General features: G+C 72.7%; 51 protein-coding genes and 1 riboswitch (2 of these 52 cut by a window edge). Of the genes, 23 read left to right on the top strand and 28 right to left on the bottom strand.

What is annotated here, in order from left to right; all coding sequences use genetic code 11:
• Positions 1-1166 carry the 3' portion of an aspartate--tRNA ligase gene (gene aspS / locus EIZ62_RS15615; RefSeq protein ID WP_156693280.1) on the top strand. It extends 601 nt beyond the left edge of the window, so the window shows 1166 of its 1767 coding nt (coding positions 602-1767); its start codon lies off the left edge, out of view; its stop codon occupies positions 1164-1166.
• A gap of 59 nt (positions 1167-1225) precedes the next feature.
• Here the strand turns inward: aspS and EIZ62_RS15610 are convergent, their stop codons facing one another.
• The 4 genes from EIZ62_RS15610 to EIZ62_RS15595 all read right to left on the bottom strand — a co-directional run bounded on the left by EIZ62_RS15610 (position 1226) and on the right by EIZ62_RS15595 (position 5330).
• Positions 1226-2086, bottom strand: coding sequence for a helix-turn-helix domain-containing protein (locus tag EIZ62_RS15610; protein ID WP_156693279.1), 861 nt, complete (start codon positions 2084-2086; stop codon positions 1226-1228).
• Positions 2087-2495: 409 nt separating this feature from the next.
• A complete protein-coding gene (locus tag EIZ62_RS15605; protein ID WP_167536384.1) occupies positions 2496-3575 on the bottom strand; it encodes a hypothetical protein in 1080 nt (359 codons plus the stop codon).
• A gap of 130 nt (positions 3576-3705) precedes the next feature.
• Positions 3706-4269 (bottom strand): hypothetical protein, encoded by a 564-nt coding sequence (locus EIZ62_RS15600; RefSeq protein ID WP_156693277.1) that lies wholly within the window; start codon positions 4267-4269, stop codon positions 3706-3708.
• Positions 4270-4823: 554 nt separating this feature from the next.
• A complete protein-coding gene (locus EIZ62_RS15595; RefSeq protein WP_156693276.1) occupies positions 4824-5330 on the bottom strand; it encodes an ATP-binding protein in 507 nt (168 codons plus the stop codon).
• A 156-nt stretch (positions 5331-5486) separates the two neighbouring features.
• On the opposite strand from EIZ62_RS15595, the gene EIZ62_RS15590 reads away from it, so the two are divergent.
• Positions 5487-6329 carry a helix-turn-helix domain-containing protein gene (locus EIZ62_RS15590; protein ID WP_156693275.1) on the top strand — a complete coding sequence of 281 codons (843 nt, stop codon included), beginning with the start codon at positions 5487-5489 and terminating at the stop codon, positions 6327-6329.
• The gene (locus EIZ62_RS15585; protein WP_156693274.1) at positions 6326-6535 is read left to right on the top strand and encodes a DUF397 domain-containing protein; all 210 of its coding nucleotides are present in this window, start codon (positions 6326-6328) and stop codon (positions 6533-6535) included. Before EIZ62_RS15590 ends, EIZ62_RS15585 begins: the two co-directional genes overlap by 4 nt.
• Positions 6536-6605: 70 nt before the next feature.
• On the opposite strand, the gene EIZ62_RS15580 is transcribed toward EIZ62_RS15585, so the two are convergent.
• Positions 6606-6827, bottom strand: coding sequence for a hypothetical protein (locus EIZ62_RS15580; RefSeq protein ID WP_156693273.1), 222 nt, complete (start codon positions 6825-6827; stop codon positions 6606-6608).
• A gap of 743 nt (positions 6828-7570) precedes the next feature.
• On the opposite strand from EIZ62_RS15580, the gene EIZ62_RS15575 reads away from it, so the two are divergent.
• Positions 7571-7777, top strand: coding sequence for a DUF397 domain-containing protein (locus EIZ62_RS15575; RefSeq protein ID WP_208827931.1), 207 nt, complete (start codon positions 7571-7573; stop codon positions 7775-7777).
• Positions 7778-8096: 319 nt separating this feature from the next.
• Here the strand turns inward: EIZ62_RS15575 and EIZ62_RS15570 are convergent, their stop codons facing one another.
• From EIZ62_RS15570 to EIZ62_RS15545, 6 genes are all read right to left on the bottom strand, one after another.
• Positions 8097-8444 (bottom strand): hypothetical protein, encoded by a 348-nt coding sequence (locus tag EIZ62_RS15570; RefSeq protein WP_156693271.1) that lies wholly within the window; start codon positions 8442-8444, stop codon positions 8097-8099.
• Positions 8445-8460: 16 nt separating this feature from the next.
• A complete protein-coding gene (locus tag EIZ62_RS15565; RefSeq protein WP_156693270.1) occupies positions 8461-13056 on the bottom strand; it encodes a putative T7SS-secreted protein in 4596 nt (1531 codons plus the stop codon).
• Complete coding sequence (locus tag EIZ62_RS15560) at positions 13053-13700, bottom strand: hypothetical protein (protein WP_156693269.1); 648 nt, start codon at positions 13698-13700, stop codon at positions 13053-13055. The genes EIZ62_RS15565 and EIZ62_RS15560 overlap by 4 nt, the downstream gene beginning before the upstream one ends.
• The gene (locus tag EIZ62_RS15555; protein WP_425281823.1) at positions 13697-14143 is read right to left on the bottom strand and encodes an SseB family protein; all 447 of its coding nucleotides are present in this window, start codon (positions 14141-14143) and stop codon (positions 13697-13699) included. The genes EIZ62_RS15560 and EIZ62_RS15555 overlap by 4 nt, the downstream gene beginning before the upstream one ends.
• A 129-nt stretch (positions 14144-14272) precedes the next feature.
• A complete protein-coding gene (gene metG, locus EIZ62_RS15550; RefSeq protein ID WP_156693268.1) occupies positions 14273-15880 on the bottom strand; it encodes a methionine--tRNA ligase in 1608 nt (535 codons plus the stop codon).
• Between the two features lie 117 nt (positions 15881-15997).
• Positions 15998-17308, bottom strand: a complete 1311-nt coding sequence (locus tag EIZ62_RS15545; protein ID WP_208827929.1) for a VWA domain-containing protein — start codon at positions 17306-17308, stop codon at positions 15998-16000.
• A 259-nt stretch (positions 17309-17567) separates the two neighbouring features.
• On the opposite strand from EIZ62_RS15545, the gene EIZ62_RS15540 reads away from it, so the two are divergent.
• Positions 17568-19625, top strand: coding sequence for a PhoX family protein (locus EIZ62_RS15540; RefSeq protein WP_156696418.1), 2058 nt, complete (start codon positions 17568-17570; stop codon positions 19623-19625).
• Positions 19626-19635: 10 nt separating this feature from the next.
• On the opposite strand, the gene EIZ62_RS15535 is transcribed toward EIZ62_RS15540, so the two are convergent.
• The 3 genes from EIZ62_RS15535 to EIZ62_RS15525 all read right to left on the bottom strand — a co-directional run bounded on the left by EIZ62_RS15535 (position 19636) and on the right by EIZ62_RS15525 (position 23393).
• Positions 19636-20643 (bottom strand): hypothetical protein, encoded by a 1008-nt coding sequence (locus EIZ62_RS15535; protein WP_156693267.1) that lies wholly within the window; start codon positions 20641-20643, stop codon positions 19636-19638.
• 46 nt (positions 20644-20689) lie between these two features.
• On the bottom strand, positions 20690-22225 hold the full coding sequence (locus EIZ62_RS15530) for an APC family permease (RefSeq protein ID WP_156693266.1): 1536 nt from the start codon (positions 22223-22225) through the stop codon (positions 20690-20692).
• 169 nt (positions 22226-22394) lie between these two features.
• Complete coding sequence (locus EIZ62_RS15525) at positions 22395-23393, bottom strand: endonuclease/exonuclease/phosphatase family protein (RefSeq protein WP_156693265.1); 999 nt, start codon at positions 23391-23393, stop codon at positions 22395-22397.
• 106 nt (positions 23394-23499) lie between these two features.
• Between EIZ62_RS15525 and EIZ62_RS15520 the strand changes: the two genes are divergently transcribed.
• The 5 genes from EIZ62_RS15520 to cobM all read left to right on the top strand — a co-directional run bounded on the left by EIZ62_RS15520 (position 23500) and on the right by cobM (position 28014).
• The gene (locus EIZ62_RS15520; protein ID WP_156693264.1) at positions 23500-23925 is read left to right on the top strand and encodes a hypothetical protein; all 426 of its coding nucleotides are present in this window, start codon (positions 23500-23502) and stop codon (positions 23923-23925) included.
• Between the two features lie 135 nt (positions 23926-24060).
• Positions 24061-25107 carry an ATP-binding cassette domain-containing protein gene (locus tag EIZ62_RS15515; protein WP_244375721.1) on the top strand — a complete coding sequence of 349 codons (1047 nt, stop codon included), beginning with the start codon at positions 24061-24063 and terminating at the stop codon, positions 25105-25107.
• Positions 25104-25946, top strand: coding sequence for an ABC transporter permease (locus EIZ62_RS15510; RefSeq protein WP_156693263.1), 843 nt, complete (start codon positions 25104-25106; stop codon positions 25944-25946). Before EIZ62_RS15515 ends, EIZ62_RS15510 begins: the two co-directional genes overlap by 4 nt.
• A 62-nt stretch (positions 25947-26008) precedes the next feature.
• Positions 26009-27262: a precorrin-6y C5,15-methyltransferase (decarboxylating) subunit CbiE gene (gene cbiE / locus EIZ62_RS15505; protein ID WP_156693262.1), complete on the top strand. Its 1254-nt coding sequence runs from the start codon at positions 26009-26011 to the stop codon at positions 27260-27262.
• 2 nt (positions 27263-27264) lie between these two features.
• Positions 27265-28014, top strand: coding sequence for a precorrin-4 C(11)-methyltransferase (cobM, locus tag EIZ62_RS15500; RefSeq protein ID WP_156693261.1), 750 nt, complete (start codon positions 27265-27267; stop codon positions 28012-28014).
• Here the strand turns inward: cobM and EIZ62_RS15495 are convergent.
• Positions 28002-29150 (bottom strand): cobalt-precorrin-5B (C(1))-methyltransferase, encoded by a 1149-nt coding sequence (locus tag EIZ62_RS15495; protein ID WP_156693260.1) that lies wholly within the window; start codon positions 29148-29150, stop codon positions 28002-28004. The genes cobM and EIZ62_RS15495 overlap by 13 nt on opposite strands.
• 12 nt (positions 29151-29162) lie before the next feature.
• Here EIZ62_RS15495 and EIZ62_RS15490 point away from each other — a divergent pair, with 12 nt between their 5' ends.
• Positions 29163-29915, top strand: a complete 753-nt coding sequence (locus EIZ62_RS15490) for a cobalt-precorrin-6A reductase (protein WP_156693259.1) — start codon at positions 29163-29165, stop codon at positions 29913-29915.
• Here the strand turns inward: EIZ62_RS15490 and EIZ62_RS15485 are convergent.
• Positions 29897-31357, bottom strand: coding sequence for a D-glucuronyl C5-epimerase family protein (locus EIZ62_RS15485; RefSeq protein ID WP_167536383.1), 1461 nt, complete (start codon positions 31355-31357; stop codon positions 29897-29899). The genes EIZ62_RS15490 and EIZ62_RS15485 overlap by 19 nt on opposite strands.
• 62 nt (positions 31358-31419) lie before the next feature.
• Positions 31420-33444, bottom strand: a complete 2025-nt coding sequence (locus tag EIZ62_RS15480) for a TerD family protein (protein ID WP_156693258.1) — start codon at positions 33442-33444, stop codon at positions 31420-31422.
• 334 nt (positions 33445-33778) lie between these two features.
• Here EIZ62_RS15480 and EIZ62_RS15475 point away from each other — a divergent pair, with 334 nt between their 5' ends.
• Positions 33779-34456 (top strand): hypothetical protein, encoded by a 678-nt coding sequence (locus tag EIZ62_RS15475; RefSeq protein ID WP_156693257.1) that lies wholly within the window; start codon positions 33779-33781, stop codon positions 34454-34456.
• 51 nt (positions 34457-34507) lie between these two features.
• On the opposite strand, the gene EIZ62_RS15470 is transcribed toward EIZ62_RS15475, so the two are convergent.
• The 3 genes from EIZ62_RS15470 to EIZ62_RS15460 are packed head-to-tail and all read right to left on the bottom strand — an operon-like array spanning position 34508 to position 37826.
• Complete coding sequence (locus tag EIZ62_RS15470) at positions 34508-36001, bottom strand: precorrin-2 C(20)-methyltransferase (protein WP_156693256.1); 1494 nt, start codon at positions 35999-36001, stop codon at positions 34508-34510.
• Entirely contained in the window at positions 35998-36645 is a 648-nt protein-coding gene (locus EIZ62_RS15465; protein WP_156693255.1) for a precorrin-8X methylmutase, read from the bottom strand. The genes EIZ62_RS15470 and EIZ62_RS15465 overlap by 4 nt, the downstream gene beginning before the upstream one ends.
• Positions 36642-37826 (bottom strand): cobalamin biosynthesis protein CobG, encoded by a 1185-nt coding sequence (locus tag EIZ62_RS15460; RefSeq protein WP_244375719.1) that lies wholly within the window; start codon positions 37824-37826, stop codon positions 36642-36644. Before EIZ62_RS15460 ends, EIZ62_RS15465 begins: the two co-directional genes overlap by 4 nt.
• Before the next feature lie 25 nt (positions 37827-37851).
• Positions 37852-37973: riboswitch (cobalamin riboswitch) on the top strand.
• Positions 37974-38014: 41 nt separating this feature from the next.
• On the opposite strand from EIZ62_RS15460, the gene cobN reads away from it, so the two are divergent.
• Genes cobN through EIZ62_RS15445 form a run of 3 tightly spaced genes read left to right on the top strand, consistent with a single transcriptional unit; the run spans position 38015 to position 43219 of the window.
• Positions 38015-41647 carry a cobaltochelatase subunit CobN gene (cobN, locus tag EIZ62_RS15455; RefSeq protein WP_156693253.1) on the top strand — a complete coding sequence of 1211 codons (3633 nt, stop codon included), beginning with the start codon at positions 38015-38017 and terminating at the stop codon, positions 41645-41647.
• Positions 41644-42339, top strand: a complete 696-nt coding sequence (locus EIZ62_RS15450; RefSeq protein ID WP_156693252.1) for a GNAT family N-acetyltransferase — start codon at positions 41644-41646, stop codon at positions 42337-42339. Before cobN ends, EIZ62_RS15450 begins: the two co-directional genes overlap by 4 nt.
• A 13-nt stretch (positions 42340-42352) precedes the next feature.
• Entirely contained in the window at positions 42353-43219 is an 867-nt protein-coding gene (locus EIZ62_RS15445) for an SDR family oxidoreductase (protein WP_156693251.1), read from the top strand.
• 37 nt (positions 43220-43256) lie between these two features.
• Here the strand turns inward: EIZ62_RS15445 and EIZ62_RS15440 are convergent, their stop codons facing one another.
• Positions 43257-43436, bottom strand: coding sequence for a hypothetical protein (locus tag EIZ62_RS15440; RefSeq protein WP_156693250.1), 180 nt, complete (start codon positions 43434-43436; stop codon positions 43257-43259).
• Positions 43437-43589: 153 nt separating this feature from the next.
• On the opposite strand from EIZ62_RS15440, the gene EIZ62_RS15435 reads away from it, so the two are divergent.
• Positions 43590-44765 carry a DUF418 domain-containing protein gene (locus tag EIZ62_RS15435; RefSeq protein ID WP_156693249.1) on the top strand — a complete coding sequence of 392 codons (1176 nt, stop codon included), beginning with the start codon at positions 43590-43592 and terminating at the stop codon, positions 44763-44765.
• A 115-nt stretch (positions 44766-44880) separates the two neighbouring features.
• Positions 44881-45348, top strand: coding sequence for a hypothetical protein (locus EIZ62_RS15430; RefSeq protein ID WP_156693248.1), 468 nt, complete (start codon positions 44881-44883; stop codon positions 45346-45348).
• 9 nt (positions 45349-45357) lie between these two features.
• Here the strand turns inward: EIZ62_RS15430 and EIZ62_RS15425 are convergent, their stop codons facing one another.
• Entirely contained in the window at positions 45358-46314 is a 957-nt protein-coding gene (locus EIZ62_RS15425) for a nucleoside hydrolase (protein WP_156693247.1), read from the bottom strand.
• A gap of 34 nt (positions 46315-46348) precedes the next feature.
• Positions 46349-47557, bottom strand: coding sequence for a D-alanyl-D-alanine carboxypeptidase family protein (locus EIZ62_RS15420; protein WP_156693246.1), 1209 nt, complete (start codon positions 47555-47557; stop codon positions 46349-46351).
• Between the two features lie 148 nt (positions 47558-47705).
• Between EIZ62_RS15420 and EIZ62_RS15415 the strand changes: the two genes are divergently transcribed.
• Positions 47706-48107: an SsgA family sporulation/cell division regulator gene (locus EIZ62_RS15415; RefSeq protein WP_156693245.1), complete on the top strand. Its 402-nt coding sequence runs from the start codon at positions 47706-47708 to the stop codon at positions 48105-48107.
• Between the two features lie 23 nt (positions 48108-48130).
• Here EIZ62_RS15415 and EIZ62_RS15410 read toward each other — a convergent pair whose 3' ends face one another.
• From EIZ62_RS15410 to EIZ62_RS15395, 4 genes are read right to left on the bottom strand one after another with little or no spacing between them, the layout of a single operon-like run.
• Positions 48131-48763, bottom strand: coding sequence for a hypothetical protein (locus EIZ62_RS15410; RefSeq protein WP_156693244.1), 633 nt, complete (start codon positions 48761-48763; stop codon positions 48131-48133).
• On the bottom strand, positions 48760-49986 hold the full coding sequence (locus tag EIZ62_RS15405) for an MAB_1171c family putative transporter (RefSeq protein ID WP_156693243.1): 1227 nt from the start codon (positions 49984-49986) through the stop codon (positions 48760-48762). The genes EIZ62_RS15410 and EIZ62_RS15405 overlap by 4 nt, the downstream gene beginning before the upstream one ends.
• 14 nt (positions 49987-50000) lie before the next feature.
• Entirely contained in the window at positions 50001-50549 is a 549-nt protein-coding gene (locus EIZ62_RS15400) for a toxin (protein ID WP_156693242.1), read from the bottom strand.
• A gap of 31 nt (positions 50550-50580) precedes the next feature.
• Positions 50581-51072, bottom strand: coding sequence for a hypothetical protein (locus EIZ62_RS15395; protein WP_156693241.1), 492 nt, complete (start codon positions 51070-51072; stop codon positions 50581-50583).
• A gap of 443 nt (positions 51073-51515) precedes the next feature.
• Here EIZ62_RS15395 and EIZ62_RS15390 point away from each other — a divergent pair, with 443 nt between their 5' ends.
• Positions 51516-52310 (top strand): VOC family protein, encoded by a 795-nt coding sequence (locus EIZ62_RS15390; RefSeq protein ID WP_156693240.1) that lies wholly within the window; start codon positions 51516-51518, stop codon positions 52308-52310.
• A 352-nt stretch (positions 52311-52662) separates the two neighbouring features.
• Here the strand turns inward: EIZ62_RS15390 and EIZ62_RS15385 are convergent, their stop codons facing one another.
• Positions 52663-53784: a serine/threonine-protein kinase gene (locus tag EIZ62_RS15385; protein WP_208827927.1), complete on the bottom strand. Its 1122-nt coding sequence runs from the start codon at positions 53782-53784 to the stop codon at positions 52663-52665.
• Between the two features lie 152 nt (positions 53785-53936).
• On the opposite strand from EIZ62_RS15385, the gene EIZ62_RS15380 reads away from it, so the two are divergent.
• The 4 genes from EIZ62_RS15380 to EIZ62_RS15365 all read left to right on the top strand — a co-directional run.
• Complete coding sequence (locus EIZ62_RS15380; protein WP_244375717.1) at positions 53937-54464, top strand: flavoprotein; 528 nt, start codon at positions 53937-53939, stop codon at positions 54462-54464.
• Between the two features lie 26 nt (positions 54465-54490).
• Complete coding sequence (locus tag EIZ62_RS15375) at positions 54491-55546, top strand: effector-associated domain 2-containing protein (protein WP_156693238.1); 1056 nt, start codon at positions 54491-54493, stop codon at positions 55544-55546.
• Positions 55547-55699: 153 nt separating this feature from the next.
• The gene (locus EIZ62_RS15370) at positions 55700-55879 is read left to right on the top strand and encodes a hypothetical protein (protein WP_156693237.1); all 180 of its coding nucleotides are present in this window, start codon (positions 55700-55702) and stop codon (positions 55877-55879) included.
• A gap of 33 nt (positions 55880-55912) precedes the next feature.
• Positions 55913-56290, top strand: partial view of an HEXXH motif domain-containing protein gene (locus EIZ62_RS15365; RefSeq protein WP_156693236.1) — the 5' end (the start) only. The gene runs 1479 nt beyond the window's last position; only the first 378 of its 1857 coding nucleotides appear in the window; it begins with the start codon at positions 55913-55915; the stop codon falls past the right edge of the window.

Below are 56290 nucleotides of genomic sequence, written 5' to 3'. Positions count from 1 at the left end.
TCAAGCAGCTGCTGATGATCTCCGGCTTCGACCGGTACTTCCAGATCGCGCCCTGCTTCCGCGACGAGGACGCCCGCGCCGACCGTTCGCCGGGCGAGTTCTACCAGCTCGACGTCGAGATGAGCTTCGTCGAGCAGGAGGACGTCTTCCAGCCGATCGAGAAGCTCATGACCGAGCTGTTCGAGGAGTTCGGCGGCGGCCGCCACGTCACCTCCCCCTTCCCGCGGATCCCGTTCCGCGAGTCGATGCTCAAGTACGGCAACGACAAGCCGGACCTGCGCACCGACCTCGAGCTCGTCGACATCACGGACGTCTTCGCGAACTCCGAGTTCAAGGCCTTCGCGGGCAAGCACGTCCGCGCGCTCGCCGTGCCGGACACCGGTGACCAGCCCCGCAAGTTCTTCGACGGCCTCGGCGACTACGCCGTCTCCCTCGGCGCCAAGGGCCTGGCCTGGGTCCGCGTCGGCGAGGGCAACGCCCTGACCGGCCCGATCGCCAAGTTCCTCACCGAGGAGAACGTCAAGGTCCTCACCGAGCGCCTGGGCCTCGAGCCCGGCCACGCCGTCTTCTTCGGCGCCGGCGAGTTCGACGAGGTCTCCAAGATCATGGGCCCGGTCCGGGTCGAGGCCGCCAAGCGCGCCGGCCGGTTCGAGGAGAACGTCTTCCGCTTCGCCTGGATCGTCGACTTCCCGATGTACGAGAAGGACGAGGACACCGGGAAGATCGACTTCTCGCACAACCCCTTCTCGATGCCGCAGGGCGGCCTGGAGGCCCTGGAGACCCAGGACCCGCTGGACATCCTCGGCTGGCAGTACGACATCGTCTGCAACGGCATCGAGCTGTCGTCCGGCGCGATCCGGAACCACGAGCCCGACATCATGTTCAAGGCCTTCGAGATCGCCGGATACTCCCGCGAGACCGTCGAGACCGAGTTCGCCGGCATGCTCCGCGCCTTCCAGTACGGCGCCCCGCCGCACGGCGGCATCGCCCCGGGCGTCGACCGCATCGTCATGCTCCTCGCCGACGAGCCCAACATCCGCGAAACCATCGCCTTCCCGCTCAACGGCAACGCCCAGGACCTGATGATGGGCGCCCCGACCGAGCTGGAGGAGGCCCGCCTGCGCGAGCTGAACATCCAGCTGCGCAAGCCGGTCGCGGACAAGTAGGCACCTGCTTCTTCGTAAGGGCCCGGGAACCGTCCGCGGATTCCGGGCCCTTACGCATGTCACCGCCCTGCGGCGCACGACCCGCAGGTGCCTGGCTCCGGGCCGCGGAAGGCGCGGTCGCAGAGGTCGCAGTTCTGGAGCGGATGCGGGGCGGCTGACGTGGTGTTCGGCGCCCGGAAGGCGGGCAGGGGCGGGAGCTGGGCGGTGAGGCGGTGGGCCAGAAGGGCTGCCGGGCGGGACAGCGGCTCCGGTGGCAGGCCGGTGGTCAGCGCCCGGTGGACGGCCTCGGGCGTCAGGTCGCGCTCGAGCCATGCGGCGACGCCCGGTACGAGATGCTCGGCGTCCGTGGCGGAGAGCAGCAGCCGGGGGTCCTCGCGGCGGAGGCCGGAGAGGACGCCCAGGGCGGTCTGGAGGAGGTCGGGGGTCGGGTACGCGGGCTGCGGTACGGCGGGCAGCGCGCGGCGGCGGGCCGGTTCGTCGGCGCCGCGCCGGGGCCGGGGCTTCGGCTCCTCCGTGGCCCCGGTCCGGCCGGGCCGGTTGCAGGACACCGTACGGGTGACGATGAGGCCCCCGTCGGTACGCACGCGGGTGCGGCGCAGGTAGCCGTGGGCCTCCAACTCGCGCAGGGCGCCCGCGATGCGGGTCTTCCCCTCGGGGAAGCGGCCGGTGAGGGTGCCGATGTCGACCTGGGCGCCGCCGGGCAGCGACTGGATGTGCACGGCCAGCCCGATCGCCAGCAGCGACAGTTCGGTGTGCTGGGCGAGATGGTTGCCGATCACCGTGAAGCGGGTGGTGTGGCGGGAGTTGTCGTGGACGACGCCGCCGCGGTGCGTGGACTTGCGGGCTCCCCGGGAGGGGTGGATTTTTCCGCCGGTACGGGACTGGGCGTGCGCGTGCGCGCTAGGGTTCTGGCTATCCATCGGGAAGGGTTTGCTTCCTTTGATGGTCAGGCCCCCGCACTGGGATTAGCGGTCCCGGCGGGGGCCGACGCATGTCAGCGGTGAGGTGGTCTGTCGCGCTGAGCGTAGATCAAGCAACCCATCCCAAAGCCAGTCGAGTTGGGGTTTTTCACCCGCGTGAGTGAGCGGCTCGCTGAGTGCCTCGCCGAGTGGCTCGCTGAGCAGGGGAGGAGGGGTGGGGCTTGGTCCGGTTTCTTTCTCTCTCGTCGTTCCTTTGGAGATGGGCGGCCCCACCGGAGTCCGGGTTTCCGTACGCCGGTCAGACGGCCGTCGGCCCGGGTGTCCCCTGTTGCGCATCCACTCGAGACCGAACCGACGATGAAACGACTCAGCGCTGATCCGGCCCAGGGCTCCGGCGCGGCCCCCACCCTCACTCGTGGCGCGCTCCCCACACCTGGGCACCCTTCGAGACGTCCAGGGCGCCCTTGCGCTGCTCCTGTTTGCCTGTTGCGGCATCGAAAGAGGTGAGGGCACCGGATTCCGTGTCCAAGAGGAGCAGCGTGGACTGGGACCACGTGGCGCTCAGGGCTCCTTCGAGGTCGATCGCATGGCTGGCCGTCGATGGGTAGTTGGCGATGTCCTGGCACTCACCGGCTTCGAGATCGAGGACGGCGACGCGGTAGGTGTCACCAGACCTTACGAGGGTGGCGTACCAGCGGCCGCTGCCGTCGATTTCGCCGCGGCCCACCGCATCGCCGTCGTCGCAGTTCGGTGCGTCCTTCGACTTCTTGTCGTCGCCGACGTACACCTTGACGCACGAGCCGCTTTGGCACGCCTCCTGATGCCACACCACACGGGACCCGGCAGCACCCAGCACGGTCGCATTCTGGGCGACTACCCGGGCCACGGATTGGGCTTTGCTGTCCAGCAGGACGATGTCGGTCCGGGCGACCTTCCCGTTCCCTGTGCCCTCCGCGTCCTCCGTCGTCCGATGGGCGACCAGCCCGTGAGACGTCTCCGCTATCGGTTCCACGCCGCACGGCAGGAGGAATGCCCTACGGGACGGGCTGCCGCTCGTGGTGTGCTCCGTGACCGTGAAGCGACCCTTGACGGATGGGGGCAGCTTCTGCCCGACGCAGGCGGTTGCGGCCGGCTCCTCGGTGACCGCCCAGGCCCTCCCGTTGTCGGCTGAGGGGAACCACGCGGCCGCCGGTCCCAGCAGCCGTGTCCTTTCCGGCGTGTGCGGCGAGATCGTGACGAGACTGCCGTCCTGGACACCCGCGATGCGTCCGTCCGCGAGCTGGTGGTCGTCGGCCAGGCGGTAGACGTCGAGCCTTTCGGTGCCTTCCGGCCGCTCAGCGACGATCTCGGGCTCGGCGTCGATGGACTTCAGGACTGCGATACGGCCCCCCATATTCAGCAGGATGTCCTTGGCCGTCGTGCTCCCGCTGTCTCCCTGGCCGCACCCGGATGTGAGCATCAGCGCGCCGACGGTTGTGACGGTGGCCACGAGGCGGTGCTGGACACTAGCGGCGGCGACGGTGCGGGGTGTCGAGCTCATCTTGGTTCCCCCTGTGGTGAGTGGTGGTGGCGGGAGCACAGCGGGGACGGCGTGGTCGATGCCGTCCCCGCCGAGCGACCTACGGCTTGGGCGTGCAGGGCCCGGTGCTGATGCATTCGGAGAAGAACGGGTACGCCGTTATGGCTTTGAGCGTTCCCATATTGCCGATGAACCTGGCAGTGCAATTCGGCCTGTCCGCCCACTTCTCAATGACGAAAGTGGACCGCTGAATCTTCGGAGTGGTGTACCCGTACTTTCCACCGGGAACGTCCATCCAGTTGGTCACCGTCTTACCCCGCTCGACCGTTCCCGTCACCTCCACGCCGAGCTTGGCCTCCACCTCGGAAACGGCGAACTTCATGGTGCCGCCCAGCTCCGCGCTCCAGGTAGTGGCCTTCGATACCGTCGTGGAAAGGGCGTACGTCAGTCTCGACGTGGACGAAGCCGCATTCCGCTTCCCTGCGGTGCTGCCGATCGGCTCGTAGGCGATCTTGATCCGCTCCACCGTGTAGTACGGGTCCCCCGGGCACGCCTTGGTGTCACGCGTATCGGCCACTGCCACCGGAGCCGTCGGAGCCAACAGCAGCCCGGCCCCCAGCACTAACGAGCCGGCCAGAGCACTTCTCCGCATGGAGAACATCATGGTTTCCCTCCCGTTTCGCCGCTGGCCGGTTTGGCCGAGCAGCGCGGCAAGCGAACCATGGATGTCACTGATGGCATCGCTTCTTGAGCAACTACTGAGGTTTCACATTCCCAAGGTGATCTGAACCAGCCAATACCTGCCCCTAGGTCACGCTCTTGTGGCCGAAATCGTCTCGGATTGTTGAACGTTGGAAATTGACTGGGAATGCGCAGCGGCCTCGCCGGTCCAGCCCCCGGCCGGGCTGCACGCGGCGATATGGACTGCAGGGCGCTGGTCTTGAGCGGAAGACCGGATGACCGGATGACCGGAAGGCTTCCTATCGGCGTAGCCGACGAGCTGACGGCAGTCCTGAATTCCGACGATCCAGTGCATCTCGCACTCCCCAAGGCAAGGGCCCACCTCTGCGTACGACGCCCCGCATGTGACGGCCGGCATCCTGCTGGCGGGCATGCACATCTTGCTGGCCCTGCTCTGGTCGGGCGTACTCATCGCATGCGCCCAGGTGCTCCGCGACACCCTCCGGCGTCCCTCGGCCCGCCGGACACTCGACCGCGTCAGCGGCTCCGTCGTCGCCGGTTTCGGCGTGCGGCTCGCCCTCGGTGACCGAACGCGCCACCCGGCGGCAGGCCGGTTGCGTGGAGGGCGAGTTCCGCCCACACGGTCTTCTGGGGCGCGGGCCCGAGCGTGGCGCCCCAGCGGTCGGCGAGCGCCTCAACGAGGAGCAGCCCACGGCCGGACTCCGCGTCGAGTGATGGCGGGCGGCGGTGGGGCAGGCCGTCGGCCCGGGTGTCCGTCACCTCGACCCGCAGGACGCCCTCGCTGACGAGGAGTACGACCCGGAAGCTCCGGCCGGCCACCCGCCCGTGCGTGGCGGCGTTCGCGGCCAGCTCCGCGACGACCTGCGCGGCGGCCACCGTCACGCGGTACGGCACCTCGTACCGGGCCCTCAGCCACTCGACGGCAAGCAGCCGGGCGAGCCGCGCGCCACGCGGGGTGGCGGACAGCAGGACCCGGAAGTGGGCGCGGACAGCAGCGACTTGAGCGGCATCGATCTGGTTCACGTCACTGAGGCTGGCGGCCGCAGTGGGCGGTGAACAGTGACTGAGCCGATGCGTAGAGTCACTGTCCGGAGCTTGTCCACCGTTGTCCGGGCTGTCCGGACCCGTCGGCGGGGTAACGACGTCGCGGCACGAAGGCGCGGACAGAGGGGTGCGGGTATGTCGGTGGAGGAGCCCAGCTGGGAGGTCGACCCGGACGACGACTGGGGCGTCGCCGTCATCGCCACCGTGGGACGACAGGTGAAGCTGCGGCGGGAAGCGGTGGGAATGCGCGCCGCCGACTTCGGGATGGCCGTCGGCTACGGCGAAGACCTCGTCTACAAGATCGAGGGCGGGAAACGGATCCCCCGTCCCGAGTTCCTGGACAAGGCGGACGAGGTCCTGGGGGCGGGCGGCCTGCTCTCCGCCATGAAGGAGGACGTGGCGAAGGTCCGGTACCCGAAGAAGGTTCGGGATCTGGCGAAGATGGAGGCGCAGGCGGTGGAGATCGGCGTGTACGAGTGCAACATCGTCGCCGGTCTGTTGCAGACGCCTGAACACGCCAGGGCCGCGATCGAGGCGGCCCAGCCTCCGTACTCGCAGGACGACGTGGAACGCATGGTGGCCGCGCGGGTGGCCCGGCAGTCCGTGTTCGAGAGGGACCCCGCGCCCGCGCTCAGTTTCGTACTGGAAGAGGCTCCGCTGAGGCGCCCTCTCGGGGGCACAATGGTATGGCGACGGCAGCTCGAACGGGTGCTGGAGCTTGGCGGGTTGCGCAATGTCACGCTCCAGGTGATGCCGACGCACTGCGAGGTCCACTCCGGCCTGGACGGCAGAATCGAACTGTTGAAGTTCGACGACGGTCGGGCAGTGGCGCGCTCCGACGGGGCGTTCAACGGCCGGGCGGTTTCCGACCTGAAGCAACTCCGCATCCTGGAGCTGCGATATGGCACCATCCGAGCGCAGGCACTCCCACCACAGGAGTCGTTGGCCCTCATCGAGCAAATGTTGGGAGAAACATGATCCGCAAGGACTCTGCCGGGGACTTCTCCGAGCTGACGTGGTTCAAGAGCAGCTACAGCGGTGGCAACAACGGGGAGTCCTGCGTCGAGGTCGCCACTACCCCCGCCACCGTCCACATCCGCGACTCCAAGTGCCCCGACGGCCCCCGGCTCGCCCTCACCCCGACCGCGTGGGCGGGCTTCGTGTCGCACGCGTCGGGCACTTGACAGGCATCTGTGGCAACGCGATCCGCCGGGAGCCGTCCGTCGGTAACGCGTTGCCGGAGAAGCCCGCTCGCTACGCGGCCCCCAGTTCCCTGACCAGCGCCTCGACCAGGTGGTAGCCACCAGCCAGGTCCATCTCGGTCCGCTCGCGCAGCAGTTTGATCGCGGAGGTGCGGTCGTCGCGAGTCAGGAGTTCAGCCAGGGAGCTGACCAGCTCGGGGGCCTGCGCTTTGAGGGTGTCCAGCGCTTGGTTGTACGAGGTGGGCAGCTCGTAACCGTCGAGGAGGAGATCCAAAGCCGCCGCACCGGCGTGGAGCCCCAGACCGGAGCCCCGACGGAGACGGGAGATCGCCTTGGACGTACGCCCCTGGTGGGCGAGCGACCTGGCATCGTCCTGGTCTGTCCGGTTAACCGGTGTGATCAATACCGTTAGCTGTACCTTGCTCATGCTCATGCGGCTCCCCCTGTCAGCGGCAATGCTTCTTGATCAAGTCGATGCCGCAGGGACGTGCTTGTGCTCATTGGCGGCGCCCATCGGCACCAGTGCCGATGGCGAGAGCGGCTGTGGTGGTTACGGCGGTCAGTCTCAGCGACATAATGAGAGGTCGCTTGGTGGAGGTGTTCCCCATCTTCTTACTCCTGGTCAGGGCATCAGGGCGGGAAGGAGTGCGACTCCAATCGCTGCTGCAACGCGCGGAGTTGAGCCGACTGGTAGTGAACAGTCGATCACGACCCAACACCTTGGTGTATGACGGAACTCATAATTCCGCCTCAGATCTCACTCCAATGAACAGAATCAAACATAGGTGGCCGAGTTGACCGCAGGGCGCGGTCCAACGAGGGCGCGAGGGGTCGTAGTCGGCGATCCCGGTCAGAGCGGAGGAGCAGTGAAGTCACCGGGCGGAACTCGTGGTGGAAGCTGACAGGTCGTGCATCCCGACCAGGCCGAACTTCCCTCGCGGGTGGATACTTACCGTGTGCACGCCGTCATCCTTCACGGATCGATGCCCATGAGTTCCTGGTCAAACGGGGAGCCTGATGCATAACCGCACGGTCGGGGACGCCTGCGCACTGGCGTGGTTCAAGAGCAGCTACAGCAGCGGCAGCGAAGGCGACTCCTGCGTCGAGGTCGCCACCACCCCCGCCACCGTCCACGTCCGCGACTCCAAGTGCCCCGACGGCCCCCGGCTCGCCCTCACCCCGACCGCGTGGGCGGGCTTCGTGTCGTACGCGTCGGGCGCCTGACCGAACGTGTCGGCAACGCCCCTCCGCGCGGCAGCCGCACTCGGGCGGGGATCAGACAGTCATGTTCCTTGCCGAGCCCCGCATCCGGCCAGCAGTGCCTTCTCGCTTGCACCGGGCACGCTGACCGAGCTGGGACAGCCCGCCTCTGCGAGCCGAACATCGGCTCCGCGAAGAGGTCGCGGACAAGTGGCTCGTTGCTACTGGCGAAGGGCCGGAATGGTCCGCACGGTCCAAAAAGTCCTCCTCTCGTCGACTGGTCTGCCAAGCCAGTACCTCGCCGGGGTTCCGCAATGCGAGCTGACTTGCGGAGCCGTCGAAATCATTCGTCCAGCCCGTCACCTGCCCCGATGCGTGGGGCGAAGTCCTCCATGTATTCGCGGTGTTCCACCTGGATTGCGGAGTCCGGGATCTCCTTCAGAGGTGAGAGATCGGCGCCCTCCAGCTTCCCGCAGCCATCGAGATCGCTCAACGCGTGCAGAAGGGCCTCCAGGGCCACTCGGGAATCCTCGTGCGGGGTAAGCATGGCGATCAAGTCCCCCAGCACTCTGGCCTGGGTGCTGTTGAGCAGATTTACGAAATCCTGAACGCGGTCGCTGGCCTCTGTGCGCACTTCTTCGTCTGGACTCAGCAGCTCCCGAAGGAACTCGACGTAGTACTTATTTTCCATCTGTCCTAGTTCTGGATCAGTGCGGGTACGGTATCGGCAGGTGGCTGGGCCACGGAATATGGGTATCGTTGATTGCTGTCTCATTATAGTTTGGACTGTTTGGGTTTCCGATTTGGGCGTGGTAGAGGTTGCCTGCCTCGTCTTGGAACTGGCGCCCTATCTGAATCCGGTAGATGGGGCCGCTGCTGGCATTTGGCCCAGCGTGTGGGCCGAGGTCGGGCCCGTGGACACGCATACGCACCGTCTTACCCGTTACATCGTCCGTCCATTTCCACTTGATGCCGTGCTCGACACCGCCAGGGATTGCCTTCCAGGGTTCCTGTACGGCGTCTTTAGGGATAACGTCCAGCGGGTTCACATCACCGCGAAGATCCCAGCCTCCACCCTCGATCCGGGGCGGACAGGGCCCCAGCCCCAGCGGGTCGCTCCACGTATGCGGGTTGTCGACGTACGCCGCCGGGTTCGGAGCCGGGCTCAGGCCCAGGGGATCCTGCGTCAGGTACCGGGCCGACTCCGGGTCGTAGTAGCGGAAGTAGTTGTAGTGGAGGCCCGATTCCGGGTCGAAGTACTGGCCCGGGAAGCGGAGTGGGGTGTACGCCGTGGCGTCGCGGTTCCAGGTTGTGGTGCCCCAGAGGGTGGTGCGGGTGCGCCAGGCGAGGTTTCCTGACTCGTCGACGAGTTCGGTGGGGGTGCCGATCAGGTCGGTGACGATGGCGAAGAAGCGTTCGTCGTCCGTGTCGGTGCGGCGTTCCGTCTGGGTCAGGGGGCGCAGGCCCGCGTGGTCCCAGGTCAGGGTGACGTTCGCGGTGGTCTGCTCGCAGAGGGTGGAACCGTCCCAGGTGAAGTGGACGGTTTCCAGGGGGGATCGCTTGGATATTCGGCGGCCCAGGGGGTCGTAGGCGTAGCGCCAGACCGTTCCGTCCGGCGTCGTCACCGACGTCAGGCGGTCCTCGGCGTCCCATTCGTAGCGCCAGGTGTCCGGCTTCCGGGAGAGGCGGGTCTTCTGGCGCAGGACGACGCGGCCCTGGGCGTCGTGTTCGTAGCGGGCGCCGCCGGCGCGGGTGATGCGGGTGCCCTCGTAGGCACGGGAGCCCGTCGCGGCGTGGGCCGGGTGCGTGGAGGGCCAGTCCGCCTCCGTCTGGTTGCCCGCCTCGTCGTACGCGTACCGTTCCGTCCACTGGTCCGCCCGTACCGCGGTGACCCGGCCCGCGCCGTCGAGGTCGAAGCGGCGCGTGCCGGAGAGGCCGTCCGTGACGGAGACCAGACCGCCGTCGGGGCGGTAGCCGTACGCCCGGTGCTGGAGACGGCCGCCGCCCCGGGACGTGACGTCCTGCGCGGTCAGCCGGCTCGCCGCGTCGTACGACGACGTCAGCGACACGACGTCCGCGACCGTACGCTCGACCTCGCGCCCCAGCGTGTCGAAGGTGAAGGCGACATCGCGTCCCGACGCCGAGAGCCCCGTCCTGCGGCCCGCCGCGTCGTATGACCATGTGCTGACCGAACCGCCCGGCGTCGTCCGGCCCACCCGGCGGCCCAGCTCGTCGTACGTGAACGAGAGTGTCCGGCCGTTGACCGTCTCCGACTTGAGGCGGCCGTGGCGGTCTCGGAGGCGCTCCAGCCGTGCGTCCGGGCTCGTCGCCACCGCCAGTTCGTCGAAGACGTCGTACTCGTAGGTGCTGACCGCGCCCTCGGCGTCCTTGCGGACGATCCGGCCGAGCGCGTCGTGATCGAACCGGACCGTCTGCCCCAGGCCGTTCGTGCGGGAGGTCAGGCGGCCCGAGGCGTCGTGCGCGTACGTCAGGACGCGGCCGTCGAAGTCCGTTTCGCAGGCGAGGCGGCCGGCGGCGTCGTAGGTGTAGTCCCACGTCAGGCCCTGCGGGTTCGTCACCCGCGTCAGGCGGAGGTTCGTGTCGTGGGCGAATTCGTAGCGCACGCCGTCCGGGCCGGTGCGGGCCGTCAGGAGGTCGAAGTCCGTGTACGCGAACCGGGTCACCGCGCCCATCGCGTCGGTGTGGGTCAGGCAGTTGCCCTCGCCGTCGTACGTCCACGACTGCTCCGTGCCGTCCGGCTCGGTGCGCCGGGACAGCCTGCCCTCGACGGTCCATGCCAGGCGCGTCACCGAGCCGAGCGGGTCGGTGAGGGTGACCGGGCGGCCGAAGGCGTCGCGCTCGTAGCGGGACGTCGCACCGAGTGGGTCGGTGACGGCGACGGGGAGGCCGGCGCGGTCGCACCGCAGGGTGGTCGCGTGGCCGAGTGCGTCGGTCACGGAGACGAGGTGGCCTGCCGCGTCGTACGAGAAGCGGGTCGTGGCCCCGGCGGGGTCGGTGACCGACGTGCGGTTGCCCTTGTCGTCGTACGTGTGGCGCACCACCGTGCCGTCCGCGCTCCGCACCCGGACCGGCAGGCCCAGCGGGTTGTACTCGGCCGACACCGCGCGGCCGTCCGGTCTCACCACCTCGGTCGGCCGGCCCTGCTCGTCGTACGTGAAGCGGGTGACGTGGCCGAGCGGGTCCGTGCGGGACAGGAGACGGTTGTAGGGGTCGTACTCGGAGCGGACGACCGCGCCGAGGGGGTCGATCTCGCCGACGACCTGCACGCGGTCGTTGACGAGGAAGCGGGTCGTGTGGCCGAGGCCGTCGGTGACGGACGTCTGCCGCAGACCGGTCTCGGCGTCCGTGTCGTCCCAGGTGAACCGGGACTCCATGTGTCCGTTCGAGCCCGACTGGTACACGCAACGATGCCGCTCGTCGTAGACGTAGTCGAAGCGGCTGCCGTTGGTGTCGGTCCACGAGGTGATGCGCCCGTGTTCGTCGTAGCCGAAGGACAGCGGCAGGCCGGAGGAGTTGGTGACGGAGGTCAGGTGGCCGTCCGTGTAGCCGTAGCGGAGGATCTCCTGGTCGGTGCCGTCCGGGGCGGCGCCCGCCAGGCGGAGCGCGGTGACGCGGCCCTCGGCGGTGGTGAGCTTCAGGTGGTAGCCGCCGTGGTGCACGATCGAGGCCGGAGCGCCGGACTCGTCGTACTCGTAGGCGATCCAGCGGCCGTTGCGGTCGTCGAGCTGCGTCAGCAGGGCCACATCATCGGTGTGCTCGGTGAAGTGCCACACGCGGCCCGTGGCGGGGTCCGTGACGGTGTAGGTGTCCCGGTCGCGGTCCAGCGGCCAGCGGCGGCCGTGCGTGGGCATGACCGGTACGCCCGGGGCGGGGTGCGGGTAGGCCAGCAGGCTGCCGTCCTCGCAGACGAGGACGACGCCCTCCGCGTCGATCTCCAGGCGCTGGTCGACGGTGCTCGCCCACGCCGGGCCGAACCAGCGCCCCGCGCGGTAGGACGACTCGAAGGTGCGGGTGAACACCACGGGCAGTGAGCCCGGCAGGGTGATGTCCGTCTGCGGCAGGACCATCCGGCCCGTCGCCATGTCGACGGGGTCCCCACAGAGCTGCTTGTCGCACTCCTGGCGGTTCGTGTCGTTCGGGTCACCGTCGTGGGCGGCCTGACCCTTACCGCCACCGCCCTTCGCGTCGTCCAGGGCCTTGCGCGCCAGGGACCTGAGCCCGCCCGCTCCCTTGGTGCCGAGCACCTCCGGGAACAGGCGCCCGCCGAACTCGCTCGGGTCCTCCTGGAAGGTGTCCCACGCGCCCTTCAGTGCCCGGTCCGGGTGGGCGCCCGTCGAGACGAGCCCGGCGAGCGTCATGTTGACGTTCTCGTAGTACTCGGCCGGGTGCGTGCGGTTGTAGGGGTCGAGCGGGTTGACGGAGCGGACGAAGTTGGTGATGCCGATCGTGCCCTTCACCGCACCGCCGAGGAAGTGCGTCGCCTCCACGCCGTGGCCCAGTGCGAGGTCCATCACGCCGAGGCGGGCGCGCTCGGCGGCGGACTTCTCCGCGGGCGCGTGGGCGAGGGCTTCGGTGATGACCCGGTTGGCCGTCTCGGCGGCGTCGTCGCGCTGCCGGCGGGCGGCGTCGAGGATGCCCTGGGCCTGCTCGCGCAGGGCCTGGCCGGGGTCACGGAAGGGGCCCGGGTCCGGCAGCGGGGCGTCGGTGGTGCGGGCGTCGTCGTACGCCTTGACCTTCTTGCCGTGCTCGTCGCCGGCCTTCCGCGAGACCTCGTTGCCCTGCTTGAACAGGGCGATCGCCTCCCGGGCCATGCCCTGCGCGGCGGTCACCGTCGCGGCGTACGCCGTCAGGGCCGTGGCGGCGGCCTCGAAGGCGTCCGCCGCGTGCAGCCAGTCCGTGGGCAGGAACGCGAACTTCGTCCGGAAGGTGTCGGCGGCCTCGCCCTTCCAGGGGCCGGAGTCGACGCTCTTCAGGCCCGAGCCGACCATGTTGAAGGCGGTGGCGAAGTCACGCAGGTTGTCCGCGCTCGCGGTGATCTTCGAGGCGCGGCCGTGGACCAGTTCCTCGGCCTCCTCGCTCTGGCCGAGCTGCTTCTCGCCGACGTCCGCGCCCAGCGCGGAGGCCGCGCTGTCGCCCCAGTCGGTGACCGCGTCCGCCACACCTTCGGCGCCCGCGTGGTCGAGGACGTCCCCGACCACGTCGGTGCCCTTGTCGATGCCCGTGCCGACGATCTTCTCGCCGGCCTCCCAGGCGTCCCCCAGTCTGCCCAGCCAGTCCGTCACCGCTCGTTCCCCCACACCGGCTGCTCCGCGCGCTCGATCGCCTCCTGGGAGGGGTCGAACGTCTCGCGCATCCGCTCGTCCAGGGCCTCACGCGCCAACGGGTCGAGGGAGCCGTTGCTCTCCATCGAGTCCAGCAGCGCGTCCTCGACGTCGTAGCCGGTGTCCTTCCACGTCTGCTTGACGTTCTCGTTCGCGGCCGCCATGGACTCCAGGCTGTAGTCCGGGTTGTCGGTCGCCTTCTGCGACCGGATCTCGTCCCAGTCCTTGGCCTTCACCTCGTCCTCGGTGAGGTGGGGGTTGCCGTTGAACCCGTTCACCGCGATCTTGATGCTGTCCTTGATGTACAGCTCCTGCTCGTGGAACGCCCCCGCCGAAAGGCCGAGACCGACGGCGAAGGCGTTGCCGCGCTGCATCAGGTCGCGCACGCCCCATTCCCAGCGCTCACAGAACGTCCGGAAACCGGCTGCCAGGCCCGGGTGTCCCAGTTCCAGACCGGACAGGGCCAGCTCCGAGAAGCCACGGCCCGCGGTCGCCTCGCCGATCATGCCGAGGTCCTTCAGCTCCTCGTGCGCCTTGTCGATGCCCGCCGCGATCAGCGCCAGGGCGGCCCGCGAGGCGGCGAGGTCGGGATCGGTGCCCGTCATCGCGCGGCCTCCAGGTCCACGGCCGCCTGCTCCAGGTCCACGGCCGCCGAGTCCGGCACGACACCCCGTACCGGCGGGAACAGCACGCCGTCGTCGCCGCCCGCGTCCAGCGCCACCCCGGCCGGGACGCCCAGCTTCGGCACCAGCACGTCCAGCAGGCGCGCTCCCAGCACCGTCCGGTACTCCCACTCACGGCCGCCCTCGCCGCGCGCGTACGCGAACCGCGCCAGCGTCTCCTGGTTCGTGAACGCGCAAATCCACCGGACGCCGCCCTGATCGGCCGTCCAGAGGCTGCCGTACGGATCGATCGGCACCAGCACCGCGGTGCGCCGGAACTCGCCCAGCAGGACCGCGAACTCGCGCCGTGCCTGCTCCGCACGAACGTCCGCCGACCCCGTCGGCTCCGCAATGACTTCCCCACCCCATGTCACGGCAGAGATCATCACACGTACAGATTTTCGACTGCAACGAGGTAAGGGAGAACGGCCGAAATGCTGTGGACCCGGTGCGACAGGACCGCCGCACCTCCAGAAGAGGGGCGGCGGTCCTGGCGTACGCGGGGAGGAAGGGCGTCAGTCCTTCTTCGGGTCCTCCAGGCGCGGGAAGAGCACCGCGCCCTTCGTCACCGTGGCGCCCGCGGGCAGCCGGCCCCAGGTGGCGGCGGACTGCACCGGCTGGTAGGCCAGGGCGCCCAGGGACGGCTCGGCGCCCAGGGAGTCCCAGAGGGCCTGGGAGGTCTCCGGCATGACCGGGTTCAGCAGGACCGCCACCGCGCGGAGGGACTCGGCGGCCGTGTAGAGGATCGTCGCCAGGCGGGCGCGGCCCTCGTCGGAGTCGTCCTTCGCGACCTTCCAGGGCTCCTGCTCCGTGATGTAGCCGTTGACCTGCTTCACGAAGTCGAAGATCGCCAGGATGCCGGCCTGGAAGTCCAGCTCCTCGCCGATCTTGCGGTCGGCCTCGGCGACCGCCTTGGCCAGGCTGTCGTGGATGGCCTTCTCGGCGTCGCCGTCGGCGGCCGAGGCCGGCAGGGCGCCGTCGAAGTACTTGCCGACCATCGCCGCCACGCGCGACGCGAGGTTGCCGTAGTCGTTCGCCAGCTCGGAGGTGTAGCGGGCGGTGAAGTCCTCCCACGAGAACGAGCCGTCACTGCCGAAGGCGATCGCCCGCAGGAAGTACCAGCGGTAGGCGTCCACGCCGAAGTGCGAGGTCAGGTCCTGCGGCTTGATGCCGGTCAGGTTCGACTTCGACATCTTCTCGCCACCGACCATCAGCCAGCCGTTGGCCGCGACCTTGCCGGGCACCGGCAGGCCCTGCGCCATCAGCATGGCCGGCCAGATCACCGCGTGGAAGCGCAGGATGTCCTTGCCGACCAGGTGCACGTTCGCCGGGAACGTCTCGTCGAACTTCTCCTGGTTCGATCCGTAGCCGACGGCCGTCGCGTAGTTCAGGAGCGCGTCGACCCACACGTAGATGACGTGCTTGTCGTCCCACGGGACCGGGACGCCCCAGTCGAAGGTCGACCGCGAGATCGACAGGTCCTGAAGGCCCTGCCTGACGAAGTTCAGGACCTCGTTGCGGGCCGACTCGGGCTGGATGAAGTCCGGGTTCGCCTCGTAGAACTCCAGCAGCTTCGGGCCGTACTCGCTCAGCTTGAAGAAGTAGTTCTCCTCCTTGAGGATCTCCACCGGCTTCTTGTGGACCGGGCAGAGCTTCACGCCCTGCTCGTCCTCGATCAGGTCGCCGGGGAGCTTGTACTCCTCGCAGCCCACGCAGTACGGGCCCTCGTACCCGCCCTTGTAGATCTCGCCCTTGTCGTACAGGTCCTGCACGAACTCCTTCACACGGTCCGTGTGCCGCTTCTCCGTCGTACGGATGAAGTCGTCGTTCGCGATGTTCAGGTGCTCCCAGAGGGGCTTCCAGGCCTCCTCGACGAGCTTGTCGCACCACTCCTGCGGAGTGACGCCGTTCGCGTCGGCCGTGCGCATGATCTTCTGACCGTGCTCGTCCGTGCCGGTGAGGTACCACACCTTCTCGCCGCGCTGACGGTGCCAGCGGGTGAGCACGTCGCCTGCGACGGTCGTGTAGGCGTGGCCCAGGTGAGGAGCGTCGTTGACGTAGTAAATGGGGGTCGAGACGTAGTACGCCTTCGTCCCCTGCTTCTCGGATCCAGTGGCCGCCATGGTCGAAATCCTATCCGGCCGCGGAAGCTGCCCTCACCTCCGTTTCACGGGCGGAGACGACGGCGCCCGCCCCGGCCGGGACGGGCGCCACGCGCGCGTGTGGGTTCCTCGCGGTCCCTACGCGACGGTCCAGGACGCCAGGACCTCGCGGAAGAACGTCGTGTGCGGTACGTCACGGGGCGCCGGGCCCGCGTGGAAGAAGCCGGCGTTCGGCGCCTCCAGCTTGCGCAGGTAGTCGAACGCCTTCGCGTCCTCCTCGCCGAACGCCACGAACTGCCAGAACACGTTCCCCGCGCTCTCCGCGGCATCGGCCAGCGCCTGCGTGGCCGCCGTCCTCGACTCGGGCGCCCCGTCCGTCTGGAACAGCACCAGCGCGGGCCGGTCCGCCGCGTCCGACTTCCCGTGGTGGTCCAGCACCTCGCGGACGGCGCAGTCGTAGTTCGTACGCCCCATCCGGCCGAGCGCGCCGTGCAGGGCCTCGATCCTGCCGTCGACGTCGTCGAGGGTCACCTCGCCGGTGCCGTCGACCTCGGTCGAGAAGAAGACGACCGGGACGGTGGCCCTCTCGTCGACGTGCGCGGCCAGGGCCAGCGCCTGCTCGGCGAGGTGCTGCGCGCTGCCGTCCTTGTAGTACGGACGCATCGACCCCGAACGGTCGAGGACCAGGTACACGGTCGCCCGGGTGCCCACCAGCCCCCGCTTGCGGAGCGCCGCCCCCGCCGCCTTGTACGCCTCGGCCAGCTGGGGCGCCCTGCCCTTGACCCGGGCGGCGGTGAGCGCGGGCTTGCCCGGGTTGTCGGAGGTGGTCTGCTCGGTCGGCTCGGCCTGCTCGGTGGCGGGGGCGGTGGCGGTTTCGGTGGCCGGTTCCGCCTCGGCCTGCGGCTCGGCCTGCGCCTCGGCTTCCGCTGCCGGCTCCTCGGCTGGGGCGGCGGGCTCGGGCTCGGGTTGCGGTTCGGCGGCGGGCTCCTCGGGCTCGGCCTGCGCGGCGGGCTCGGGCTGCGGTTCGGCGGCGGGCTCCTCGGCCGGGGCTTCGGCCTGCGGCTCGGGCTCGGTGACCGGTTCGGGCTCCTCGGCCGCCGGCTCGGGCTCCTCGGCCGCCGGCTCGGGCTTCTGCGCCGCCTGCTCCGGTTCGGGCTCGGCTTCCTGCGCCGCCGGCTCGGGCACCTCGGCCGCCGGGGCGGGCTCCGCCTCGCGGGCCGCCGGGACCGAGGGGCGGCGGGCCGGGGGGTTGTCGAACGACGCCGCCACCAGCTCCGCCGCCGTCTGCTCGGCCGACGACGCCGGCGACGACTGGGACGGGACCGTCGCCGTGGGCTCCTCCGGGGGCACCTCGCGTTCCGTCTGGGGCGGGACGGACGCGGCTGCCGTCTCGTCGAGCTCCGCACGGTCGCGTCCAAACACCTTGCGCAGCAAGCTCCGAATGCCCATGGGCGAGGCCTTTCGCATGTGGGGTGCCGTGTATGTCCGTACTGCTAGGAATCATCCCTGGCCAGGGCGGACACGTAAGGTTAGCCGCCCCGTGTGCCGGGAGAAGGCAAGGGGCAATCGCGTCAACCCCACCCCGGACGTGCCGCATTCATCCACCGTTCACTCCACCGCCGCCGACCTGCACATCCGCGCGCCTAACGTCACCGCCGGACCGATTCCCGACACCATGTCGGCGCAGGCTGCGCCGGAGGAGGACGACGTGCGCAAGCTGCTGCCGCTGCTGAGCACCAACCCGCACGGAGGCGGCCGTTCCGCCCTCACCTGCCGTTACCGGTGTGGTGACGCCTGCTTCCACGAGGTGCCCAACACCAGCGACAACGAGTACGCCGGCGACGTCATAGCCGGTGCCCTGTCGCGCCGTTCCCTGATGCGCGCCACCGCGGTCGTCACCGTGGCCACCGCCGCGGGCGGCGCCGTCGTCGCCCAGGCGGCGGGCGGGCCGGAGGCGGTCGCCGCCACGCCCGGCGGGCACGTGAAGCACGGCAGGAGCGACGGCGCCCGGGGCCTGCGCTTCGCGCCCGTCGCGCCCAACAAGGACGACAAGGTCACCGTCCCCGACGGCTACGCGCAGAGCGTCGTCATCCGCTGGGGCGAACCCATCCTGCGCGGCGCGCCCGCCTTCGACCCGGACAAGCAGACCGCCAGGGCGCAGGCCGGGCAGTTCGGGTACAACAACGACTTCCTGTCCCTGCTGCCGCTCAAGGGCGAGCGCGGGCGCCAGGTGCTGGTGGCGAACCACGAGTACACGGACGAGATGCTGATGTTCAAGGGGTACGACCCCGAGAACCCGACGCGTGAGCAGGCCGAGATCGCCTGGGCCGCGCACGGCCTGTCCGTGGTCGTCGTCCAGGAGGAGCACCGCACCGGGAAGCTCACCCCGGTCACCCGCCACCCGCTCAACCGCCGCCTCACCGCGACCAGCGTCTTCGAGCTGACCGGCCCGGCGGCCGGCAGCCCGCTGCTGCGCACCTCCGCCGACCCGGCCGGCCGCAAGGTCCTCGGCACGCTCAACAACTGCGCCGGCGGCACCACCCCGTGGGGCACCACGCTGCACGGCGAGGAGAACTTCAACCAGTACTTCGCCAACGGGTCGTCCGTCACCGACAAGCGGTACGGCCTCGGCAGCGGCGCCACCGAGCGCAAGTGGGAGCGGTTCGACAAGCGCTTCGACGCCAAGCAGGAGCCCAACGAGTCGCACCGCTTCGGCTGGGTCGTCGAGCTCGACCCGTACGACCCGGACTCCACGCCCCGCAAGCGCACCGCGCTCGGCCGCTTCAAGCACGAGGCCGCCCAGCCGCGGCTGACCGCCGACGGCCGGCCGGTCGTCTACATGGGCGACGACGAGCGCTTCGACTACTTCTACAAGTTCGTGTCGTCCAGGCGCATGATGAAGGGGAACTCGCGCCGGGCCCGCGAGCACAACCTCACCCTCCTCGACGAGGGCACCCTGTACGTCGCCAAGCTCACCGGCGACAGCCCGCAGGACGTCGACGGCACCGGCAAGCTGCCCAACGACGGCGAGTTCGACGGCAGCGGCCACTGGATCCCGCTCGCCACCGGCGACGAGTCCCACGTCCCCGGCATGACCGCCGACGAGGTGTACGTCTTCACCCGCCTCGCCGGTGACAAGGTCGGCGCCACCAAGATGGACCGCCCCGAGGACGTCGAGCCCTCCCCGCGCACCGGCCGGGTGTACGTCGCGCTGACGAACAACTCCGACCGCGGCAAGCCGGGCAAGGCGGGCGCCGACGAGGCCAACCCGCGCAACCTGAACAAGCACGGCCAGGTCCTGGAGCTCGCCGAGCACTGGGACGACCCGGCGTCCGACGGCTTCGCCTGGCGGCTGTTCCTCGTCGCGGGTGACCCGGAGGACCCGGCGACCTACTTCGCGGGCTACCCCAAGGAGAGGGTCAGCCCCATCTCCTGCCCCGACAACGTGGCCTTCGACCCGTACGGCAACCTGTGGCTGTCCACGGACGGCAACCAGCTCGGCTCGCACGACGGCCTGTTCGGCGTCGCGACGCACGGCGAACGGCGCGGTGAGCTGAAGCAGTTCCTGACCGTGCCGACCGGCGCCGAGACGTGCGGCCCGATCATCCAGGAGCGCCGCGTCCTCGTCGCCGTACAGCACCCGGGCGAGGTCGACGGGGCGTCGGTGGAGAAGCCGGCGTCGCACTGGCCCGACGGTCCGGGCAGGATCGTCCGCCCGTCGGTCGTCGCCGTGTACCGCAAGGACGGCCGCGACATCGGGGTCTGACGCAGGGAGGTCACGAGGTGGCGCGGCCGTCCCCGCGCCACCTCGTGAACTGTTCCGCCGGCTCCCCCGTGTACGCCCACGGCACCCACGACGCCCGCGCCTCCAGCAACCCGAACAGCTCCCCGTACACATCGCGGAGCCCCGCCCAGCAGGCGGCGTGCGTCAGGTAGTTCAGCGGCTCGACCTCCTCCGGGCGCACCGGCCCCGGTGGCCGCCCGCCGAGCCACCGCTCCAGCGTCCGCCGCACCTCCGTGGCCGCCAGCTCGTGCTTCCAGTGCTGGTCGAAGCCGCGCACCGGCCCCCGGCCCCGGCCCGCGTCCACGACGTACCGGTACTCCTCCACCCGCGCGATCTGCACCAGCACCGGCAGCGGCGACCCGGGCGGCGCCGCCCCCGCCGCGTCCCGCGCGAAGTCGTACATCGAGCCGTGCGTGCCGTGCCACCGCGCCGACCAGTACCGCATCACCTGCACATGGCCCTCCAGGTTGTACGGGTCGCGCCGCCGCAGCTCGTCCCACCAGCGCCGCAGCTCCGCCCGCCCCACCCCGCCCTCGTACAGCCGGGCCACCGTCAGCAGCGACACCCACGGCATGGGGTCGGCCGGCCGGGCGTCGGCGGCGCACAGGCAGGCCATGACGGTGGCGTCGAGTCGCCCCCGGTCCACGGTGGCACCGCGCCCGGCCGCGATGGCCTGGTTGAAGACCCGTACGACCTCGGTGGCCGCGCGCAGCACCGCCGCGTCCGGGTCGTCGGGCTCGGCCGCCCGCCACGCCTCGACGGCGGTGCTGTCGGCCGCCGCGTGCGCCAGCAGCCTGAGCCGGTGCGTGCGCAGGGCCCAGTCGCCCCGGGCGGGGCCGCCGGCGGTGCGGTCGGCACCGGTGCCGCGCAGCAGGTCGCGTACGCCCTGCCAGCGCCCGATAACGATGTCGTGGCGGGCGCGGCTGAGCGCCCGGTCCCCGAAGTCCGGGTCGAAGTCCGGCGCGAAACGTGTGGAGCGGCGGCTGCGGCGTACGGCCATTCCCTGTTCCCCCGTCGAAAGCGCGGTGCTGGATCCCGTCGCGTGGTTAGAAGTCGGTCGCCAGCGTTTCGTTCCCGTCGGCGCGGTGATGACGCCCGTGCGGCGGCGCGGATCCGTCGTAGGGGTCCGCGGCCGCCAGCGCGCGGACCGCGTCCAGCCGCGCCGGGCGGTAGTACGCGCTTCCCTTGCGCCAGTACCAGACCATCGGCACGATCCCGGCCGCCAGTCCGCCCAGTCCGATGACGACCGCCGCGTCGGTGAGCGCGCCCAGCGACTCGAAGAAGATCCAGAACATGAAGGCCGCACCGGCCAGCGGCCACGCGCCGCCCAGCACGAAGTCCCGTACGGAGCGCAGCAGCGTGCCCCGGTAGGCCACCACGGCGGCGAGGCCCGCCAGCCCGTAGTAGAACGTGATCTGGAGCCCCATCGCGGTGACCGCGCTGCCCAGGATGGAGCCCACCGGGCCGAGTGCCGTCGCCGCCGCGAACAGCAGCAGCGCCACCGCGCCCACCCCGGCGACCGCCACCCACGGGGTGTTCCAGCGGCGGTGCACCGCGCCGAGCGCGGCCGGCAGCGTCCGGTCCCGGCCCATCGCGAACAGCGAGCGGGTGACCTGGATCAGGGTGGTCTCCAGGGTGGCGACACTGGACAGCAGCACCGCGACGATCAGCAGCTTGCCACCGAAGCCGGGCCAGACGGCGTCTCCGAGCAGCGCGAGGACGTTCGCGCCGCCCGCGCCGACGTCCCCGGCCGACAGGACGACGTTGACGGCGATGGTGAAGGCCTCGAAGAGGAGGAAGACGACCAGCATGCCGACCAGCGCCGCGAACCCGGCCGTGCGCCGGCTGTCGCGGGTCTCCTCGCTCAGGTTGCTGGTGACGTCCCAGCCCCAGTAGTAGAAGGCGGCGATCAGCGCGCCGGAGGCGAAGCCCGACACCCCGTCGAAGTGCCCGAACCCGAGCCAGGACCAGTCGAAGGCGGCCGCCGCGCCCCGGTGCAGCACCACACCCGCGATGAACAGCAGCAGGATGACCAACTCCACTCCCGTCATGAGGAGTTGGGCCCGTACGGTGAGCCGGGCGCCGCCCAGGACGACCAGCAGCATCATCAGGAACCAGCCGGCGCCGACGGCGGTGGCCAGCCCCGTGTCCCCGGCGTGGCCGGGCGCGAGGAGCGCGAGCGTCAGCTGACCGGCCGGCAGCGAACCGGCCACCATGAAGAGCGTCGCCGCGACGATCAGCGCCCAGCCGGACAGGAAGCCCAGCGCGGGGTGGAGGGTCCGGCCGACCCAGGAGTAGCTGGCGCCCGCGTTGACGTCGATGCGGCCGAGGCGGCTGAACGCCAGCACGATGCCCAGCATGGGGATGGCGCAGTACAGCAGCGCGGCGGGCGCGGCCAGGCCGACGGTTCCGACGAGTACGGCGCTGGTGGCGGCCAGCGAGTAGGCCGGCGCGCTGCCCGCGACGGCCATCACGACCGTGTCGAACGTGCCGAGGACATTGGGCTGGAGCCCCCGCCCGGGCGGCCGCCGCGGGGCGTTGCCGAAAGCCCCGCTGGAAGCCTTGCTTGAGCTGCTGCGCATGGCGAATGTCCTTGTATGGCACGGCATATGGCGGTGGAGCAGGAGCGGACCGCGTTCGCCGCGGGATGGGGCGGCACGCGCGGGTCGTGCGCATCGTAGTCGGGCGGACGCGGTGCGATCACGGCAGCCGGAAGGATGACGTCCGGAATGTGACGGGCCCGGCTCCCGTTCAGGGCCGGGCGTGCAGGACGAGGTCGGTGAGCAGCGCGCGGTGGTCGCTGCCGGGCAGGTCGAGGAAGCGGGCGCCGCGCACCGTGAAGGCGTCGCTGACCAGCACGTGGTCGATCTGCGCGTACGGCGGTACCGCCGCGTCCCGCGGCCAGGAGCCGGTCCGGGCGGCGCCGGCGAGGCGGGCCGCGTCGTGGAGGTCGCCGGAGTCGAGGAGGGAGCGGAACGCGGCGTGGTCCTGGGTGGCGTTGAAGTCGCCGGCGAGGACGAGGGGGCGGCCCGGTCGCCGGTCGCCGGCGGCCCCGCGGGTGGCCGCGTGCCGGGCGGCGAACTCGCGCAGGACGCCGAGTTCACGCTGCCACGGGCCGACCCGGCCGGGGAGGGGTGGCTGCGGGTGGGCGAGCCGCAGCGTGACGTCCGTGCCGCCGACGCGGACCGTGGCGCCCGGCATGCCCATGGACGTGCCGGGCAGGGCGGGTTCGGGGGTCAGGGGGAGGGCGCCGAGGATGACGGATCCGGCCGGCCCGGCGGCGGCGACGTGGGCGCCGTACGGGTGGCGGGCGGACAGCCGCCGGGCGCAGGCCGGGTCGCACTCGGTGACGAAGAGCAGGTCGGGGCGCTCGCGCCGGACGAGGGCCGCCAGCGCGTCGGTGGCCTCGCCGAACCGGACGTTGGCGGCGAGGACCCGCAGCTCGCCGGTGACGGGGCCCCGGGCGGGGGTGGCGGCGGGCCCGTACGGCTGGACGAACCACAGCGTCACCGCGAGCACCGCGCCCGCCCAGGCGGCCGACAGCGGCCTGCGGGCGGGCAGGAGCACCAGCAGGGCGAGCCCGGCGGGGACGGCGAGCCACGGCAGCAGGGCGAGGAGCTGGGGGACGGGCGTGACGGCGTCGGTGTCCAGCAGCCGGCATCCGGCGACGGCGGTGGGGGCGACGAGGAGCAGCCGGGCGGCCCACGCGGCGGCCCGGTGGAGCGGTTGCGAGGTGTGCGTACCGGCCAAGCCGTCACCTTCTCACGCCGGGGCGCCGCCCCGCGCCGCGGCTGATCCACTTGCCGGTCGCCGGTGGCGGGTGTGCCCTGGAGTAAGCCAGTGGAAGGAGTGCGCCATGGCCGCACACGTCACGCTGCCCGGCCGGCACCGCCGCACCGGGGAACGGGCGACCCGCCCGCACGTACACCGGTCCGGCCTCGCCGTGCTCGCGGTGTGCGCCGTCCTCTACGGCCTGTACGCCGAGGTCGTCGTCCGGCACGGTGACGGCCCGTTCACCGGCGGGCAGGCGGTGCTCGCCGTGGTGAGCATGGTGGGCTTCGGCCTGCTCTGGTTCGCCTTCCTCCTGTTCCGCCGCGCCCTGCCGCGCGAACTCCGGGCGGCGGCCTTCGGCCTGCTCGTCGGCATCAGCGTCGGCTTCCTCTACAGCCTGTCCGGGAACAGCGTCCTCACCGTGGCGGTGGTCTCGCTGGTCGTGGCGGCGGGCTCGGCGCTGGCGGCGTTCTACGTGTACTACACGCACGAGACCCCGGCGCGCGTGTAGGCCGGGAGCCCCGACGGGCCGGGGCGGGGGCGGGTGCGGGTGCGCGAAAACCGGTGGCGCGGCCCGGGCGGCGGCCGGAGACTGGGGGGATCATTTCCGTGGATCCGCTGGATCCGTCCCGCAAGGACAGTGACGATGACGAGCACGGATCTGGCCATCGAGACGAACGCCCTCGTGAAGGTCTTCGGCGACAACCGGGCGGTGGACGGCATCGACCTGCGGGTGCCCGCGGGCACCGTGTACGGCGTCCTGGGGCCCAACGGCGCCGGGAAGACGACCGCCGTGAAGATGCTGGCGACGCTGCTGCGGCCGGACGGCGGGGAGGCGCGCGTCTTCGGCCTGGACGTGGTGCGGGACGCCGACGCGGTGCGCGGGCGGGTCAGCCTGACGGGACAGTACGCGTCGGTCGACGAGGACCTGACGGGCACCGAGAACCTGGTGCTGCTGGGGCGGCTCCTCGGGCACGGGAAGCGGGCCGCGCGGGAGCGGTCCGCGCAGTTGCTGGAGGCGTTCGGGCTGTCCGACGCGGCCGACCGGCAGGTCAAGAACTACTCGGGCGGCATGCGGCGCCGTATCGACATCGCCGCGTCCATCCTCAACACGCCGGACCTCCTCTTCCTCGACGAGCCGACGACCGGCCTGGACCCGCGCAGCCGCAACCAGGTGTGGGACATCGTCCGCGCGGTCGTCGCCCAGGGCACGACCGTGCTGCTGACGACGCAGTACCTGGACGAGGCCGACCAACTGGCCTCGCGGATCGCGGTGATCGACCACGGCAGGGTCATCGCCGAGGGCACGAAGGGCGAGCTGAAGGCGTCGGTGGGCTCCGGTTCGGTGCACGTGCGGCTCCGTGAGCCGGGGCAGCGGGCGGAGGCGGAGCGGGTGCTGACGACCGCGCTGCGGGCGAGCGTGCAGCTCGACCCCGACCCGGTGGCGCTGACCGCGACGGTCGACGGGCACGGTTCGGAGCTGGGCGCGGCGGAGCAGGCGGCCCGGGCGCTGGCGGAGCTCGCGCGGGCGGGCATCACGGTGGACAACTTCGCGCTGGGCCAGCCGAGTCTGGACGAGGTGTTCCTGGCGCTCACCGACCGCACGGCCGGCGGCCAGAACGGTCAGGGTGGCCGCACGGCCGGCGGCGGGAACGGGCAGGGCAGCGGAAACGGCGAGGAGATCACCGTATGAGCACCGTCACCGACGACGCGACCTTCACCGGCCCCCGCACCGAGGACCTGGCGGCCCTGCTGGTCGCCGGTGAACGCCCACCGCGCCCCAGCGCGCTCTCGGCGTCCCTGACCTTCGGCTGGCGCGCCATGCTGAAGATCAAGCACGTGCCGGAGCAGCTCTTCGACGTCACCGCCTTCCCGATCATGATGGTGCTGATGTACGCGTACCTCTTCGGGGGCGCGCTGGCCGGGTCGGTGTCGGAGTACATCCAGTTCCTGCTGCCCGGCATCCTGACCCTGAGCGTCGTGATGATCACGATGTACACGGGCGTCTCGGTCAACACGGACATCACCAAGGGCGTCTTCGACCGCTTCCGCACGCTGCCGATCTGGCGGCCCGCGCCGATGGTCGGCTACCTCCTCGGCGACGTGGTCCGGTACCTGATCGCGTCGGCCGTGATGCTCGCCGTCGGCCTGCTCATCGGCTACCGGCCGCACGGCGGGGTCGTCGGCGTGCTGGCCGGTGTGCTGCTGCTGCTCGTCTTCTCGTTCGCGTTCTCGTGGATCTGGACGATGTTCGGCCTGATGCTGCGCAGCGAGAAGTCCGTGATGGGCGTCAGCATGATGGTGATCTTTCCGCTGACGTTCCTGAGCAACATCTTCGTCGACCCGCGCACGATGCCGGGCTGGCTCCAGGCGTTCGTCAACAACAGCCCGGTCACCCACCTGGCGACCGCGGTCCGCGAGCTGATGGCGGGCAACTGGCCGGCCGCCGACATCGCCTGGTCGCTCGGCTGGTCCGCGCTGTTCGTCGTGGTCTTCGGCGCGGTGACGATGCGGCTGTACAACCGCAGGTAGCGCCGGTCCGGGGCCGGGGGGCGGGCCGGGGCGCGGCGCGACCGGCCGGTAGGGTCCAGGCCGTGAGCAGCCCCGCCCCCGTCTTCGCCGCCCCGCCGCCCGTGACCGTCGTCGGCATCGGCGCGGACGGCTGGCCCGGGCTCCCCGAGACCTCCCGGGCCGCCCTGCGCACCGCCGACGCCGTCATCGGCGGCGAACGGCAACTCGCCCTCGTGCCGCCGGAGTGCGGCGCCGAGCGCGTCGCCTGGCCGTCCCCGCTGCGGCCCGCCGTGCCCGCCCTGCTGGCCGAGCACACTCGCGGCGGGCGCCGGGTCGCCGTCCTCGCCAGTGGCGACCCCATGTTCTACGGCATCGGCCGCGCCCTCGCCGAGACGGTGGGCCCCGAGCGGCTGCGCGTCCTGCCGCACCCGTCGTCCGTCTCGTACGCGTGCGCCCGCCTCGGCCGGCCGCTGGAGGACACCGAGACCGTCACGCTCGTCGGGCGCCCCCTGGCGTCGCTGGCGGCGGCCCTGCACGACGGGCGGCACCTGCTGGTGCTGAGCGCCGGCGCGGCGACCCCCGGCGAGGTCGCCGGCCTGCTGCGCGACCGGGGCTTCGGGCCCAGCCGCCTCACCGTCCTCGAACAGCTGGGGTCCGACCGCGAACGCCGGCTGACCGGCACCGCCGACGACTGGCCCCACCCGCCGGGCGACCCGCTGAACGTCATCGCCGTCGACTGCGTCCGCTCGGGCGACGCGCTGCGGCTCGGGGCCGTGCCCGGGCTGCCCGACGCGGCGTACGAGAACGACGGCCAGCTCACCAAGCGGCACGTGCGTGCCGCGACGCTCGCCGCGCTGGCGCCCGCGCCCGGCGAACTGCTGTGGGACATCGGCGGCGGCTCCGGTTCGATCGGCATCGAGTGGATGCGGACGCACCGCACCTGCCGGGCCGTCACGGTGGAGCGGTCGCCCGAGCGCGCGGCCCGCATCGCCCGCAACGCCGCCGCCCTCGGCGTACCCGCCCTGGAGGTGGTCACCGCCGCCGCCCCCGCCGGGCTGGCGAAACTCGCCGCGCCCGACGCGGTGTTCATCGGCGGCGGGCTGACCGCGCCCGGTCTGCTGGACGCCTGCTGGGCGGCCCTGCGGCCGGGTGGGCGGCTGGTCGCCAACACGGTGACCCTCGAATCGGAGGCGCTGCTCGCCGACCGGTACCGGCGCCACGGCGGCGAACTGGTCCGGCTCGCCGTCGCGCACGCCGTCCCCGTGGGCGGCTTCACCGGCTGGCGCCAGGCCATGCCGGTCACGCAATGGTCCGTAACGAAACCCCAGGCAGGCTGAGAATGACCGTCTACTTCATCGGGGCGGGCCCCGGCGCCGCCGATCTGATCACCGTGCGCGGTGCCCGCACCCTCGCCTCCTGCCGGGTGTGCCTGTACGCCGGGTCACTCGTGCCGCGCGAGCTGCTCGCCGAGTGCCCGCCGGACGCCCGGCTCGTCGACACCGCCCGCCTCGACCTGGACGCGATCACCGCCGAGCTGGTCCGCGCGCACGAGGCGGGCCACGACGTGGCCCGCCTCCACTCGGGCGACCCGTCGGTGTTCAGCGCGGTCGCCGAACAGATGCGGCGCCTGGACGCGGCGGGCGTCCCGTACGAGGTCGTGCCGGGCGTCCCGGCGTTCGCGGCCGCGGCCGCCGCGCTGAAGCGGGAGCTGACCGTCCCGACCGTGGGCCAGACGGTCATCCTGACCCGGATCGCCGAGCAGGCCACGGCCATGCCGGAGGGCGAGGACCTGGCGACCCTGGGCCGCAGCGGTGCCCTGCTGGTGCTGCACCTGGCGGCCCGGTACGTCGACCGCGTCGTCGCCGAGCTGACCCCGCACTACGGCGCCGACTGCCCGGCCGCCGTGGTCGCGATGGCCAGCCGCCCCGACGAGGTCGTCCTGCGCGGCACCCTCGCCGACATCGCCGCCGCCACCAAGGACGCCGGCATCACCCGCACGGCGGTCATCCTCGTCGGCCGCACGCTGGCGGCGACCCAGTTCCGTGACAGCCACCTGTACTCGCCGGAGCGGGACCGTCACGTCTGCTGAGGGCCCCGGGGCTCGCTGCGGCCCACCACGGTGCCGGCGCGGTCGACGCACACCACGTCGACGGTGACGGGCGCGCCGCGCAGCACCGCGAGGGCCTCGTCGCGGGCGGTCGCGGCGACCAGGTCGCCCAGCGGCACCCCGGCCGCGGTGCACAGCTGGAGCGCGGCCAGCCCCGTGTTGGCCGCCGCGACCTCGGCGGTCAGCTCCTCGTCCGCGCCGCCCCGGCGGGCCAGCTCCGCGAGGAAGCCCTTGTCGACCTGGGAGCGCGCCGAGTGCAGGTCCAGGTGCCCGGCCGCGAGCTTGGACAGCTTCGCGAAGCCGCCGCAGACGGTGAGCCGGTCGACCGGGTGCCTGCGGACGTACTTCAGCACCGCGCCCGCGAAGTCGCCCATGTCCAGCAGGGCGTCCTCGGGCAGCCCGTACAGGGCGGTGACGGTCCGCTCGGACGTCGAGCCGGTGCACCCGGCGACATGGCGGCGGCCCGCCGCCCGCGCCACGTCGACACCGCGCCGGATGGAGTCGATCCACGCCGAGCACGAGTACGGCACCACGACCCCGGTCGTCCCCAGGATCGACAGGCCGCCGAGGATCCCGAGGCGCGGGTTCCACGTGGAGCGGGCGATCTCCTCGCCGTGGTCGACGGACACGGTGATCTCGACGTCCCCGGTGCCGCCGTGCTCCGCCGCGACCCGGGCGACGTGCTCGCGCATCAGCTGCCGGGGCACCGGGTTGATCGCGGGCTCGCCCACCTCCAGCGGCAGCCCGGGCCGGGTGACCGTGCCGACGCCGGGGCCCGCGCGGAAGACGACGCCGGTACCGGCCGGGAGGAGCCGGACGGCGGCCCGGACCAGCGCCCCGTGGGTGACGTCGGGGTCGTCGCCGGCGTCCTTGACGATCCCGGCCATGGCGTACCCGCCCGTCAGGGGTTCCGCCACCAGCTCCTCCGCCGCCAGCGCGAACGCCGGGGTCTGCCCCTTCGGCAGGGTGATCGTCACCGGGTCGGGGAAGTCGCCGGTCAGCAGGGCCGTGTACGCGGCGGTCGTCGCCGCCGTCGCGCACGCCCCGGTCGTCCAGCCGGACCGCAGACCGGTGTGCTTGAGTTGGGCGCTGCGCCCCCCGCCCGCCCCCGCAGTCATGGACGGACCCCGATGCACGTACTGATCCTCGGCGGAACGACCGAGGCCCGCCGCCTCGCGGAGCTGCTGCACGCGCACCGGGCCGTGCGCACGACGTCCTCCCTCGCGGGCCGGGTCGCCGCCCCGAGGCTGCCTCCGGGGGAGGTCCGCGTCGGCGGGTTCGGCGGGGCGGAGGGCCTGGCGCGCTGGCTGCGCGAGCACCGGGCCGACGCGGTCATCGACGCCACCCATCCTTTCGCGGACACCATGAGTTCCCACGCGGCCCGTGCGGCCGCTGACGTCCATGTTCCCCTGCTCGCCCTGCGGCGGCCCGGGTGGGCCCCGGTCGAGGGCGACGACTGGCACCTGGTGGACAGCCTCGCCCAGGCCGCCGACACGGCCCGCACCCTGGGCCGCCGCGTCTTCCTCACCACCGGGCGCATGGGCCTCGCGGCCTTCGCGCACGTCACGGACGTCTGGTTCCTGCTCCGTTCGGTCGACGCGCCGGAGCCGCCGTACCCGCCGCGGATGGACGTCCTCCTCGACCGGGGCCCCTTCACCCTGGACGGGGAGCGCGAACTGCTGCGCCGGTACGGCATCGACGTGCTGGTCACCAAGGACAGCGGCGGCGCGGCGACGGCGCCCAAGCTCACCGCGGCGCGGGAGGCGGGCGTACCGGTCGTGGTGGTGCGCCGCCCGCCCGCCCCGGCCGGGGTGCCGGTCGCCGCGACACCGGAGGAGGCCGTCGCCTGGCTGCTCCGGACGGGTCAGCCCGCCCGCAGCTGAGAGCCCGGCAGCCACCAGCCCCGGACGTCCCCGTCGGTGGCGCGCAGCATCACGCGGCCGTCGACGACGGCGCGCCGGTCGTACCGTACGGGCGTGTCCCGCGGGTACGTCACCGTCCGCTCCTCGCCGTCCCCGCGGCACACGACGCTCACCCCCGCCGGGACGCGGGCGCGCCGCGCCGGCCGGTAGTCGGAGGCGCACCACTCGCCGCGCAGGTAGGCGGAGGGGTAGCGCTCGGCGACGTACCAGCCGTCGCCCGGCCCGTCGGTGAGGAGGTAGTGGACGTCGTGCCCCCGGACGCGGATCCGGTGCGAGGCGGTGGCCTCGGCGGGGCGGGCCAGTTCGAGCGTCCGGGTGTCGGTGACGGCGCCGTCGTCGTCGAACCGCAGCAGCGCGTGCGTGCCCTCCGCGAGGTGCACCTGGCCGCCGTCCTTGCCGAGCGACGGCGCCGGGTAGTCGTCCATCAGCAGGTCGGACTGCGCGGCGAGCAGCTCGCTGCCGGACAGCCAGGACAACTGGCGCAGCAGCGTGACGTGCACCGGGTGGTACGACGTCGTGGGGATGGCGTGCGCGCGGCAGTAGTGCGACAGCCAGCCCGGGTTGCGCATGTTCCGGAAGTTGGCGGCGAGGGTGGTCAGCGAGCCGTCGAAGAGGTCCGCGGCGAGCGGGTTGCGCGTCAGCGCGTAGTAGTCCCACAGCCCGAGCGCGGCGAACATGAAGCCGTTGTACGTGTGGTCGGAGGTGCCGGGCGGGTCGACCGGGTACTCGTGGATCCACAGGTGCCCCGCCTCGTCCCGGGCGACCACCCACGGCGCCCCGTCGTCGCCCACCAGCAGCGACCGGAACGCCCCGTCGGCCGCCCGGCGGTACCGGGCGCGGTCCGCCGCGGGAACCTCCGCGACCTGGGCGAGCTGGGCGAACAGGCTCAGCGCCTCGCCCTGCGCCATCCCGGAGTACCAGGGCGCCTCGTACGCGATGCCGGTGTGCACGTCGTGCGTGAAGTCGAACGGGTACGGGAAGAACCACGCCCCGCGCCGCTCGTGCCGCCGGGCCACCACCCGGTCGGCCTGCGTCCGGGCCCGGGCGAGGAAGAACGGGTCACCGGTGCGCCGGAGGGCGGCCAGGTTCTCCAGCCCGTACTGGATCTGCCCGACGGGGTGGTCGTGCAGCCGCCCCTGCCACCGGAACATCCGCACCCCGTCCCCGTCATGGAGCCCCGCGTCCTCCCGCCCGGCCACCCGGCCCCGCCACGGCCGCATCGCGTCGGGCACGTCCAGCACGCACCGGAAGCCGCGCACCCCGAACGTGAACGGCAGCCCGCCGGGCACCGGCACCTCCGTCGTCCCACCGGCCCGCTGTCCCACCAGGAACCCACCTCCCGCCAACGCCACCGCCGCGCCGCCGCCCCCGGTCGCCTTCAGGAACCACCTGCGGCTCTCCATCACGTCTCCCCCCATCAGGTCCAGCAGTCACCTGCTGTTCCCCGATGGAGGGAGCGGGGTTCTCATCCGCCCACGGTGCTGCCCCGCCGGTCCAGGTGGGTGATCACCTGGGCGTGGAAGCGGTCCACGGCCTCGTCGACGCTGCGGATGAACCCGGTCTCGGCGGAGCCGCGGCCCGTGCCCATGCCCTTGAAGAGGGAGAGCCGGAAACCGGTGATCTCCGCGCCGTCCCGGGGCAGGATGTCGGCGGGTTCGGGGCGCAGCCGCTCCAGCGTGCCCCGCGGGCCCGTCCCCGGTCCCGCGACCATCGTCTCGATGTGCAGGTCCGCCGGTGCCGCGGCGAGCCGGCGGATCAGGCGTTTCGCCCTGGTGAGCGGGTAGCCGCGCTCGGCCACCGGCAGCTCGATCGACGTGCGCAGCTTGCCGGTGCGCAGGTCGGCGGTGATGGCGAGGATCCCCGGGGTGTCCTCCATCCGGAGCTCCGCGTGCAGCAGCCCCTCCAGGCACAGCCGGTCCGCCATCTCGGCCCGGCGGGTCCGCGGGTCGGTGCCGCGCTTGGCGCGCTGCACGGGCAGCACCTTCTGGCCCAGCTCGCCGCCGAGGCGCAGGCACACCTGCCGGATCAGCCGCTCCCAGCTCTCCGTGACCTCGGTGGCGCGGGCGTCGCCCTGGCACAGGGTCTCGTTGTCGATGCCGTTGCGCACGGGGACCCACGCCGCGCCCATGTTCTGGAACCCGTGGCAGCCGGAGTTGTCGTGCTGGAGGTAGTGCAGGAGCTCCTGGAGGAGCCACGCGTGCGCGGCGTTGCCCACGCCCTCGTGGCGGATCAGCATCTGCGCCTGGTGGGCCACCTCGGCCCAGGACAGGTGCCAGAGCGCCACCTTGTGCTTGCGCCGGCCGTCGATCTTCACGGAGACCAGCGGGCTGCCCTCCAGGGCGACGTCGTTGGACAGCGTGATGACGCACTCGTAGCCGCGGCGGGCGGCGATGTCGACGTAGGTCTGCACCTGATCGGACTTGAGCGGGTTGCCGTTCGTCTTGGTCTCCACCAGGGCCGTCCACAGCTTGCCCGCCCGCTCGACCCGCACCACGCCGTCCGGCCGCCTCGGGGACTCGCCGTGCGGCAGGGACACCTCGGTGAACGTCTCCATGCGCCCGGCCGGGGCGCCGAATCCGGCGGTGAGGCGGCGGCCGAACTCCGGCACCTGGGCCATCACTGACAGCAGCACGGACGTGGCGCGCGTCTCGCGCTCGCGGTCGCTCTTGAGCGCGGTGACGGGGAAGAGCCGCGCCGTCCGCCACGACTCGTTCTCGGCCAGGGACTTCTTCATGGCCTTCGGGAGCGTCACCTTCTTCTTCGCGGTGCGCGGCCGCGGGGCCCGGGGCGCGGGGTCCGCGGCGGCGGGCGGGGCGGCGGGCGGGCGTTCCGCCGCCGGCCGCGGACGGGGCAGCGGCTGCGCCTGCGCCTGCGGCTGCTGTCGTGGTGCGGGCTGGGGCTCCGGCGGCCAGGGCGGGGCCTGCTCCGCGAGCTGCTCCTCGGTGTCGTCCTCGATGTCGACGCCGAAGTCGGTCGCGAGGCCGACCAGCCCACTGCCGTAGCCCTGCCCCACGGCCCGGAACTTCCACTGTCCGGCGCGCCGGTAGAGCTCGCCGAAGATGAACGCGCTGACGACGCCCGCGTCCTCGACGGGGAACCGGGCCAGGACCTCGCCCGATCCGTCGGCGAGGGACAGGCACAGGTCGTCGAGCTCGCCGAAGTTCGACCCGTCGTACCGGCTCGCGGCGATGACGATCCGCGTGACGTGCGGCGGGACGGCGTCCAGGTCGAAGCTGATCCGGTCCTCACTGCCGTCGGTGGTGGGCGTCTTGCCGAGGAGCTGGACGCTGCCGTCCTCGGCGACCGGGTGGTTGTAGAAGTAGAAGTCGCTGTCGCTGCGCACCTTCCCGGTCCCGTCCAGCAGGAGTACGGAAACGTCGGCGTCGCCCTCTCCGGTGGTGCTGCTCCAGCCCAGGCTCACGGTGACGGAGGCGATGTCCTCACCCAGCGCCGCCAGGCCGATGTTGGCGCCCTTGACCATCGTGTGCATGCGGCCCCCCTGATGCACAGCCGCATCGGGACGCACCCCGGCAGCCGGAAAACAGTGTGTGGTGCGTCACACATGTGCCGTTTCCGGAACCTTAGCGTCCAGAGCGGGTCGTCCGTGGAGAACCGTCGAAAGTGGAGGCCCGGACGTGACGCCCGGTGAACCCGCAGGTGGTGGCGGGGCGCGCCGTTCGGTTCCCGGTCCGAACAACTCGGCTGGTTCGGTACCCCGTTGAGGAGAGCCTTGTCACCATCACAGGCACATCAGGCGGCGTACGCGCCGTACTCCGGTACGTCCGCGCGCCGACCCCCCATGTACGTGTGAGAGGTACGAAGACATGAAGACGAACCGCGCCAGGCGGTACGGCGGGCGGCTGCTGGCCGTGACGATGGTGGCCTGTGGGGCCACGGTGGCCGGGGCGCTCCCCGCGTCCGCCGCCGACCAGCCGACGAAGCCGGAGCTCATGGCGGACTGCGCCTCGGGCCTCGGCAAGTGCTCCTTCAACGAGCCGAAGCTGGGCGAGGCGTACCTCGGTGCGTTCCACCAGGTCTCCGACTCGCTGTTCAACTGCTCCAGCTCGGACGCCACCCAGAGCATGACGTGGACCGACACCGTCGGCTCCACCGATTCGCTGGGTGGTTCCGTGACCGCGGGGGGCAACATCGCGGGCATCATCGACCTGAGCGTGACGGCGACTTACAGCCATACGTGGACGAGCACCCACGCCGAGAGCAGCTCGCTGAACATGACGGTCAAGCCGGGCGAGGTGGGCTGGATCTCGCGGGCGCAGGTGATGCAGAAGGTCTCCGGCACCTGGCAGACCCACTACGACAGCCCCAAGTGGGGTCACTACTACTGGTTCTTCCCGGACACGATCACCGGCCCGGCGAAGAACGGCACCGACGGCAGGAGCAACGCGGTGGTCGTGAAGAGCCGCCCGATGACCGCCGCGGAGAAGAAGTCCTGCTCCGCCGACGCGAGCCACAGGAACCGGGCCTTCGTCCAGCAGCGCTGACGAACGCTCTCCGCACGGGCCGGTGGCACCACCGGCCCGTGCGGGGCTCGCTCACACCTCCGGGTACCGCCGGGGCGTCCAGGCCACCGTGGTGCCCCCGTCCCCGCCCCGCCGGACCGCCCGGGTCTGGGACGAGCCGACGAGCAGCAGGGTCCGCATGTCGACCTCCGCCGGGTCGAGGTCCACGAGCGCCAGGACGCGCACCGACTCCTCCGGGCCGCCCACGTCCCGGGCGACCACCACCGGGGTGTCCGGGGCGCGGTGCTCCAGGAGCAGTTCCCGGGCCTTGGCGACCTGCCAGGTGCGGCTGGCGGAGCCCGGGTTGTACAGGGCGAGGACCAGGTCGGCGGCGGCCGCGGCGGCCAGCCGCCCGGCGATGACGTCCCAGGGCTTGAGCCGGTCCGACAGGGAGATCGTCGCGTAGTCGTGGCCCAGCGGGGCGCCCGCCTTCGCGGCGGCGGCGTTCGCGGCGGTCACGCCCGGCAGGACGCGGACCGGGACGTCCGTGTACGGGTCCTGGGAGGCGGCCTCCAGGACCGCCGTGGCCATGGCGAACACCCCGGGGTCGCCGCCCGACACCACCGCGACGCGGCGTCCCCGCCGGGCGAGGTCCAGGGCGAACTCGGCGCGCTCCGACTCGACCTTGTTGTCCGAGCCGTGCCGCTCCTGCCCGGGGCGCACCGGCACGCGGTCCAGGTAGGTGGTGTAGCCGACCAGGTCGGTCGCCGAGGCGAGCGCGCCGCGCGTCTCGGGCGTCAGCCACAGGGGGCCCGCCGGGCCGGTGCCGACGACCAGGACCTCGCCCCGCGCGGGCGCGGCCGGGCCGGAGTCGACGCGCGACGGGAGCACCGCCACGGAGAAGTAGGGGACCGACTCCGGGTCGACGTCCGCGAGGGCGCCCGTGCGTTCGCCAGCCATCGTGGCCCGCTCCACGTAGTGCGCGTCGTCCAGCCGCCCGGCCCGCTCCAGGGCGCGCCGCACCGCCGGGAACGTACGGCCCAGCTTCATCACGACCGCCGAGTCCGTCGCCGCCAGACGGGCCGTCAGCTCCTCCTCGGGCAGCGTGCCGGGGATGACCGTCAGGACCTCCTCGGCCTCGCACAGCGGCTTGCCCAGGCGGGCCGCCGACGCGCTCACCGAGGTGACTCCCGGGATGACCTGCGTGTCGTACCGGTGCGCCAGCCGCTTGTGCATGTGCTGGTAGGAGCCGTAGAACAGCGGGTCGCCCTCGGCGAGGACGGCGACCGTGCGGCCCGCGTCCAGGTGGGCCGCGAGCCGCGCCGACGCCTCCTCGTAGAAGTCGTCCAGCGCGCCCCGGTAGCCGCCCGGGTGGTCGGTGGTCTCCACCGTCAGCGGGTACATCAGCCGCTCTTCGAGGTGGTCCTCGCGGATGTGCTCCGCCGCGATGGAGCGCGCGATGGACCGGCCGTGGCGGGCGCAGTGGTACGCGATCACGTCGGCCGACGCGATGGCCCTGACCGCCGCGAGGGTCATCAGCTCCGGGTCGCCGGGGCCGAGCCCCACGCCGTACAGCTTGCCGCTCATGCCTGGATCTCCGCCTCGTGCGCGATCGCGTTGACCGCCGCCGCCGCCATGGCGCTGCCGCCCCGCCGGCCGCGCACCACCAGGTGCTCCAGGCCCGGGAACGCCGCCAGCGCGTCCTTGGACTCGGCCGCCCCGATGAACCCGACCGGTATGCCGATCACCGCCGCGGGGCGCGGCGCGCCCGCCTCGATCATCTCCAGCAGCCGGAAGAGGGCCGTGGGCGCGTTGCCCACCGCGACGACCGCGCCGTCGAGCCGGTCGCGCCACAGCTCCAGCGCGGCCGCGCTGCGCGTGGTGCCCAGTTCGGCGGCGAGGTCCGGGACGGACGGGTCGGACAGCGTGCACACCACGTCGTTGTCCGCGGGCAGCCGCTTGCGGGTGATGCCGCTGGCGACCATCCGCGCGTCGCACAGGACCGGCGCGCCGGCGCGCAGCGCCTCGCGGGCGCGGGCCACGACGTCCGGCGTGTACGCCAGGTCGCGGACGAGGTCGACCATGCCGCAGGCGTGGATCATGCGCACGGCGACCTGGCCGACGTCGGCCGGCAGGTCCGCGAGGTCCGCCTCCGCGCGGATCGTGGCAAAGGACTGGCGGTAGATCTCCGCGCCGTCCTTCTCGTAGTCGAACACTCTGCTCTCGCTCATCTCGTCGGTCCTTGTACGGTCATCTGGTACGCGCCTTCGCCGGTCGCCACCATGTCGGTCCACGCCCCCTGCGGGTGGCCGCAGCGGCGGGCGCACCCCGACCAGTGGACGGGCAGCGCGCCCTCGCGGGGCCGGGCGTCCGCCCGTACGTCGGACAGGGACTTGGCGCAGCCGGGGCGCCCGGTGCAGGCGGTGACGCCGATCCACGGCGAGTCGGTACGGGTGAGGAACCCGGCCCCGTCGAGGGCCCGCAGCCGCTCCTGGGCCGCCGCCCGGCCGGCGAGGCCCGGCAGGACGAACCCGCGCCAGGGGGTGACCCGCACCTCCCGGGCGGGCAGCAGCGCCCGCAGCTGCGCCGACGTCACCCGGCCCAGGCGGGCCAGCACGGACACCGTGTGGTCGCCGGCCAGTCCGGGCGCGGGTGGCCCGCTCGTCGCGCACACGTAGTCCGGTACGGGCTCCGCCGGGACGGCCGCCCGCCGCAGGTGTCCCGTCACGTCCAGGTCCTGCCCCGCGGGCAGCTCCCGCACCCGCCACGCACCGGTGCCCGCCTCCCGCGCGGCCGCGAGGAACGCCTCCGCCGCCGCGAGCGCGGCGCGGGGCGCGTCGGGGGCGGGCACCCGCCAGGTCCGGCCGGCGACGTGGAGCAGGGCACTTCCGCCGTCCCTCTCTGCGAGCAACGTCACATCGGCGGCGAGGGCCGCCACGTCGCCCCGGCCGTCGTCGACGGCGAACAGGAAGCGGCCCGAGAGTTCCGTGGTCCAGTCCTCGCCGCACAGCAGCTCGTCCAGCCGCCGGGCCCGGTCCATCACGGCGGGGCCGGCGAGCGGCGAGACGACCATGTTCCGTACCCGCTCGTGCCGTTCGGAGGCGGGCAGCAGCCCGGCGTCCCGCAGCAGCCCGGCGAGGTCCTGCCCGCAACCCTCGCCGAGGCCCCGCAGTTCGACGTTGCCCCGGGAGGTGAGGGAGAGGTGACCGTCGCCCAGCCGGTCGGCCGCGTCCGCCAGCACATAGAGCTGATGGGGCGTCAGGACGCCGGTGGGCAGCCGGAGTCGGGCCAGGGAGCCGTCGTCCGCCCGGTGCAGCCGCAGCGCACCCGGGCAGGCGTCACCACGGTCCCGGACCCGGTCCTGTATGTGAGCTTCACCCCGGTCCGCGGGGTTTGACGAGCTGGGCGGCATGGCGGCGAGCATACGCGCAGCCTCTACTATGCAGACGGCACAGGGTCCCAGGGCCCTAGGGAGGAAGCCCGGTGAGATTCCGGCGCGGTCCCGCCACTGTGAGTCCGTCCCGCGCGGACGAGTCAGGAACTCCCGCCGTCCCACGACCACCCGGGGCGCGGACACCCCGAGGAAGGCCTGCGCACGCCATGACGCACGCGACCACGCCCGAGGCGACGCCCGCCACGACGATCCTCCTCCTGTCGCACTCCGACACGGACCTGCTCAGCGCACGCGCGGCCGGCGGCCCCGTCGCGTACCGCTTCGCCAACCCCTCCCGCCTGCCGGTGGACGACCTGCCCGCCCTGCTCGACGGCGCGGACCTCGTCGTCGTACGCCTCCTCGGCGGCATCCGCGCCTGGGAGGAGGGCCTGGACGCGCTGCGCGCCGCCGGGAAGCCGCTCGTCGTCCTCACCGGCGAGCAGGCACCCGACGCGCAGCTGATGGAGACCTCCACCGTCCCGATCGGCATCGCGGCCGAGGCGCACGCCTACCTCGCCCACGGCGGCCCGGACAACCTCGAACACCTCGCCCGGTTCCTCTCCGACACCGTGCTGCTCACCGGCCACGGCTTCGAGCCGCCCGCCGCCGCCCCCACCTGGGGCCCCCTGGAGCGCACCCCGCGCGCCACCACCGGCCCCACGATCGCGGTGCTCTACTACCGCGCCCACCACATGAGCGGCAACACCGCCTTCGTCTCCGCCCTCTGCGACGCCGTCGAGGACGCCGGCGGCCAGGCCCTCCCGCTGTACGTGGCGTCCCTGCGCGCCCCCGAGCCGGAGCTCCTCGACACCCTGCGCACCGCCGACGCCGTCGTCACCACCGTCCTCGCCGCCGGCGGCACCAAGCCCGCCGAGGCCCAGGCGGGCGGCGACGAGGAGGCCTGGGACGCGGGCGCGCTCGCCGCCCTCGACGTCCCCGTCCTCCAGGCGCTGTGCCTGACCGGCTCCCGCTCCGCGTGGGAGGAGAATGACGAGGGCCTCTCGCCGCTCGACGCCGCCAGCCAGGTCGCCGTCCCCGAGTTCGACGGCCGCCTGATCACCGTCCCGTTCTCCTTCAAGGAGATCGACGCCGACGGCCTGCCCGCCTACGTCGCCGACCCCGAGCGCGCGGCCCGCGTCGCCGGGATCGCCGTACGCCACGCCCGCCTGCGCCACATCCCGAACGCCGGGAAGAAGCTGGCGCTGGTCCTCTCCGCGTACCCCACCAAGCACTCCCGCATCGGCAACGCCGTCGGCCTCGACACCCCCGCCTCCGCCGTCGCCCTGCTGCGCAGGCTGCGCGACGAGGGCTACGACTTCGGCGACGAGGACGTGCCGGGCCTCGCGTCCGGCGACGGTGACGAGCTGATCTACGCGCTGATCGAGGCCGGCGGCCACGACCAGGACTGGCTCACCGAGGAGCAGCTCGCCAAGAACCCGGTCCGCATCCCCGCCGCCGACTACAAGCGCTGGTACGCCGCCCTCCCGCAGGAGCTGCGCGACCAGGTCGAGCAGCACTGGGGCCCGCCGCCCGGCGAGATGTTCCTCGACCGCTCCGCCAACCCCGAGGGCGACATCGTGCTCGCCGCCCTGCGCCGCGGGAACCTGCTGATCCTCATCCAGCCGCCGCGCGGCTTCGGCGAGAACCCGATCGCGATCTACCACGACCCCGACCTGCCGCCCTCGCACCACTACCTGGCCGCCTACCGCTGGATCGGTACGCCGGAGGCCGACGGCGGCTTCGGCGCCGACGCCATGGTCCACCTCGGCAAGCACGGCAACCTGGAGTGGCTGCCCGGCAAGAACGCCGGCCTGTCCGCCGCCTGCGGCCCCGACGCCGCCCTCGGCGACATCCCGCTCGTCTACCCGTTCCTCGTCAACGACCCCGGCGAGGGCACCCAGGCCAAGCGGCGCGTCCACGCCACCCTCGTCGACCACTTGGTGCCGCCGATGGCGCGCGCCGAGTCGTACGGCGACATCACGCGCCTGGAGCAGCTGCTCGACGAGTACGCGCAGATCTCCTCCATGGACCCCTCCAAGCTCCCCGCGATCCGCGCCCAGATCTGGACCCTCATCCAGGCCGCCAAGCTCGACCACGACCTGGGCATGGAGGACCGCCCGGACGACGACGGGTTCGACGACTTCCTGCTCCACGTCGACGGCTGGCTCTGCGAGGTCAAGGACGCCCAGATCCGCGACGGCCTGCACGTCCTCGGCGGCGCCCCCACCGGCCCCGAGCGGGTCAACCTGGTCCTGTCCATCCTCCGCGCCCGCCAGATCTGGGGCGGTACGCAGTCCCTGCCCGGCCTGCGCGAGGCCCTCGGCCTGGACGAGTCCGCCGCCACCCGCACAGGCGCCGACGAGGCGGAGGCGAAGGCCCGCGCCCTGGTCGAGGCGATGGAGGCCGCCGACTGGAACCCGGCCGCCGTCGCGTCGGTCGCCGAGGGCCACGACCCGGCCGTCGCCGCGATCCTCGACTTCGCCGCCCGCCAGGTCGTCCCGCGCCTCGCCGCCACCACCGACGAACTGGACCACGCCGTCCACGCCCTGAACGGCGGCTTCGTCCCGGCCGGGCCCTCCGGCTCGCCGCTGCGCGGCCTGGTCAACGTCCTGCCGACCGGCCGCAACTTCTACTCCGTCGACCCCAAGGCCGTGCCCTCCCGCCTCGCCTGGGAGACCGGCCAGGCCCTCGCCGACTCCCTCCTGGAGCGGTACCGCGCCGACAACGGGGAGTGGCCCACCTCCGTCGGCCTGTCCCTGTGGGGCACCAGCGCCATGCGCACCGCCGGCGACGACGTCGCCGAGGCGCTCGCCCTCCTCGGCATCCGGCCCGTCTGGGACGACGCCTCCCGTCGCGTCACCGGCCTGGAGCCCATCCCGACCGCCGAACTGGGCCGCCCGCGCATCGACGTGACGCTGCGCATCTCCGGCTTCTTCCGCGACGCGTTCCCGCACGTCATCGGGCTCCTCGACGACGCCGTACGGCTCGCCGCCTCCCTCGACGAGCCGGACGCCGACAACCACGTCCGCGCCCACACCCGGGCCGACCTCGCCGAGCACGGCGACGAACGCCGCGCCACCACCCGCATCTTCGGCTCCCGGCCGGGCACGTACGGCGCGGGCATCCTCCAGCTGATCGACTCGCGCGACTGGCGCACCGACGCCGACCTCGCCGAGGTGTACACGGTGTGGGGCGGCTACGCGTACGGGCGCGGCCTCGAAGGCCGCCCGGCGCGCGGTGAGATGGAGACCGCGTACAAGCGCATCGCGGTGGCGGCGAAGAACACCGACACCCGCGAGCACGACATCGCCGACTCGGACGACTACTTCCAGTACCACGGCGGCATGGTCGCCACCGTCCGCGCGCTCAAGGGCACCGCCCCCGAGGCGTACATCGGCGACTCGACCCGCCCCGAGACGGTCCGCACCCGCACCCTGGTGGAGGAGACCTCCCGCGTCTTCCGCGCCCGCGTGGTCAACCCGCGCTGGATCGAGGCGATGCGCCGCCACGGCTACAAGGGCGCCTTCGAGCTGGCCGCGACGGTCGACTACCTCTTCGGCTACGACGCCACGACCGGTGTCGTCGCCGACTGGATGTACGACAAGCTCACCGAGACGTACGTGCTGGACCCGGAGAACAGGGCGTTCCTCCAGGAGGCCAACCCCTGGGCCCTGCACGGCATCGCGGAGCGGCTGCTGGAGGCCGAGTCGCGCGGCATGTGGGAGAAGCCCGACCCGCGCGTCCTCGAACAACTGAAGCAGGTGTACCTGGAGACCGAGGGCGAGCTGGAGGACAAGTGACACTGACGACCGGCGGCGAGGACAAGGAACTGTCGGCCCTCCTGGACCGGGAGCTGACGGCCTTCAACCAGGCCGCCACCGGCGCCGCCGACGAGGCGGAGCTGTCCGTCCGGGCGACCGACGACGAGTCCGGCGAGATCACCGGCGGGCTCACCGGGTGGACCTGGGGCGGCCTCGGCGGCGTCAGCATGCTGTGGGTCCGCGAGGACCAGCGCGGCACCGGGCTCGGCACGCGGCTGATGCGCGCGGCGGAGGACGAGGCACGGCGGCGCGGCTGCGACCGGATGATCGTGTCGTCGTTCTCGTTCCAGGCGCCGCCCTTCTACCGGCGGCTCGGGTACGTGGAGACCGGCCGCTCCGAGGGCATCCCCGGCGGCAACGTGGACGTCCACTTCTACAAGCCGCTCACGGCGTCCGCCGCGGCGCCGCTGTTCCGGCTGGCCGTCCTGCTCGACTACCCGCCGGACGCCGTGGCGGACGCCCTGGCGCACGAGGAGCGGACGCTGGCCCTCCTCCCGCGCCACGGCGGCCGGCTGGAGCGGCGGATGCGCACCGGCGACGGGCTGTCGGAGGTTCACCTGCTGACGTTCCCGTCCGAGGACGCCTACCGCGCCTACCTCGCCGACCCGGAACGTGACCCGGACGGGCGGATCACCGCGCGCGTGCTGGAGGTGACGGAAGTGTACGGCTGACAGACTCGGCCGTATGTCTTCCGTGATCGCTGTGACCGGGGCGAGCGGCCGCGTCGGCGGCCGTGTCGCCCGCCGCCTCGCCGACCAGGGCCTCAAGACGCGGCTGCTGGGCCGTGACCCGGCCCGGCTGCCCGACCTGCCGGGCGCGGTGAAGGCCCCGCCCGCGCCGTACGGCGACGCCGAGGCCGTGCGCCGCGCCCTGGACGGCGCCGACACCCTGTTCCTGGTGTCCGCGCACGAGAGCCCCGACCGCATCCAGGAGCACCGCACCGCGATCGACGCGGCGCTCGCGGCGGGCGTGGGACGGATCGTGTACCTGTCGTTCCTGGGCGCCGCGCCCCAGGCGACGTTCACCTTCGCCCGCGACCACTGGCACACCGAGCGGTACATCGAGGCGCAGGGCGTACCGCACACCTTCCTGCGCGACAGCTGGTACCTCGCCGGGTTCGCGGCGATGACCGGCCCGGACGGCGTCCTGCGGGGCCCGGCGGGCGGCGGCCGGGTCGCGGCGGTCGCCCACGAGGACATCGCGGACGTGGCGTCGGCGGTCCTCCTCGACGACGGCGCCCACGACGGCGCCGTGTACGACGTGACCGGCGAGGAGGCCCTCACCCTGGCGGAGGCGGCGGAGGAGCTGTCCCGGGCGGCCGGCCGGACCGTCACCTACGTCCCCGAGACCCGCGCCGAGGCCTACGCCTCCCGCGAGGGGTACGGCGCCGACCACTGGGAGGTCACCGGCTGGGTGACCTCCTACGAGGCGATCGCGGTGGGTGAGATGGGCACGGTCGCCGACACGGTCCGCCGCCTGGCCGGCCACGCCCCCATGACGCTGCGCGAGTACCTCGCGGCCCACCCGCGCTCCTACGCCCACCTGCTCTGACCCGGTCCGCCCTCTGACGCGGTCCCCGCCCGCCGGCTCAGTCCTCGCCACGGACGATGTTGCCGTCCCCCGGGGGCGCTTCGGGCTCGGCACCGGCGACGGCGGCCTGGTGCAGGCGGATGCGGCCACGGAGCTCGCGCTTCATCGCGATCGGCCGGTCCAGGTGCTCCGTGGCCTCGGGTATCGGGTCGCCGGTGGGCGCTGCTTCGGTCGTCATGTCCTCCGAGTACCCAGAAAAGCGGGACGAAACGGACCCTGTGTCCATCCGGCCCGTGTCCACCCGCACCACCGCGCCGTACATCCTTCGGTGTAGCGGGGGTTCGTGCCCGCTCATGACGTTTCGGGCGCGGTGCGCCGGGACGCTGGAGGCATGACCGAGACCTTGGGCGCGCCCGCGCCCACCACAGCCGTGTCCGCGAAGCGCCTCGCGCTGCTCGACGTCCTGCGCGGGGTCGCGATCCTCGGGACGCTGATGACGAACGTCTGGGTGTTCACCGGGCCCGGCGCCGAGTGGGGCGTCCTCCAGGGCACCCTGGGCGACCTGTCGTTCGGGTCGGTCCCGGACGCCGCCGAGAGCGTGTTCCGGCTGCTGGCGGACGGCAAGTTCCTGTCGATGCTGACGATCCTGTTCGGCGCGGGGCTGGCGATCCAGTACGCCTCGGCGGCCCGGCGCGGGCAGCCGTGGCCCGGCCGCTACCGGTGGCGGGCGCTGTTCCTGTTCGCGGAGGGGACCGTGCACTTCGTGCTGGTCTTCGCCTGGGACGTCCTCATGGGGTACGCGGTCACGGCCCTGCTCGTCGCGACGCTGCTGACGCGCTCCGAGCGGGCGCGGCGGCGGGTGATGTGGTGGGCGGCCGGGACGCACCTGGCGCTGATGGGGCTGCTGACGGCGGCACTGGCCGCCGACTCCTCGCCGGGCGGGAAGGTCTCGCCGGAGGTCGTCGACCTGTACGCGCACGGCGGCTGGGCGGACCTGATCGCCTTCCGGCTGGAGAACGCGATCGCCCTGCGCATGGAGCCCGTCCTGACGTTCTTCCTGCTCCTGTTCCTGTTCCTGCTGGGCGTACGGCTGTTCCGGGCGGGCGCCTTCGGGGCGGACGCGGCGGCGCGGCGCGTGCGGTCGCGGATGCTGCTGTGGGGCCTGGGGCTGGGCGTCCCGCTGAACGTGGCGGTGGCGCTGGCCGGACCGGACTTCTTCCTGCTGGGGCGGTACGGGGCGGCGCCCCTGATGGCGGTCGGGTACATGGGGCTGATCGGTGCCGTCGTGGACCGCGTCCGGCGCCCGGGCCCGCTGACGAACGGGCTCACCGCCGTGGGGCGCACGGCGCTGTCGGGGTACGTGCTCCAGAACGTGATCTGCGTGGTCGTCGCGTACGGCGCCGGCCTGGGCCTGGCGTCCCGGCTCGACGGGTCCTGGCATCCGTGGTGGGTGATGGGGCTGTGGGCGGCGGTGTCGGTGGTGCTGCTGGTGGGCTCCAGCCTGTGGCTGCGCCGCTTCTCGGCCGGCCCGCTGGAGTCCGTGCAGAAGTGGGCCCTGCGGCGCTGACCGGCGCCGTCCCCCGGGCGCCGTCCTGCGGGTGCGTGCCGTACCGGATGCGCGCCGTCCCCCGGGTGCCGTCCTGCGGGTGCCGGGCGGGCGGGGGCGCCGCACGATGGGTGCCATGACGAACGCCCCGGGCCCTCCCGGCGGGCCGGCCGGGTGGGGGCCGCCCCCGCCGCCGCCCCGGCGCGGCTCGCGCACCTGCCTGGTGGTCGCGCTGGTCGTCGCCGGTCTGGTGGCCGCCGTCGTGGCCCTGGTGATCGTCCTCGTCGTCGTCGCCGCCGACCAGGTCGACGACCCCGGCCCGGACGGCCCGGACACCGACGTCGCCGTCGCCACCTGCGAGGTGGACCCCACCACCCGGCTGCCGCACGCCGGCCTGACGGTGACCAACCGCAGCAGCGAGGCGAGCGACTACGTCATCAGCGTCGAGTTCGTCACCGCCTCCGGCACCCGGGTGGCCGAGGCGAACGCCGCCGTCGACAACCTGGCCCCCGGTCAGGTCGCCAACCAGCGCGCGCAGAGCCTCACCAAGGTCGGCGTACCGGTGAACTGCAACGTCACCGACGTGACCCGGCTCGCGTCCTGAAACCCCGCCCTACGACTCCCCGGACCGTTCGCCGAGGACGCGTACCGCGTCGACGATCAGGTCCCAGAACGCCGGGGCGTCGACGGCGGTGCCGACCCGGGCGTTGGCGGGACGGCCGGTGACCCCGTCGAGGTCGACGACCGTGGCACCGCGCGTGTGGGTGCCGGTCAGTTCGACGGCCACCGGCGCGCGGACCGTGGTGATCAGGTCCGGGTCGACGAGGTGGGCGACCGTCAGCGGGTCGTGCATCGGCGGGGCGGCGAGCCCGAAGACCTCGCGGTAGGTGGTGCCGAAGTACGTCAGCAGCTCGACGCACAGCCGCGCCAGGGGCGTCCCGAGCGCCTCCAGCCGGGTGAGGACACCGGGCGCGGCCGGGACCTGGTGGCTGACGTTCAGCCCGATCATCGTGACGTCCAGCCCGCTGGAGAACACGATGTCGGCGGCCTCCGGGTCGGCGGCGATGTTGAACTCGGCGGCCGGGGTGCGGTTGCCGCGCCCGGTGGAGCCGCCCATCAGCACGATCCGGTCCACCCGTTCGGCGGCCAGGCCCGGATGGGCGAGCAGGAACGCGGCGATGTTGCTCAGCGGGCCGGTCGGGACGAGCGTCACCGGGCCGGGGTGGGCGAGCAGCGTCTCGCGCAGCAGCGTGATCGCGTCGCGCGGGTCGAGCGGCACCGTCGGCTCTCCGAACCCGGGGCCGTCGAGGCCGGACTCGCCGTGGATGTTCCGGGCGACGATCCCGGCCCCGTGCAGCGGGCCCGCCAGCCCGGCGGCGACCGGCACGCCCCGGATCCCGGCGGCCGTGCACACCCGGCGGGCGTTCAGGGAGGTCTTCTCGACGGTCGCGTTGCCGGCGACGGTGGTGATCGCGAGCAGCTCGACGGAGGGGTGGGCGGCGGCCAGCAGGATGGTGAAGGCGTCGTCGTGCCCGGGGTCGCAGTCCAGGATCACGGGGATGGGGGTCATGGGGCAGTCCTGCCCCGCGTCGCCCTGCCCCGAATCACCGTTCGGTGCGGCGGCGCACCAGCCACAGCGTGGCCGCCGCCAGGCAGGCCGAGCCGACGAACGTCAGCGGGAGGAAGAGGCGGGGGCCATCGTCACCGGTGTCCGGCAGGGTGGCGACGGACACGGCGGCGGTCGGCGGGACGGCGGACGGGCCTGCGGCGGGCGGCGCGGCGGCGGGGGGCTTCGCGGTACCCGCCGGGGCCGGCGGGGCCGCCGCGCGGACCGGGGGCGCGGCGGGCGGGGGCAGCAGGGAGCCCACCGGGCGGGCGTGCGGCGCGGCCGCGAACCCCCAGTCGAGCAGGTCGCGCGCCTCCTCGTACACGGCGTACGCGCCGCCCCCGCGGGGGTCCATCACCGAGACGACCAGCGTGCGCGGACCCTTGCGGGCGGCGGCGATCAGGGTGTGGCCCGCGTTGGTGGTGTAGCCGTTCTTGATGCCGAGGATCCCCGGGTAGCGCTTCACGCCGTCGGCGCCGGTCAGCAGCCGGTTGGTGTTGCGGATGTCGAACGACCAGCCCCTGGCGGGGAACTTGGCGTACGCGGTGGCGGCGTAGCGCGCGAAGTCCGGGTCGCGCAGCCCCGCACGGCCGAAGACCGCCAGGTCGTACGCGGACGAGACCTGCCCGGGCGCGTCGTACCCGTCGGGGGACACCACCCGGGTGTCGTACGCCCCCAGTGCCCGGGCCGTGGCCTGCATCCTGGCGACGGTGGCCGGGATGCCGCCGCGCAGGCCCGCGAGGACCCGGACGGCGTCGTTGCCGGAGCTGAGGAAGACACCGCGCCACAGGTCGGCCACCCGGTAGGTGACCTCCTCGCGCACGCCCACCAGGCTGCTGCCGTCCCCGATGCCCCGCAGCTCGTGCTCGCTGACCGTGTGCTGCCGGTCGGCCGGCAGGCCGGACAGCGACGCCAGGGCGAACAGCGCCTTCAGGGTGGAGGCGGGCGGCAGGCGCCGGTGGGCGTCGTGCGCGGCGAGGACGTCCCCGGTCGCGGCGTCGGCGACCAGCCACGAGCGGGCGGACAGCCGGGGCGGCGCCTTCACACCGGGCGGCAGGTGCACCTGCGTACCGCCCCGGTGCAGGAGCGCGGGGTCGACGCGCACGGCCGCGGGCGGCGGCACCGGCTCGACGGGGCGCGGGGCGGCGGGGCCGGCCGGCGCGGACGGGAGCAGCAGGGCCGCGGCCACGAGCGAACTGACGATCATTCAGCCACGGTAAGAAGGGGCCGGACCGCCCGCAGCGCGGTGTGCCGCCGACCGGAGTACCCCGCGCCGCCCGGTCGCCCGCATTACTCGCCCGTCCCGGGGCACCTGCAAGGGGGCTTGACGTCACCCATCCCTCTGGAGGAACGACATGAACACGGTCCTGCGCGACAAGGTCTTCATGCGGCTTCTCTCGCCGGACGGTCACGAGCTTCCCGTCCTGTCCCACCTCACCTACGACCCGCGCGACCCCTACGCGGTCACGGTCGGCTTCACCCACGGCGGCTTCGTGTACGCCGAGTGGCGCCTGGACCGCGACATGCTGCGGGACGGCATGGCGCACCCGGTCGGCGAGGGGGACGTGACGATGTGGCCGGTGCTCAACGGCACCCGGGAGGAACTGCGCATAGAGCTGCTGAACACGGCCGTGTTCACGGTCTGGGCGCCGTCGCTGTGGCGCTTCCTCCGCAAGACCTACGAGGAGGTCCCGGCGGGCCGCGAACGCGTCGAGGACCTGGACGCGTTCCTCGAGGAGCTGCTGGCCGCGGGCTGACCCCGGGATCGGCGACGATGCCGCTACGTCAGCAGCGCCGCCGCCGTCGCCGCGCCCAGCGACGCGCCCGCCACCGTCTGCGCGACGGTGTGGTAACGCAGGGCCACCCGGGACCAGCACACGGCGACGGTCATCGCGTACGCCGTCAGCCACCAGGGGGAGTGGACCACCGAGAGCAGGGCGACGACCGCCGACGCGACGGCGGAGTCCACCGAGATCTTCCACACCGTGTTGACGGCCAGCAGCCCGACCGTCATCACCCACAGCGCCAGCATCGCCATCAGGATCCCCGCCGGGGCGTGCCCCAGGACCATCACCGCCGAACCCGTGCCGATCGAGCCGAGGATGACGAAGAAGATCGGCGCCCGTTTCGTGCGGTCCACCACGTGCCGGTCGCCCCACGTGCCGCGGCCGCGCTCCCACTCGATGTACGCGGCCGGGACGATCCCCGCGCACAGCGCGCCGAGCAGCCCCCACGGCAGCCCCGACCAGTGCCCGGCCGCCGCCCAGCCGATGGCGAGCATCCCGACCAGCAGGACGTTGCGCGGCTGGAAGACGTCGGTGACGGCCCGCGCGGTGGCTTCGGTACGTGCGGCGGGCGCGGCGGCGCCGGTGGGTGCGGCGGTCGCTACCGGCTCTGTCCGGGGCCCGGTCATGCGGTGCTCTCCAGGGACACCAGGAGGCCGCGCGCCCGGTCGCCGTCGGCCTTGCGGTACGCGTCCGCCACCCGCACCAGCCACGCCACCTCGTCGTCCTGGTCGGTGGCGTGCTTCTGCTCGACGGCCGCGGCCTTGCCGGCGGGCGCGCCGTCCGCCTTGGCGGCCAGCGCCGCCTTGATCCAGTACGCGTCGGCGAGCGGCCCCGGCCCGCCCGCCAGGGACGTGGCGGCGCCGACGAGGCCGTCGGGGACGTAGTGCCGCAGTTTCTCGACCGCGTCGGCGATGTCCGCGGCCCAGCGGTCGACCCGCAGGTCGGCGGGGGTGTCGAACCGGGTCAGCTCCCGTGCGAGCGGGGCCGGCGGCTCGAAGGGCTGGTCGGGGAAGGCCGTCATCAGCGCGTGCCACAGCGGGTGCAGCCGCACCTGGGCCCGCCACAGCTTCACCCGCCGCCAGCCCTTGCTGAACGCGGGGATGGACGCGCCCACCGCGAAGAGCGCGAACAGCACCACCTGCGCCAGTTCGGTGGCCTTGTCGAAGGTCTGGGCGAAGGAGCGGCTGGGGTGGTGCAGCACGCTGGCCCACAGGAACAGGGTCCGGCTGACGGTGTAGGCGACGCCGATGAACATCGCGGCGGTCATCATGCCGAGCCCGGCCCGCAGGTGCCGCAGCCGCGCGTTGCCGGTCGCCAGCGCCCACTGGTAGGCGCAGACGGCGGACGCGGCGCCCAGGTACAGGTAGAACACGCTCATGTAGAGCGTGGCCCCCCACTGCCCGGCGTGGTCGGAGACGAACCGGTCGGAGGGCACCGACCGGTCGACGACCGTGAAGAACAGCACGGTCAGCAGCACCAGCGTCGCGACGGACGCCTTCGCCGCCACCTGCTGCACCAACCGCGCGAACCGCACGTGCCGCGGCACCGTGCCGTCCGCCGGGTAGTGGCCGTAGATGGCGACGATGTAGCTGAGGATGGCGAGGATCGCGATCGTCGACGTGTAGTGCTTGATGAGGACGGCGAGGTCGACGACGGGGCTGTTGTTGAGCCCGGTGCGCACGGCCTCCGTCTTCGTCCACAGGGCGGCGGCGAACCCCGCGTAACACCCCCACAGCGCCCGTCGGCGCCGGTCCTCCTCGTCGCCCCACAGGGCGGCCGGCATGCGCCACAGGGCGACGGCGGTCATCAGGCCGGCTATGAGGTAGCCGGCGGCGTCGAGCGCGCTCAAGGAGGTCCTCGGTCCTAGCGGTTGCGGCGGAACAGCCCGCGACGCCGGTGGGCGACGGGCCGCGACAGGGAGTTGGCGAGTCGCCCCACCATGTCATCACTGGTCACGTCCCGCGCCATCCGGGGTATGAGCGAGGCGCCGAATTCGGCCACCCGCTCGTCGTGCGTGTCGTACTGCGCGCGCGCCTGCACGGTGGCGTCCGGCCCGAGCATCCGCGAGATCAGTGAGGTGTCGAACACCGGGAGCAGGCGCCGCAGTTGGGCCGCGTCCAGGGACGTGCCGTGGTCGAACCACTCGTGGCACAGCTCGTGCAGGATGACGTGCTGCGTCTGGTACGCGGTGGGGCGCCGGCGGTACAGGACGAAGCTGGTCGTGCCGGAGGTGAGGCGCAGCCCGCAGGCGGCGTTGACGCGCGCCAGGCGGTCGGGCAGTTCGCGCAGCACGATCGTGCGGCCCCGGGCGGCCTCCATGTTGGCGACCAGGCCCTCGATGGTGAAAGGGGCCGGGATGGGCAGGTCGGCGAGTCCGGCTTCGCACTCTTTCCGCAGCTCGCGCATGGACATGGACGCCTCTTGCCCTCGGGATGCCCCGAGTTTACCGGTCCTCCGGCGACCGTCCCCGGCTCGCGTCCCGGTCCGGACCCTTGTGCTTGGTCTCCTCCAGCAGCGACAGGGCGAACTCCAGCAACTCGGCCGGGAGCCCCTCCTCGTCGTTGCCGCGCGCGGCGACCCCGCTGATGTCGCCGGTGCGCCGCTTCGCGAGGAACTGCAGGCCGGCGACGACGTCGTCGACGACGTCCGACTCGTCCTTGAAGAAGCGCCAGTCGACGCCGAAGCCCAGGCCCAGCGCCTTGAGGATGTCCTCGGAGGGGTGAGTGACCTTCCCGGCGAGGATGTTGGAGAAGTAGCTGTGGGAGAGGGACCCGCCGCGCTGCTTCACCAGATCGGCGAAGACCCGGCCCGAGATCTTCTGGCCCGGGAACGTCTTCTCGACCATGTACTCGACCTTCTGCTGCAACGTCCGCAGTTCGGGCGCGCGCCGGTCCGGCGGATGCTGCTCGCCGGTGCGCTCTTCGCCGTTGTCCATCGGGGTCCCCACGTTGCGCGGTGTCTGGGTTCGGTCAGCGGGCTCGTACTGTAATCCACCCAGAACGTTGACGTCTTTGCATCAGCGACAAAGTGGGTGATCCTCTCCGGCGCCACAATCGGACTTGCGCAACCACTCTACGTCACTGTTAACTCGAAAAAACACGGGCAGGGGGCCGCGAGGGGAGTCCCTTGCCCGTGGAATGCCCGCACGGCAGGTGACCGGACAGAGGTGTAGCCCATCGCGACGGGGGATGCACGATGGGCTACGTTCGCATTATGACACCTCGTCACGTGACGTGGGCCGAGGTGGAGCCGACTTTCGGCGGTCGTCCTGAATCGTTCGCCCCGACTCGTTTCGGCGAGCGGATGGACGAATCGCTCGCTAGCGTGTCAAACCGGACAGCTTTTTCTGGTGGCACCGAGCGGAACAGGGACGGAATCATGGCCGTACAACCCGAAGGCATGCCGTGCTGGGCGGACGCGATGTTCGGCGACCTCGACGGCGCGAAGCGCTTCTACGGCGAGGTACTGGGCTGGACGTTCGGCGAGTCGGCGACCGAGTTCGGCAACTACACGGAAGCGTCCCACGACGGCAAGGCCGTGGCCGCCATCGTGCCGCCCATGCCCGGGGCCGAGGGACAGTCCGCCTGGTGCCTCTACCTCGCCTCGCCCGACGCCGCGGCCACCGCGCAGAAGATCCGCGACAACGGCGGCGAGATCCTCATGGAGCCGATGCGGGTCGCCGACTTCGGCACCATGGTGCTGGCCCGCGACCCCGGCGGCGTCGTCTTCGGCGTCTGGCAGGCGGGCACCCACGAGGGCTTCCAGTCCATGGGCGCGACCGGCGCCTACTGCTGGGCGGAGGTCTACACCCGGGAGCCGCAGAAGTCCGACGACTTCTTCCCCGCGGTGTTCCCCTACCGCACGCAGACCATGCACCACCCCGACATGGACTTCCGCGTCTACAACCTCGGCGACCAGCCGGCGCTGGGCCGCCTGGAGATGGACGAGTCGTTCCCCGCGGAGATCCCGCCCCACATCAACGTCTACTTCGCCGTTCCCGACTGCGACGCCGCCGTCGCCAAGGCCACCGACCTCGGCGGCGTCCTCCGCTTCGGCCCCATGAGCAGCCCCTTCGGCCGCTTCGCCGTCCTGACCGACCCGGCGGGCGCGGTCTTCTCGGTCATCGACCTCACCACCACGGAAGGCGACATGCCGACGATGACCGACGCCTGACACCCAGCGCGGCCTCCGACCCGGGGCGGGGTCGTGCCCCTCCCATCCACGCCCCGCACCCGGCATCCGGCCGGGGTGGGGCCGCGCAGGGTCGCCCCCGCAGGGGCTGGCGGCTTCGGCGGGGTTCCCTGACGCGTGACCCAGGGCCGCCGGCCCCGAGGAGGTGAGCCCGGAGGGGCCACGCCCCACCCCACCGTGCGTATCCGCACCGCCCACCGGGCGAACCGGGAACAGGCACCCCGCCGGTCCGTTGTGCCCACCCTCCCCCAAGCTCTCGGCTTCGCTCGAGCAGGGGGGACCCCCATCGCCCTGCGGAACGACTGCCCACAACGGGGGCGCGGCGCCCTGGCGGTCAGTCGCCGCTCAGGGTGTCGCCGATCTCCACCTGGGGCGTCTCCGCCGAGGTGGAGTCGGGTGAGAACAGCGCCATGCCGATCAGCACCGCCGCGAAGAACGCCACGCTGCCCGCGATCAGGCTCGCCACCCGCGGACGCCGGCTGACGAACTGGCGGGCGCCGCCCGTGCGCGTCGCGGGCACGGCGCGGCGGCTCCGGCGCGGGGCGTCCGGGAGCATGTACGTGGGCGCAGTCGCCGGCAGCGGCGCAGGGACGGGGGCGGGGGCCGGGACGGGCGCCGGCGCGGGGGCGGGGAGCGACTGCGTACGCCCCTGCCAGGCGCCCGAGGCGAACCAGTCGGCGACCTCCTGCGCCGAGGGCCGCTCCTCCGGCTGCTTCGCGAGCATCCCCAGCAGGTAGTTCTCGAACGCGGGCGGCACGTCCACCCCGAGCCGCAGCGGCGGCACCGGCGGGGTGTCGATGTGCTGGTAGAGGATCGCCGTCGCGGTGTCGGCGTGGAACGGCGGCCGCCCGGTGAGCAGTTGGTACAGCACGCACCCGAGCGAGTACACGTCCGACCCCGGCCCGGCCGGCTGCCCCAGCGCCCGCTCCGGCGCCAGGTACAGGCTGGTGCCGACGATCTGCCCGGCCTGGGTCAGCGCCGCGGCCGGGTCGTCCACGAACCGCGCGATGCCGAAGTCGCCGAGCTTCACCGTCCCGTCCGCGTCCGACATCAGGTTCCCGGGCTTGATGTCCCGGTGCACGATGCCCTGCCGGTGCGCCGACGCCAGCCCCGCCGCGGTCTGCGCGGCGACGGCCGCCACCCGGGCCGCCGGGAGCGAGCCGGCCGCGGCCAGCTCCTGGGCCAGGCTGCGCCCCTCGACCAGCTCCATGACCAGGTAGAAACGGCCCTCCCAGGCCCCGAAGTCGAAGACGGCCACCACGTGCGGGTGGCTCAGCCGGGCGGCGGTCTGCCCCTCCAGCCGGAACCGGGCCGCCGTCTGGGAGTCCGAGTCGTCCCCCAGGAGCAGCTTCATGGCCACCGGCCGGCCCAGCACCTCGTCCGTGGCGCGCCAGACCTCGCCCATCGCGCCGCGGCCGATGGGCGACTCCAACCGGTACCGATCCGCCACCAGCACCCTGTGCACCTGCCTGATTCCGATCGACCACCACCCGGACCGGCCAACTGCGCCGTACGGTCCAGGTGATGGGAGAGTCCGCGACGCGCTCAGGGTACCTACCGCCGGCCGCTCCCACCGCGCCACCGTCGATCTTGCCCTTGGAGCCCCTCGTGTCCCAGCGGAAGTCCTTCCTGTACGTCGTCGTCTGCGCCGCCGGGGTCGCCGGTGACGTCGGCACCCTCATCACCGCCGCGCAGGACCGGGGTTGGGACGTGGGGGTGGTGGCGACGCCGCACGCGATGGGGTTCATCGACGCGGCCGCCGTCGAGGCGCGGACCGGGTACCCGATCCGTTCCGCCTGGCGCCGCCCGGGCGACCCCCGGCCGCTGCCCGACCCGGACGCCATCGCCGTCGCCCCCGCCACGTTCAACACCCTCAACAAGTGGGCCGCTGGGATGTCCGACACCCTCGCGCTGGGCATCCTGTGCGAGGCGTACGGCACGGGCGTCCCCACCGCCGCCCTGCCGTGCCTCAGCACCGCGCAGGCCGCGCACCCCGCGTACCGGCGCAGCCTGGACGCGCTGCGGGAGATGGGCGTCCGCATCGGCACCGGGGAACGGGACCAGACGGTGTCCGGCGGGTTCCGGTGGGAGGAGGCACTCGATCTGCTCGACATCGGTTCGGTGCACGGGAGTTGAGACGTACGGTGGCCGGGGAGGTGCGGATGCGGGCACTCGTGGTGGGGGTCGAGTCCTACGAGGCGGGGTCGGCCTGGGACCTGGACGGACCGGTGCACGACGCGCTGGGATACGTGCGGTGGCTGCGCGACCTGGGTGTGGACGCGGGTGCGGTGACGCTGCTGCTGTCACCGCTCGACCGCAACCGGGCGCTCGCCGACGCCGCCGGCGTGCCCTACCGGCCGGCCGACCGGGACACCGTCCACCGGGTGCTGGCGCGGGAGCTGGCCGACGAGCGCAGCGACTGGCTCCTCGTCGCCTGGTCCGGGCACGGGCTGGTCGACGCCGACCGCAACCGGCGCCTGCTGTTCGCCGACGCGGTCCAGCGCGACCTGCGCTGCCTGGACGTCGAGGCCGCTCTCGCCCTCTACCGCTCGGACGGCGCCCCCGGCCACCCGCGCCAGCTGTGGCTCCTCGACGCGTGCCAGACGTACGCCGACACCGCGGCCGGCGCCCTCCGGCCGGACCCGATGCCCCGCGCCGTACCCCGGCAACGGGCCGACCAGTACGCCCTGTTCGCGTGCGGGCCGGGCGGGACGGCCCGCAACGGCATGAGGTCCGGCCGGTTCAGCGCCGAGGCGCTGCGCCTGCTGCGCGAGCACCCGGACTGGCGTACGTCGCCCCGGCCGCTCGCCGAGGCGCTGCGCCGCGCGTTCGGCGACACCACGTCGCTCTGGTTCGAGGGCGACGGCGAGGCGGCGCGCACTCGGGGCGGCAGCGCCGGGGTGCCACGGCCGCGGCGGAAACTGGAACTGGCCGACAAGCGGCGCCTGCACGACGCGCTCGACGCGGTGGAGGTGATGCGCCGCCCCGAGTCGCGCGGCCAGGTCATCGGTCTGCTCCCCGGTCCGATGGCGGGCAGCGTCCCGAGGCGGGGCGAGACGCGGCTGGAGATCCTGGGGCTCATCGACACCTGTGTGACCTTCGGCGACGGACTGACCCGGCTGTGGGAGGCGGTGTCCCTGGTGGACCCGGGGACCGCCGCGCTCGACGACCTCCTGGAGGTGCTCCGGGACTATCCGGAATGGTTCACCGAGCCGTAGGAGAACGGTGGTTGAGGCTCCGCGATTCGGCCACGGCCGCTCCGGCGGGCCGCAGGCTGTCCGGTAGCGGATGTTTCCAGAGGTGGGTGCTTAGGACATCATGTAAGGGCGGCGGATCGAACACCGCTCGGACACCGGGGGAGGTCTACGGCAGTGGAAAAGCCGGAAACCGCCATCACGTCGGACCTGCCCGACCTCACGGGCACCTCCTTGGAGGAGTTGCGTTCCCGGCCCGACGAGAGCAGAGCGGTTGCCAAGGCCCGGCTGCTGGCGGACGCGGGACGCGCGGCCGGGAGCATGTCACCCGGCGGGGAAAACAGCTGGACCGCCTGATGCGGTGGCGGGGCCGCGGCACCGAGGGACGGTATGCGTCCTGACCCACCGCAGGCAGCGGAGTCGCGGCATTCCCTGAGACCACACCAGTTCCGTGAACTCGCCGCCGGCGAGGGCGGCCCCGAGACGCTCACGGTCCTCGCCCGGGCCGAGTACAGCCACCGCCTGCTGCTGTGCGACCTCCTGATGGACACCCTCGCACCGCTCCCCGGGGTGACCGGCCCGCTCCCCGCCGCCGAGCGGGCGTGGGACCTCCTCGCCGCCGCCCAGCGCCACCGCCCCGAGGCCGTCGAGGACCTGCTCCTGCTCCCCGAGACGGGACTGTGGCTCAACCGCCTGCTCGCCAGGCTGCGCACCCCGGCGAGGGCCGAGACACCGCTGTGGGCGGACGCCGGACACCTCCACGCCCTG

The organism is Streptomyces ficellus (genome assembly GCF_009739905.1).
GTDB classification, from domain to species: domain Bacteria; phylum Actinomycetota; class Actinomycetes; order Streptomycetales; family Streptomycetaceae; genus Streptomyces; species Streptomyces ficellus_A.
The sequence above is the reverse complement of the archived record's forward strand: the minus strand, read 5'-3'. Positions and strand labels throughout refer to the sequence as shown.

Bases quoted from the DNA above. Each gene is read 5' to 3' on its own strand.
- EIZ62_RS15610 (WP_156693279.1), bottom strand. From the start codon at position 2,086: ATGGATAGCCAGAACCCTAGCGCGCACGCGCACGCCCAGTCCCGTACC.
- EIZ62_RS15600 (WP_156693277.1), bottom strand. From the start codon at position 4,269: ATGATGTTCTCCATGCGGAGAAGTGCTCTGGCCGGCTCGTTAGTGCTG.
- EIZ62_RS15590 (WP_156693275.1), top strand. From the start codon at position 5,487: ATGTCGGTGGAGGAGCCCAGCTGGGAGGTCGACCCGGACGACGACTGG.
- EIZ62_RS15585 (WP_156693274.1), top strand. From the start codon at position 6,326: ATGATCCGCAAGGACTCTGCCGGGGACTTCTCCGAGCTGACGTGGTTC.
- EIZ62_RS15575 (WP_208827931.1), top strand. From the start codon at position 7,571: ATGCATAACCGCACGGTCGGGGACGCCTGCGCACTGGCGTGGTTCAAG.
- EIZ62_RS15570 (WP_156693271.1), bottom strand. From the start codon at position 8,444: ATGGAAAATAAGTACTACGTCGAGTTCCTTCGGGAGCTGCTGAGTCCA.
- EIZ62_RS15560 (WP_156693269.1), bottom strand. From the start codon at position 13,700: ATGACGGGCACCGATCCCGACCTCGCCGCCTCGCGGGCCGCCCTGGCG.
- EIZ62_RS15555 (WP_425281823.1), bottom strand. From the start codon at position 14,143: ATGATCTCTGCCGTGACATGGGGTGGGGAAGTCATTGCGGAGCCGACG.
- metG (WP_156693268.1), bottom strand. From the start codon at position 15,880: ATGGCGGCCACTGGATCCGAGAAGCAGGGGACGAAGGCGTACTACGTC.
- EIZ62_RS15545 (WP_208827929.1), bottom strand. From the start codon at position 17,308: ATGGGCATTCGGAGCTTGCTGCGCAAGGTGTTTGGACGCGACCGTGCG.
- EIZ62_RS15535 (WP_156693267.1), bottom strand. From the start codon at position 20,643: ATGGCCGTACGCCGCAGCCGCCGCTCCACACGTTTCGCGCCGGACTTC.
- EIZ62_RS15530 (WP_156693266.1), bottom strand. From the start codon at position 22,225: ATGCGCAGCAGCTCAAGCAAGGCTTCCAGCGGGGCTTTCGGCAACGCC.
- EIZ62_RS15520 (WP_156693264.1), top strand. From the start codon at position 23,500: ATGGCCGCACACGTCACGCTGCCCGGCCGGCACCGCCGCACCGGGGAA.
- EIZ62_RS15515 (WP_244375721.1), top strand. From the start codon at position 24,061: ATGACGAGCACGGATCTGGCCATCGAGACGAACGCCCTCGTGAAGGTC.
- EIZ62_RS15510 (WP_156693263.1), top strand. From the start codon at position 25,104: ATGAGCACCGTCACCGACGACGCGACCTTCACCGGCCCCCGCACCGAG.
- cobM (WP_156693261.1), top strand. From the start codon at position 27,265: ATGACCGTCTACTTCATCGGGGCGGGCCCCGGCGCCGCCGATCTGATC.
- EIZ62_RS15495 (WP_156693260.1), bottom strand. From the start codon at position 29,150: ATGACTGCGGGGGCGGGCGGGGGGCGCAGCGCCCAACTCAAGCACACC.
- EIZ62_RS15490 (WP_156693259.1), top strand. From the start codon at position 29,163: ATGCACGTACTGATCCTCGGCGGAACGACCGAGGCCCGCCGCCTCGCG.
- EIZ62_RS15485 (WP_167536383.1), bottom strand. From the start codon at position 31,357: ATGGAGAGCCGCAGGTGGTTCCTGAAGGCGACCGGGGGCGGCGGCGCG.
- EIZ62_RS15480 (WP_156693258.1), bottom strand. From the start codon at position 33,444: ATGCACACGATGGTCAAGGGCGCCAACATCGGCCTGGCGGCGCTGGGT.
- EIZ62_RS15475 (WP_156693257.1), top strand. From the start codon at position 33,779: ATGAAGACGAACCGCGCCAGGCGGTACGGCGGGCGGCTGCTGGCCGTG.
- EIZ62_RS15470 (WP_156693256.1), bottom strand. From the start codon at position 36,001: ATGAGCGGCAAGCTGTACGGCGTGGGGCTCGGCCCCGGCGACCCGGAG.
- EIZ62_RS15465 (WP_156693255.1), bottom strand. From the start codon at position 36,645: ATGAGCGAGAGCAGAGTGTTCGACTACGAGAAGGACGGCGCGGAGATC.
- EIZ62_RS15460 (WP_244375719.1), bottom strand. From the start codon at position 37,826: ATGCCGCCCAGCTCGTCAAACCCCGCGGACCGGGGTGAAGCTCACATA.
- cobN (WP_156693253.1), top strand. From the start codon at position 38,015: ATGACGCACGCGACCACGCCCGAGGCGACGCCCGCCACGACGATCCTC.
- EIZ62_RS15445 (WP_156693251.1), top strand. From the start codon at position 42,353: ATGTCTTCCGTGATCGCTGTGACCGGGGCGAGCGGCCGCGTCGGCGGC.
- EIZ62_RS15440 (WP_156693250.1), bottom strand. From the start codon at position 43,436: ATGACGACCGAAGCAGCGCCCACCGGCGACCCGATACCCGAGGCCACG.
- EIZ62_RS15435 (WP_156693249.1), top strand. From the start codon at position 43,590: ATGACCGAGACCTTGGGCGCGCCCGCGCCCACCACAGCCGTGTCCGCG.
- EIZ62_RS15430 (WP_156693248.1), top strand. From the start codon at position 44,881: ATGACGAACGCCCCGGGCCCTCCCGGCGGGCCGGCCGGGTGGGGGCCG.
- EIZ62_RS15425 (WP_156693247.1), bottom strand. From the start codon at position 46,314: ATGACCCCCATCCCCGTGATCCTGGACTGCGACCCCGGGCACGACGAC.
- EIZ62_RS15420 (WP_156693246.1), bottom strand. From the start codon at position 47,557: ATGATCGTCAGTTCGCTCGTGGCCGCGGCCCTGCTGCTCCCGTCCGCG.
- EIZ62_RS15415 (WP_156693245.1), top strand. From the start codon at position 47,706: ATGAACACGGTCCTGCGCGACAAGGTCTTCATGCGGCTTCTCTCGCCG.
- EIZ62_RS15410 (WP_156693244.1), bottom strand. From the start codon at position 48,763: ATGACCGGGCCCCGGACAGAGCCGGTAGCGACCGCCGCACCCACCGGC.
- EIZ62_RS15400 (WP_156693242.1), bottom strand. From the start codon at position 50,549: ATGTCCATGCGCGAGCTGCGGAAAGAGTGCGAAGCCGGACTCGCCGAC.
- EIZ62_RS15395 (WP_156693241.1), bottom strand. From the start codon at position 51,072: ATGGACAACGGCGAAGAGCGCACCGGCGAGCAGCATCCGCCGGACCGG.
- EIZ62_RS15390 (WP_156693240.1), top strand. From the start codon at position 51,516: ATGGCCGTACAACCCGAAGGCATGCCGTGCTGGGCGGACGCGATGTTC.
- EIZ62_RS15375 (WP_156693238.1), top strand. From the start codon at position 54,491: ATGCGGGCACTCGTGGTGGGGGTCGAGTCCTACGAGGCGGGGTCGGCC.